We start from the raw sequence: 57,671 nt of genomic DNA, 5'->3' as shown, positions 1-57,671 counted from the left end.
CGCGTACTCGACGAGGTCCCGCGGCCCGAACTGCTCCGCCGACGCCTTGTAACCGACCTTCAACGCCACGCTCATCCTCCCGTTTCCCGGCCGAGCCGCCCCCGGGCCCGTCCCTGACCCGACGCTAGCACTCCCGCGCCGGTCCGGCCCCCGGCCAGTCCCGGTGCCGTGCTTGGTCGCAACCGGGAACCCGCCGGCGATATTCCGGCCGCGCAGCCGACATGAACGAGCCGCTCTTCCGGAAACTCAGGACACCAGGCCCCGGAGCCGCTCCTCGGCCTGCCCGACCGTGCCCGCCACAATCTCCGCCACCGTCGGTAGGTCGTCGAGCAGACCCACCACCTGCCCCGACGCGAGCACTCCCGCGTCGGTCCGGCCCTCGACCAGGCCCGCCCGCAGCAGCATCGGGGTGTTGGCCGCCATGACCAGCTGGCTCCACGTCAGGTCGTTGCCGTGCTTCATCGCCAGGCCTTCGCGCAGCATCGCCGCCGGGGACAGGCCGGTGATGCTCCGGAACCGCAGCGCGTTGCGCGCCGCCTGCAGCAGGCCGCGGATCCGGCCCGCCCGTTCGAGGCGATCGACCAGGTCGGTGCGCAGTACCCGGTGCGGGAGGCCGTCGACGCGCCGGGTCACGACCGTGCCGGTCAGCCCCTGTTCGAGGTAGAGGCGCTTGACGTCGTCGGGGACCGTGCTCTCCTTGCTGAGCAGGAACCGGGTACCCATCGCGATGCCCGCCGCGCCGTAGGCCAGCGCGGCCGCGAGGCCGCGGCCGTCGAAGAAGCCGCCGGCCGCGACGACCGGAATGTCCACAGTGTCCAGTACCGACGGCAGCAGCAGCGTGGTCGCCACGCCGCCGGTGTGCCCGCCGCCTTCGCCGCCCTGGACGATGACGGCGTCGGCACCCCAGGCGGCGACCTTCTCGGCGTGCCGGGCCGCGCCGACCGACGGGATCACGACGACGCCGTGGTCGCGCAGCTTCGCGATCATCTCCTTCCGCGGCGCCAGCGCGAACGACGCCACCCGCACCCCCTCGCGGATCAGCAGATCCACGCGGTCACCGGCGTCAACGGCGTCGGCACGCAGGTTGACGCCGAACGGCTTGTCGGTGCGCTTCTTGACCTCGGCGATCGCCGCTTCCAGCTCGGCGAAGGTCATCGTCGCCGAGGCGAGGATGCCGAGCGCGCCCGCTTCGGCGGTCGCCGACACCAGCCGCGGTCCGGCGACCCAGCCCATCCCGGTCTGCACGATCGGGTGCTCGACGCCGACGAGCCGGGTCAGGGCCGTCTTCACGCCGGGACTTCCTTGTCGCGCAGGCCCTGCGGATCCAGGACCTCGCGGAGGAGCCGCAGCTCCGCCGCCGTCGGCTCGCGGCTGGTGCCTGCCCCGGAGAAGCCGATCTCGAACGTCGTCGCCGCCTCGACCTCCTCGCGGGTGACGCCGGGGTGCAGGGACACCGCCCGCATCGAGTGGTCCGGCGTGGCGAAGTCGAAGACGCCGAGGTTGGTGACGACCCGGTGGACGTCGTGGTACTTCTCCGCCGAAGGACCCGCCTTGGCCGCATTGTCGTAGCCCACGCCCGACACAACGTCCACTGTGTCCACGAACACCCGCGTGGAATGCCGCGGCACCCAGTAGCTCGTGCGGTGGTTGACGGTGTTGCCCGGCGTGCCCCGCACACCCAGCAGCTGCTTCTTCGGCCGGGTGTGGTCGCCGATGGCGGAGATGTTCTGGTTGCCGTACCGGTCGATCTGGTTGGCACCCATGACGACGTGCCGCCGTCCGTGGGGGACGATCGTGTCCAGCATCTTGCGGAACGGCTGCCAGCCTTCGACGACGCCGTCCGGGGTGACCAGGTACGCCTCGCCGTCGGACATCAGCAGGTCCGGTTCGAACGTCAGCCGCGCGAGCTTCGCGCCCAGCTGCGGGATGAGGCCCATCGGGCTGGCGACGATCTCACCGTCGCCGCGGAACAGCTCGGCCACCGCCACCACGGCGATCTCGGCCCGGGTCGCGCTCATGCCGCCTCCGCCGCGAACTTGTCCACTTCGGACAGATACTGCTTCTCGTCCCCCGACAGGAAACGATCCACGAAACCCGGCCACGCATCCAGATCCTTCGCGCAGGACGCGTAGTGCCGCTGGAACCGCTCGTCGCGGCCGTAGTCCGGCACCGCCGTCGTGAAATGCGCACCCCGCGGCGCTTCGACGACGCCGTCCACGCTGCCCCGGTTGAGCAGCAGCGACTGCACCGGACCACCCGACGTCAGCTCCGCCGTGTCGACGACCTTCTCCACCGACACGAACCGTTTGGCAGCGGCCAGGCAGAACAGGTCGTCGAAGTACGGGTCCGGGCCGAGGTACTGGGCGTTGCCACGGGCGTCGGCACGGTTGAGGTGCACCAGCGCGACGTCCAGATACTGCGCGGGCACCGCGACCAGCTCCTCGCCGTCCTCGTACGGAGACCGCACGGTACGCAGCCTGGGGTTGGCGCGCATCACCTCCGAGCCCAGCCCGGCCCGCGTCGGCAGGAACGGAAGACGTTGCGCTGCAGCGGAAAGCGCCGCGCCGAACATGCCCTCGTCGTACTCGGTCACCTCGATCGCCCCGGTCTCGCGGGCCCGGCCGAACCACGGGTCGAACGGGATCGAATCCAGCGTCACGAACCCGAACACGACCCGCGACACCTTGCCCGCCGCGCACAGCAGGCCGACGTCGGGGCCGCCGTAGGACACCACGGTCAGGTCCTTCACCGGCGTGCGGAGGATCGCCCGGACCAGCGCCATCGGCTTGCGCCGGGACCCCCAGCCGCCGATGCCGATCGTCATGCCGTCTTCCAGTTCCGCCGCGACGTCGTCGGCGGTCGTGCGCTTATCGGCCATTCAGGAACTCCTCGCGGGCCTCGTCGGACGCGCCGAGCAGGTTCAGCTCGAAGGTGAAGCCCTGCTCGAAGCGGTAGCTGCGGTGCACCTGCTGGGTGTCGATGCCGTTCAGGGCTTCCTTCGCCGCCCGGATCACCCGCGGGTCCTTCTTCGCGATGTCGCGCGCGATGTCCAGGGCCGCGTCGTCGAGTTCCGCGCGCGGCACCACCTGGTAGACCGAACCGTGGGCGTGCAGCTCGGCGGCGGTGATCGTGCGGGCGGTGAAGTACAACGTGCGCATCAGGTGCTGCGGCACCAGCCGCGCCAGATGCGTCGCCGCTCCCAACGCACCCCGCTCGACCTCCGGCACCCCGAACGTGGCGTCGTCCGAGGCGACGACCACGTCGGCGTTGCCGACCAGGCCGATGCCACCGCCGAGACAGAAACCGTGCACCGCGGCAACGACCGGCACCGCGCAGTCGTACACCGCACCGAAAGCCGCATAACAGCCCCGATTCGCGCCGACCAGCGCGTCGTAACCGGCACTGCGCTGAATCTCCTTGATGTCGACCCCGGCGTTGAAACCCCGGCCTTCCGCCCGCAGGACCACCACGTGGACACCGGAGTCGCGGCCCGCCTGCGTGATCGCGTCGGCCAGGTCGAACCAGCCCTGCACCGGCAGCGCGTTCACCGGCGGGAAGTCGACGGTGACGACCTCGACGTGCCCGTCACGCCTGGTGCGGATGCCCATCAGCTCGCTCCGTACACGGGTTCGGGCTCGGGCGCGCGCTCGAGCAGGTCCTTGACGACCGGGCCGAGTTCGGCCGGGTCCCAGCGGGCGCCCTTGTCGACGGCCGGGCCGTGCCGCCACGCCTGGGCCAGCGAGACCTTCCCGCCCTCGACCTCGAAGACCCGGCCGGTCACGTGCGACGACTCCTCGCTGCCCAGCCACACGACCAGCGGCGAGACGTTTTCCGGGGCCATCGCGTCGAATCCGGTGTCCGGCCGGGCCATCGACGCGAACACCGCCTCGGTCATCCGGGTCCGCGCGGCCGGGGCGATGGCGTTGACGGTGACGCCGTAGCGGGCGAGTTCCGCGGCCGCCACGACGGTCAGGGCGGCGATCCCGGCCTTCGCCGCCGAGTAGTTGCCCTGCCCGACGCTGCCGAGCAGCCCGGCGCCGGAACTGGTGTTGATCACCCGCGCGCTCGGGGTCCGCCCGGCCTTCGCTTCGGCCCGCCAGTGCTCGGCGGCGTGCCGCAGCGGGGCGAAGTGGCCTTTGAGGTGCACGCGGACCACCGCGTCCCATTCGTCTTCGCCGAGGTTGACCAGCATCCGGTCCCGCACGAAACCGGCGTTGTTGACCAGCACGTCCAGCCGCCCGAAGTGCTCCAGCGCGGTGCCGATCAGGGCACGGGCCCCGGCCCAGTCGGCAACGTCGGAGGTGTTCGCGACGGCTTTCCCGCCCTGGTCCCCGATTTCCGCGACGACTTCGGCGGCGTCGTCGTCGACGTCGTTCACGACGACGAGGGCGCCTTCGGCCGCGAAGGCCAATGCGTGGGCCCGCCCGATGCCGCGGCCGGCGCCGGTCACCACGACCACGCGGTCCTGGCACAAGCTGCTCACGAATCCTCCCGATGGTTGACGTCGGCGGCGGCGAGGAAGGCCGGGACCTCCCCGCCGCCGTGCACGCGCAGGGTCGCGCCGGAGACGTAGGAAGCGAGCGGCGAGGCGAGGAACGCGGCGCACGCCCCCACCTCCGCGGGTTCGGCGAGCCGCCCGAGCGGCACGGTCTTGCCGACCGCCTCGATCGCGGCCTCACTGCCGTAGTGCAGGTGGGCCTGCTCGGTACGGACCATGCCGACGTCGAGGGCGTTGACCCGCACCTTGGGCGCCCACTCCACGGCCAGGCTCGCGGTCAGGTTGTCCAGCCCGGCCTTCGCGGCGCCGTAGGCGGCGGTTCCCGGCGAGGCCCGCGTCCCGCTGACGCTGGAGATCATCACGATCGAGCCGCCGCCGTCCTGGCGTTGCATGACGGCGTTGGCCCGCTGGGCCACCAGCAGCGGGGCGAGGAGGTTGAGCTGCACGATCTTCTCGTGCAGGCGCGGCGACGCGTCGGCCGCGGGCGCGTACGGCGCGCCGCCGGCGTTGTTCACGACGACGTCGAGGCGGCCGTGCCGGTCGACGATCCCGTCGATCAGGGCCGCGACCTGGGCTTCGTCGCGGACGTCGCAGCGGGCGAACTCGGCGTCGATGGGGGTGTCGTGCCGCGCGCAGGCGACGACGTGGGCGCCGTAGGCGAGGAACACGTCGCTGATGCCCCGGCCGACGCCGCGGACGCCGCCGGTGACCAGCACGACGGCACCGGCCAGGCCCAGATCGGTCTTCACCCCACGAAACTAGAACACGTTCTCGCTATGGGCAAGGGTAGCCGCGGCCGATTCCGCGGGCCGGACTAGAACCCGTTACCGTCAGCCCTTCGCGGCGTCGTACGCGGCCTGGGCCGCCATGACCTCGGGCATCTGCGCCTCGACGTCGTGGATCAGCGCCAGCAGCAGCTCCGCGGTCCGCCGCCCGCGCGGAGTCAGGCTGTACTCCACCTTCGGCGGGATCGTCGGCTGGGCTTCGCGATGCACGAAGCCGTCGCGCTCCAGCGCCTGCAACGTCTGGGCCAGCATCTTCTCGCTGACGCCGTCGACGCGGCGGCGCAGCGCGTTGAACCGGAACGTGCCGTCGTACAGGGCAGCCATGGCCAGGATGCCCCAGCGGCCGGTGATGTGCTCCAGCGTCGCCCGGGACGTGCACGCCTGCGCGAAGACGTCGAAGAGGACCCGCTGGTGCTCGTCGCGCTCCTCGCTCATGCCCTCCACGGTACCCCGTCCACCGCAGACGCCCAGGTGAGGATGCTCACCAAGAGTTGGCACTTTCTCAGAGTTAGTACATTCTCTGGGTAAGTAACCCGTAGCGCGAGGAGTGAACGGATGATCGTCGTCACCGGTGCCACCGGCCAGCTGGGCCGCCTGGTCGTCGAAGGACTGCTGAAGAAGGTCCCGCCCGCCGAGATCGTCGCCGCCGTGCGGGATCCGCGGAAGGCCGACGGGTTCGCCGCCCGCGGTGTCCAGGTGCGGACCGCCGACTACGACGACCCGGCGACGCTCGCCGCGGCGTTCGACGGCGCGGACAAGGTGCTGCTGATCTCCAGCAGCACGCCCGGCGTGCGCGTCGCCCAGCACACCGCCGCCGTCACGGCCGCCCGCGAGGCCGGCGTCGGGCACCTCGCCTACACCAGCATCCTGGCCGCGGACACGTCGAGGCTGCTGCTGGCCGCCGAGCACAAGGCGACCGAGGAGGTCATCCGCGAGTCGGGCGTGCCGTTCACGTTCCTGCGCAACGGCTGGTACACCGAGAACTACGAGCAGACGGTCGCGCAGGCCCTCGCGTCAGGCTCCTTCACCGGCAGCGCGGGCGAAGGCCGCCTCGGCGGCGTCCCGCGGCTCGACTACGCCGAAGCCGCCGTCGCGGTGCTGACCGGCGAAGGCCACCTCGGCCAGGTCTACGAGCTGGCCGGCGACGAGCCGTGGAGCTACGCCGACCTCGCCGCGGCGATCGCGGCCGCCGCGGGCAAGCCGGTGTCCTATGAGGACGTCCCGGCCGAGCAGCACCGGCAGCTCCTGCTCGGCTTCGGCCTGCCGGAGCCGCTGGCGGCGATGCTGGTGGACGCCGACCGCGGCATCGCCGACGGCGAGCTGGCCTCGGCGTCCGGCGACCTGCGCCGCCTCATCGGCCGTCCCACCACGCCGCTGGCCGACGCCGTCGCGGCCCTGGTCAAAAACTGAGCCGGCGCCGTGAATGCCACATTGCCGGACTCCATGTCCCTCGATGTGGCATTCACGGACCTTCGGCCGTCAGGGACCGCAGGCCCGAAGCCCGCAGTGCGGCCTGCATCGCGAACCGCGCGTCCGGGTCCTCGAGCCGGTCGCCGAACGCCTGCTTGAGCTGGCGCACGCGATACCGGACCGTCTGCGGGTGCACCGAAAGATCCACCGCGATCTTCTCGGAGTTGCCGCCGTTCTGCAGCCAGGACAACAGGGTCTCGCCCAGCCGGCGACGCGTGCGCTCGGGGAACTGCGCCAGCGGGGCCAGCTCGCGGCGGGCGACCTGCTCGGCCAGCGGCGTGTCGGACAGCAGCCACAGCTCGGTCAGGTGCTCGGTGCACCACGTGACCGGGGCGTCCGGCAGCGCGCCGCCGGCCACCAGCCGCAGCGCCGCCCTGGCCCAGCGCAGGGAATGCGCCGCCGCGTCCAGGTCCACCGCCGGGCCGACCGCGACGCGGGCGCCGAGCCGGGTCAGGCTGCGGGGGTCGACCGGGGCGGGCAGGAGCAGGAACGGCTGGGGCGGGTCGAGGTCGGCGAGCACCTCCGGCCCCCACGACGTGCCCACCGGCGCTTCCGCGGCGACCGCCGCGATCTCGCGCGGCACCGGCCAGCCCGCGGCCGCCGCGAGTTCGGCGAGCACCGCGTCCGGGACGCTGCCCGGGCCGGTCAGCAGCCGCAGCAGGCGGCGCCGCAGGCCCGCCCGCGTCCCGTCGATCTCCGCCCGCGCCTCGCGGTAGCCCTGGCTCGACATCCTGGCCAGGTCGTCGGCGTAGCCGAACAGCATCTCGGCCAGCTGCGCCATCACCGTGGAGGACAGCCGGTGCCGTCGGCCCAGCCGCATGATCCAGCGCCAGCCGGCGCGGGTGCCGACGCGGTAGGCCGCCTGCAGCTCGTCGAGCGTCCGGCCTTCGCGGGCTTCCCCGGCGCCGAGCCGGCGGCACGTCTCGTACAGCCGGTCGCGCGGGGCGTGCGGATCCTCGACGAGGTCGACGAACAGCGCGACGGCGCACTCGACGCCGTGCCGGGTCACGCGGCCGTACGACCCGTCGCCGGGCCGGGCGTAGACCGGGACCGCGCGCCACACCTCGCGCACGATCCACTCCACCAGTGCCGCCCTGGCCGGCCGCATCAACGCGGCCAGCTCGGCTCTTCGGAACACTTCCGCGCCGTCTCGGGGGACGGGGACGGTCTGCCGGGCACTGTCGCGGGACACCAGGTTTCCTCCACCGGAGACGGCGGCACAGTCGGCTTTACCAGCTTTACCGGACAGTAAAGCAGGGAGACCGTACAGTACACCTCCATGAGCCGGCAGAGTCCTCCTGATCGATCCAGCGCTCGCCGCAGCCCGGCCGCCCGGCCCACCGACGACGAGCTGCTCGACGCCGCCCGCGCGGTGTTCGCCGAGCGGGGATTCGCGCAGGCCACCATGGACCTGATCGCCGACCGCGCCGATTCCACCAAACCGACCCTCTACGCCCATTTCGGCGACAAGGCGGCGCTTTTCCGCGCCACGGTCACCCGGGAGGTCGCGGCCCTGCGGGAGTGGGTGCTCGCCGCCCACGAAACGGCGCATTCGCGGCCGCTGGAGGAACGCGTCCGGCATTCGGTGATGGCCATGTTCCGCTACGCGGGCGCGTATCCGGAAAGCTTCCGGCTGCTGTTCGACTCCGCCGTCGACGAGATGTCCGGCGAGCGCCGCGCGCTGGCCGACACCATCGCCACGCACGTGACCGGCCAGGTGCACGAGTACCTGCGGGCGCACGGCCGCCCGGTGGGCCAGGGCGCGGACCTGCTCGGCGCGATGATGGTGGGCCTGGTCGGCCGGGCCGCGATGCACGTCTCCCACTCCCCCGGCGCCGACCCGATCGCCGCGGGCGAGCTCGCCACCGGGTTCGTCATGGCCGCGCTGCGCGGCCTCGACCCGGCACTGCTGGACCGCGCCGACAGCCCGGCCGGGCAGTGCGCGGGCTGAGTGTCCACTCCGGACTGATTGTCACCGGCCGGACAATTCCCGCTCCTACCGGAAACCGCCTCTTGCCGGGGCAGGCAACCGCTGTCACGCTGCCGTTACCGCAAGCACGAACGCCATTTCGGCTTCGCACGGAAAGCGCTTGCCGACTCCTGTCGCCTGCACTGTTGCCTGCACACAAAGAGGTGTTGATCAGCCATGCTTCGCGTCCCCCGTAACCGCCTGCTGTCCGCCGCCGCCGCACTCGGCCTCGCCGTCACCGGCCTCACCGTCGCCGGTGCCCCGGCGGCCTCCGCCGCGCCGTGCACCGACATCGACGTGGCGGTGGCCCGCGGCACGGGCGAGCCCGGCTCGCTGGGCCTGCTCGTCGGCCAGCCCGTCTTCCAGGCGGTGCAGAACCGGCTGCGGCCGCGGTCGGTGAGCAGCTACCGCGTGGACTACCCGGCCGACCTGATCGAGCCCGCCTCGGTGCAGCGCGGCAACACCGACCTGGTCGCCCACGTGCGGACGCAGGCCGCCGCCTGCCCGCAGCAGCGGTTCGTCCTCGTCGGCTACTCGCAGGGCGCCAACGTCGTCGACAACTCGATCGGCATCAGCAGCGACGGCGCCATCGTCGGCGGCCCGATCGTGGCGACCATCCCGGCCGAGCTGGCCCCGCGGATCGCGGCGATCCTGCTGTTCGGCAACCCGATCCGCGCGATCGGCCGGTCGGTGACCGGCACCTACCAGAGCCGCACCAAGGACTACTGCGCCGACGGCGACCCGATCTGCCAGGCGGGCGGCACGAACATCCTGGCCCACCTCGGCTACGGCAGCCAGGCCGACGACGCGGCCGCCTTCGCCGCGAGCAAGGTCGGCTGACCGGGTCTGCCGCAGCCGGTCGTGAGTGAGAAACAGTGTTCTAACCCTGTTTCTCACTCACGACAAGCCGCGGCAGACCACCCACCCTCAGCAGTTGGACGGCGCAGGTTCTCCGGTGAAGCGCTTGACGATCCACTGGTGGGCGTCGGCCTGGCCGGCGATCAGGCCCGTGGCGTGCTCGGCCGGGTAGGTCGTCCACTGCTCGCGGACCCCGGCCGCGCAGTACGCCCGGTGCAGTGCTTCGGCCTGCGGGGTGTTGACGATCTCGTCGGTGCTCGCGTGGTACTGGAACACCGGCACCCGCGGCGGGTGCGCGCCCAGCTTGTTCTGGGCCAGCCGGGCCTGCCACTGCGGCGTCGCCAGCGGATTCGACGTCGTGAAGTCGCCGATCTTCTTGAACGCGTAGTTCAGCAGCAGTTCCGCGGTGCACGCGTTCTTCTTCGCGTCGGCCAGCTGCGTCCGGCCCGTTGCGTTGAGGAAGGAGTCGAGCTTCAGGTCCGGGTACGCCGCATCGAGCCCGACCGCGGCGAAGGCGAGGAACCCGAACCCGAGATAGCCGTCGAGGCCCTTCGCGACCTCGGTCAGGTCGGCGGGGACCCCGCCCGCGACGACGCCGGCGACGTTCAGCTCCGGCGCGTACGACGGCTGCTTCTCCCCCGCCCACATCGCTCCGCCGCCGCCCTGGGAGTACCCCTGGAAGATCACCTTGGCCGTCTTGGCCAGCCGCGCGGCCGGGAGGTTCTGCGCCGCCCGCACCGAGTCGATCACCGCCGGGCCCATCGACTGCCCGGTGATGTAGGTCGGCACCGTCGTCGGCGAGTAGCCCTCGTAGTCGGTCACCGCGACCGCGTAGCCGCTGGAGATCGAGTCGTTGAGGGCGGGCTGGTCGTAGAGGGTGCCCCGCTCGATCGCCTTCGACGCCGTGCACTTGAACGCCGGGCCCTGCGTCCCGACGGCGTACCCGACGATCGGCGTCGTGGCCGGGTCGGCGCCCTTGGGCACCATGATCGTGCCGGTCACCGCGTCCGGGCGGCCCAGCGCGTCGGTCGAGAGGTACATGACCTGCCAGGCGTCGGCGTTGGCCGCGTTCAGCAGCGGCACCGACGGCCGCCAGCGGATGACGTCACCCGGCTTGCCGGACGGGAGCGGCGACGGCGGGACGTAGAACGAGTCGTCGAACGGACCGGGCAGCAGCGGGGCCGCACCGGCGGGCGGGCTCGCGGCCACCACCCCCAGCGCCGCCAGTGCCACGCCGAGCAACGCCGAAACCGTGCGTCGCAAGTGGACAGACTTCACCACAACCTCCAACCGGGGAAGGGGAATGCGTTCAGGCAGGCAGGCCGAGCGCGCCGGCCAGCACCGGCCACGAGTTGTGCAGGGCCCGCTGCCAGTACGGCCAGCTGTGCGTGCCGGGCCCGTAGTAGTCGACGGTCACCGGGATGCCGGCGGCGCGCAGCCGGTCGGTGAAGCTGCTGGAGGACAGCAGCGCCGAGGGCTCCAGGACGTCGGACTGCCCCGGCGGGTCCAGCGGCCCGGTCTGGCCGTTGCCGCAGGAGACGTAGAGCGCGGTGCCGCGCAGCTGGTCGGCGTGGTCGTAGGGGTTGTTCGCCGACCACAGCGGCCGCATGCCGAACGAGTCGCCCCACAGCTGCAGGTAGTTGTAGATCCCGGCACGCGCGAGGATGCCGATGATCCAGATCGGGATGCCCGGGTAGAGCGTGTTGGGCACGCCGCTGTAGGAGGCGGCCGCGCCGAACATCCCGGGGTGCTTGAAGGCGTAGGCCATCGCGCCGTAGCCGCCGATCGACAGCCCGGCGACGGCCCGGCGCGTCCCGCCGCGGTACCCGCGTTCGACGATCTGGCGCACTTCGGCGGTGTGGAACGTGTCCCAGTCGGGGGTGTCCTTGAGGCCGAAGTTCCACCACTTCGTGTACATCCCCGCCGGCCCGCCCGTCGGCATCACGACCAGGGTGTCCTTGGCGGCGGTGAACGCCTTGACGTCGGTGAACTGGTCCCACGACCGGTAGTCGACCGGCTCGCAGCAGCCGTGCAGCAGGAACAGCACGGGCCAGGTCCGCGCAGGCTGCGAAGCCCAGCCGGGCGGCACGAGCAGCCGGACCATCCCCGTGGTGCCCAGCGCCGGGGAGTCGATCTTCAGGTCGACGGTCCGCGCGTCGAGCCAGGTTTCCGCGACGACTTTCGCGCCGTCGTCGGCCGCGACCGGGGCCGCGTGGGCGGCGGTCACGCCGCCTCCGGCGACCAGCAGGACGACGGACAACGCCAGCAGGGCGATCCGGTTCACAGCGACTCCTCAGAGGGGGATGTTCCCGTGCTTCTTGGCCGGCAGGCTCTGGCGTTTGGTCCGCAGCGCACGCAGCGCCCGCGCCACGTGCAGGCGGGTCTGCGACGGCGTGACGACCTGGTCGACGTAGCCGCGCTCGGCGGCCAGGTAGGGGCCGCCGTGGCGTTTGCGGTACTCGTCGGTGAACCGGCGCCGCGCCGCGGCCCGCTGCTCCGGTGGCAACGCGGCCAGCTCCCGCCGGTAGAGCACCTCCACCGCGCCTTCGGCGCCCATCACCGCGATCTCCGCGGTGGGCCAGGCCAGGTTGGCGTCGGCGCCGAGGTGCTTGGAGCCCATGACCGCGTAACCGCCGCCGTAGGCCTTGCGCACCACCACGGTCACCTTCGGCACCGTCGCCTCGGAGTAGGCGTAGATCAGCTTGGCCCCGCGGCGGATGATGCCGCCGCGTTCCTGCCCGGTGCCCGGCAGGTAGCCGGGGACGTCGGCCAGGGTGAGCAGCGGGATCGAGAAGGCGTCGCAGAACCGCACGAACCGGGCGGCCTTTTCGGACGCGTCGATGTCGAGTACGCCGGCCTGGTGCCGCGGCTGGTTGGCGACGATGCCGACCGAGCGGCCCTCGATCCGCCCGAAGGCGCAGATGATGTTGGGCGCGAACGCGTCGTGCACCTCGGTGAACTCGCCGTCGTCGACCAGGCGGGCGATCAGCACGGCCATGTCGTAGGTCTGGTGGGGCGAGTCGGGCACCAGCCGGTCCAGCTCCAGGTCGGCGGGAGTGACGGCGGGACTGGTGTCGTCGGCGTATTCGGGTGCGGGATCGAGGTTGTTCGACGGCAGGTAGGCCAGCAGCGTCTGCACCCAGCCGATGGCGTCCTCTTCGGACGCGGCGCGGTGGTGGGCGTTGCCGGCGATTTCGCTCTGCACGGCCGCGCCACCCAGCTCCTGGGCGGTGACGCGTTCCCCGGTGACGGCGTGCACGACGTCCGGGCCGGTGACGAACATGTGCGCGGTGTCCTCGACCATCACGGTGAAGTCGGTCATCGCCGGGGCGTAGACGGCGCCGCCCGCGCACGGGCCCATGATCATCGAGATCTGCGGGACGACGCCGGAGGCGTGCGCGGTCCGGCGGCCCAGCTCGGCGTAGTAGGCCAGCGAGACAACGCCTTCCTGGATCCGCGCGCCGCCGGAGTCGTTGATCCCGACGACCGGGCAGCCGAGGCTCAGTGCCAGATCCATCACCTTGAGGACCTTCTCGCCGGAGACCTCGCCCATGCTGCCGCCGAAGACGCTGAAGTCCTGCGAGAACACGCAGACCTGCCGCCCGTCGACGGTGCCGTGCCCGGTGACGATCCCGTCGCCCCACGGCCGGTTGTCGGCCATCCCGAACTCGGTGCACCGGTGCCGGGCGAACTGGTCGAGTTCCACAAAGGACCCGGGGTCCAGCAGCAGGCCGATCCGCTCCCGCGCGGTCAGCTTGCCCTTGGCGTGCTGCCGGTCGATCGCCCGCTTCTCGGCGATCCGGACGGCTTCGTCCTGCCGGGCGGCGAGATCGGCGATCCGGAACGCCGTCGTCGGCGTCAGCTCCTCCATCACCGCACCTCCGCCGCCAGTGCCGCGGCCAGCGCCGTCACGTGCGGCGGGTCGATCATGGACACGTGGTCGCCCGGAACGCGGACGACTTCGACGTCGCAGAAGGCGTCCCAGCCGAGCGTGTCGTCGGTACGCAGGTAACGCGGGTCGAGCGTGGTGGTCAGCGGGTGCGGGTCGGCCGCCCGCAACAGCAGCACGCGGCCGTCGTAGCGTTGCGGTGTATAGCGTTCGGCCACCCGGGCGTCCACATAGGACTCGTACTGGTGCCGCAGTACCCCGGCACCGAGGTCCGGCACGCGCTCGGCGAGCTGGTCCATGACCCAGCGGATCTGGTCCTCCTCGGCCAGCCGCACGAGGTCGGCACGCGGCACGGAGAACGGCACCCCGTAGGTCCGCGAGACGTGTTCGGCGAAGCGGTCGAAGCGGTCCAGCAGTAGCTCTTCCGCGGGTTTCCCGGGAGCGGGCAGCGGCAGGATGGTGTCGATGAGGAACACCAGCTCGGCCCCACCGAGGCGGCGGGCGGTCTCGTAGGCGAGGCAGCCGCCGAACGACCAGCCGCCCAGCCGGTACGGGCCGGCAGGCTGGATCTCGCGGACCAGCTCGGCGTAGCAGGCGGCCTTGCCCTCGACGGTGTCCTCGTCATCGATGCGCTCGAACCCGTACACCGGACGGTCTTCCGGCAGCAGCCGCACCAGCTCGCGGTACACGCTCGACGGGCCGCCGGCGGGGTGGAAGAGGAACACCGGATCGGCGACACCGTCGCGCAGCACCCGCACCGGGCCGCCGCCGTGGCCTTCCAGCTCCCCGCGCAGCAGGTCGGCCATCGCCGCGACCGTCGGCGTCGCGAACAGCTGCGCGGCTTCGGGCACGGACTCGAGTTCCGCGGCGAACGCGGCCCGCAGCCGGTCCGGATCGCCGCCCGCGGCGAGGAAGTCGTCGTGCACGCCGGGCTCGGGCCCGCCGAGCACGGCACGCCAGTGCCGGGCGACCCAGCGCTCGGCCGGGTCCCGCGGGCCGGTCGTGACCAGCCGGGCCGGGCTCGGCTGTCCGAAACCCGTCTGTTCGGCGTCCCGCGGGCCGGTCGTGACCGGCCGGACCGGGCTCGGCTGCCCAAAACCCGCCTGCCCGGCGAGGTGCGCGGCGAGTTCGGCGTCTTGCGACCCGGTCACGATCGCCCGGGCCGGGCTCGCCTGCCCGACACCCGCCTGCCCGGCGAGTTCGGCGTCCCCCGGCCCCGTCGCCACCGACTGGGCCAGGCTCGGCTGCCCTAAACCGGCCTGCCCGGCGAGGTGCGCGGCAAGTTCGGCCAGGCTCGCCCCGCGCAGCAGCAGCGGGACCGGCAGCGGCAGGCCGAAGTCGCGTTCCACGGCGCCGCGGGCCCGCATGGCCGACAGCGAGTCCAGGCCGAGCCGGGTGAGCGGGACGGTCCGGTCCACGTCGGCGTACCCGAGCAGGTCGCCGACGAGCTTCGCGAGGTGGTCTTCGATCGCGACCCAGGCCCGCCCCGGTGGTCCGGCGCGCAATGCCTCGAAACCGTCCCATGTGGACGACGTCACGCGCGGGGCGAAGAGCCCGAAGAACGGGCGTTCGGCCAGCCGCGGAAACAACTCCAGCACGGTTTCCGAGTGCACGCGCGCAATCCCGGTCGAGGCCGTGTCCCGCGACAGCACGATGTCCAGTGCTGCCAGCGCTTCTTCGGTGCCGAGCGGGGCGAGCACCGGATTGGCCGACCCGGCCGCGGCCCCGGTCTCACCCCAGGCGCCCCAGCCGATCGCCGTCGCCGGGAGGCCCTGGGCGCGGCGCCACGTGACCAGCGCGTCGGCCCACGCGTTGGCCGTGGCGTACGCCGCTTGGCCCGGGGAACCGAACAACGCGGCCGCCGACGAGTAGACGAGCCACCAGTCGAGGTCGTGCCCGGCGGTCGCCTCGTGCAGCCGCCAGGCGCCGATCGCCTTCGGCCGCCAGACGGCGGCGAGCGCGTCCTCGTCGAGGCTGATCGCGGCGCCGTCGGCCAGGACACCGGCGGCGTGCAGCACCCCGCGTAACGGCACGCCCCCTTCGACGGCGGCCGCGACCAGGGCCTCGGCCGTGCCCGGCGCGGCGATGTCGCCGGGCACCACGCGGACTTCGGCCCCCAGCTCACCCGGGTCACGCGGCGTCCGGCCGTTCAGCACCAGCCGCGTCGCACCCCGTTCGGCGAGCCACTTCGCCGCGGCGAGCCCGAGCCCACCGAGCCCACCGGTGATGACGTACGCGCCGTCGCGGACCGGCTCGCGCACCGGCTCACCGGGCTCGGGCCGGACCAGGCGCCGGGTGTACCGGAGGCCTTCCCGCCAGGCGACCTCGTCGTCCGGGCCGTCGGCGCGGACCTCGTCGCGCAGCTGGCCGACCCACAGCCGGGCCGGATCGGGCCCGGCATCGAAGTCGACCAGGGTCACGCGCAGCTGGGGATGTTCGAAGGCGAGCACGCGCACGAGCCCGCGCACGGCGGCCAGGTCGGGATCGCCCGCCTCACCGGGCTCGACGGCCTGGGCCCCCGCGGTGACCAGCCACAACCGCGGCGGCGCGGGCAGTTCGGCGAGTTCGGCGACGACTCCGCCGAGCGTGACAGCCAGCCGGGCGGCACGCGCGGGATCCGGCGCCTTCCCGGTGCCGAGAACAGCACCCTCGGAACCCTTCGCCTCTCCACTACCAAGCACAGCCAGCACCGCGGTCGGTTCGCCGTCCCGCAGCAGTTTCGCGAGCGCGACCCGGTCGCCGAGCCGCGCGGCCGGGGCGCCAAGGCCCGGATCGTCGTCGGCCAGCACGATCCAGCGGTGCTCGCGCTTCGGCGCGGCGGGCAGCCCGGCAGGCTGCCAGGCCGTTTCGAACAGCAGCCGGTCGAGCGTGGCGTCGCGGAACCGGCGGCAGTAGACGTCCCGGAACTCCGTCAGGACGACATCCTCAGCGTCCACGAGCTGGACGCTGCCGAGCACACCGTCGCCCGACGCCTCGGACAGGACGGCGTCGACCCGCACCCCACGGCGTGGGTCACCGGCGACCACCACCTCGCCGATGGTCAGCGGCAGGTGGAGCGCGTCCGCCTCGCCGACGGCCGCCGCCAGTGCGTGCAGGCAGGCGTCGGCGAGCGCGGGGTGCAGGGTGTAGGCGGGATGATCGTGGTCCGGCAACACGATCGACGCGGACGCACGGCCATCAGCAGCGACGACGCGCCGGAGCCCACGGAAGGCCGGGCCGTAGGACTGACCCAGGTCTTCCAGCCTCCGGTAGAGGTCCACCGGCTGTCCTGCCGCCTCGCCGAACGGCCGGGACGGCGTGCCGTCCGTCCCGATCCGCGCGGTGGCGTGGCAGGTCCAGTCGCCGCGGACGGACTTGGCGTGCACGCTCACCTCGGCGCCGGTGCGGCTGGTGGTCACCGACGTGTGTTCGGCCAGCGGGAGGACTTCCCGCAGTTCGAGATCGCGGACGCACCCGCCCGGCCCGGCGGCGGCGAGGGCGAGTTCGAGGAAGCCGGTGGCGGGGAGGACCGGCGTGCCCTGCACGGTATGGTCGGCCAGCCACGGCAGCGCCCCGATGCCGACGTCGCCGCGCCAGAGGTCGCCACCCGGGTGTTCGATGTGGACACCCAGCAGCGGGTGGGTGCTTCCGGTGCGGCGAGGCCGCGGCCAGAACCGTTCGTGTCGCCAGACGGGCCCGGGCAGTTCGGCCGTCGGCGTCTGCGGACGGGCAGCCAGCAGGCCCGGACGGCCGTCGACGTGCAGCCGGGCGAGGCTGGTGAGGAACGCGGCCCGTTCGTCGGTCCGTTTGCTCGCCGAGGCCAGGCCACGGCGGCCAGTGGTCTGTTCCACGGCGGCCAGGGCAATCGGATGCGGCGAGATCTCGACGAACACGCCGTGCCCCTCCGCGGCGGAAAGGGCCTGGCTGAAGCGGACGGGACGGCGCAGGTTGGCGGCCCAGTACTCGACGTCGAAGGCTGGAGTCTCGTCGAAAACGCTGCTGTAGAAGGGAATTGCGGGCGTCTTCGGCGTGATCCCGGCGACGGCTTCGCGGAACCGGCCGAGCACGGGCTCGACGGCGGCGGAGTGCCCGGCCCCGCCGACCGGCAGCCGCCGGGCGAGCCTGCCGAGCTGTTCGGCGTGCGCGACGAGGGCGTCGACCCGGTCGGCGGGCCCGCTCACGGTGCACTGGACCGGCGAGGCGTAGACGGCGACCTCGACCCCGGGAAAGGCGGCCACCTCGTCGGCGGAGAGTTCGACGACGGCCATGGCCCCCTGCCCCCGGTGATCGATCTCGGCGAGCAGCCGGGCACGGGTGACGAGCACCCGCAGGCCGTCACGGACCTCCAGCGCCCCGGCCACCACGGCGGCGGCGACCTCCCCCATGGAGTGCCCGAGCACGGCGGACGGGGTGACCCCGTGGGCCCGCCACAGCGCGGCGAGGGCGAGCTGCATGCCGAAGAGGGCGAGCTGGGTGGTGGCGAGATCGGGGTTCTCGCGGTCGAGGGCCTCCCGCAGGGAAAGCCCGGCTTCGGCGGCGAAGAGGGGATCGAGGGCGTCGACCTCGGCGCGGAAGGCGGGTTCGGACCGGAGGAAGAGCCGCCCCATGCCGGGCCATTGCGAGCCATAGCCGGAGAAGACGAAGACGACCTCGCCGCGGCCAACCGCAGCCGAGCGGTCTTCCGCAGGTAGTCGTGAGTGGTAATTCGCGTTACCACTCACGACATCCTGGTGACCGGCGGCCAGCTCCCGCAGCCCGGCGACCACCTCCTCGCGGCTCTCCCCCACCACGGCTCCGCGCACCGGCAGGTGCTCGCGCCGGTGTGCCAGCGTCCCGGCCACCGGACCCAGCGGTACCTCGCTCGACGCCAGCCAGTCCGCCAGCGCACCGGCCCGCGCCCGCAGCTCGGCCGCCGAACGGCCCGACAGCGCGAACACCTGCGGGCCCGAGCCCACCTGACGAGGCGGGAAGGCCGCCGGCGGCCACTCCTCCACCACCACGTGTGCGTTCGTGCCGCCGAAGCCGAAGGCCGACACGCCCGCCCGGGCCGTCCCGCTGTACCTCGGCCACGGCGTCTCCTCCGCGACCACGCGCAGGCCCGTGAAGTCGATGTGCGGGTTCGGCTCGCGGAAGTGCAGGGTCGGCGGCAGCTGCCCGTGCGTCATCGCCAGGACCACTTTCAGCAGCCCCGCCATCCCGGCCGCGCCCTCCAGGTGGCCCAGGTTGCTCTTCACCGAGCCCAGCAGCAGCGGACGCCGCGGGTCGCGGCCGAGCACCGACCTCAGTGCCCCCGCTTCCAGGGGGTCACCCAGCGGGGTTCCCGTGCCGTGTGCCTCCACGTAGTCCACTGTGGACGGGTCGAGGCCCGCGTACGCCTCCCGCAGCAGTGCCGCCTGCGCCGCCGGGTTGGGGGCCGTCAGGCCGTTGGACCGGCCGTCGGAATTGACCGCCGTGGCGCGGATCAGCGCCAGCACGCGGTCGCCGTCGCGGCGGGCCGCGCGCAACGGCTTCAGCACCAGCACGCCGCAGCCCTCGCCGCGGGCGATTCCGTCGGCCGCCGCGTCGAACGGCTTGCAGCGGCCGTCGGCCGCCAGCACGCCCGCCCGGTGGAACCCGGCCGTGATGCCCGGGGACAGCAGCACGTTCACCCCGGCCGCCAGCGCCGTCTCGCTCTCGCCGCGGCGCAGGCTCGCCACCGCCTGGTGCACCGCCACCAGCGACGACGAGCACGCCGTGTCCAGCGTGAGGCTCGGCCCGCGCAGGTCGAGCAGGTAGGACAGCCGGTTTGCGGCGATGCTCGCCGCGGCGCCCGTGCCGGACCAGACGTCGACGTCCGCGACGCCGGTCATCGTCAGCGACCCGTACTCGGTCGCCGACAGCCCGACGAACACCCCGGTGCGGCTGCCGCGCAGGCTCGACGGCGGGATCCCGGCGTGCTCCAGCGCCGCCCACGCCACTTCGAGCAGGATGCGCTGCTGCGGGTCCATCGCCTCGGCCTCGCGCGGGGTGATGCCGAAGAACGCCGCGTCGAACCCGGCGACGTCGCCGAGGAACCCGCCCCGCGCCGGAAGACCGGCGAGGTCCTCCGGCGGCGCGAACGTCTCCCAGCGCCCCGGCGGGACGTCGCCGATCGCGTCGCCGCCGTCGGCGAGGAACTGCCAGAACGCCTCCGGGGACTCGATTCCGCCTGGCAGGCGGCACCCCATTCCGACGATCGCAATCGGCTCGCCAGCCTCGCGCACAGCCGACGTAACAACCGCGGCGTCCTCAGTGGACAGATATTCCGCGATCGCCGTGATCGTCGGGTGTTCCCAGACGAGCGTCACCGGCAACGTGCGGCCGGTGAAGCGGCCGAGGTCGGCGGCGAGGCTCGCCGCGTCCCGTGAGGACAGTCCGGTCTCGTGCAGCGGGCGGTCCACGTCGACGTCGCCGAGCCGGTCGAGGAGCCAGGCCCGGATCGCGGTGGCGTTCACCCGAGCCGCCGGGCGGTGAGCGAGTCGTCCACATAGGACTTCCGGCAGCGGGCGCGGCTGATCTTGCCGCTCGACGTGCGCGGGACTTCGCCGGGCGGCAGGAAGACGACGTCGTGCACGCGCAGCCCGTGCCCGGCCGACACCGCGGCCCGGATTTCCGCGGCCGCCGCGCCGATGTCGGCTTCGGTGCCCTTGGCGCGTTCCGCGACGACGACCGCCGCTTCCCCGTCGTCACCGGCGATCCCGAACACCGCCGCGGAGTGCGGCCGGACCGCCGGGTGCTCCTCCACGGTGTGCTCGATGTCCTGCGGGTAGTGGTTGCGGCCGTCGACGACGACCAGGTCCTTCAGCCTGCCGGTCACGTACAGCTCGCCGTCGAAGAGCACGCCGAGGTCGCCGGTCGCCAGCCAGCCCTCGCCCGTCTCCGGATCGAGTGGCGGCAGGCCGAACACCGCCGCCGACGCCTCCGGCCGTCCCCAGTAGCCGCGGCCGACGTTCGGGCCGCTGACCAGGATCTCCCCCACCTCGCCCGGCGCCGCGGGCCCGCCGGTCACCGGGTCGGCGATCCGCACCCGCTGCCCGGCCGGGTGGCCGCACGACACCAGGGTCGTGCCCTCGGCGGCGGGCACGGCGTACCCGGCGGCGAGCCGGTCACGGTCGAACGTCACCTGCCGGGCCGGTTTCCCGGCGCCGGTGACCGACACCAGCACGGTCGCCTCGGCGAGGCCGTAGGAGGACCGGTGCACCTCCGGCCGCAGCCCGCACCCGGCGAAGGCGGCCTGGAACTTCGCGACCGTCGCGGGCCGCACCGGTTCGCTGCCGTTGATCAGCGAGACGACCCGGCTCAGGTCGAGGTAGAGCTTCTCGTCCTCGGTGACGCGGGAAGCGCTGTAGGCGTAGGCGAAGTCGGGCGCCGCGCTGATCGCGCCGGGGCTGGCCGAGAGCGCGCGCAGCCACCGCGCGGGCCGTTCGAGGAACGCCAGCGGGTCCATCAGCACCGAAGCCAGGCCGCCGGCCATCGGCGCGCCGATGCCGAGGATCAGCCCCATGTCGTGGAACAGCGGCAGCCAGCTGACCGCCGACGTGGACCCGCTTTCCGCGCCGTAGGCCGCACACGCCTGCCGCGCGTTGGCGAGCACGTTGCGATGGGTCAGCACCACCCCGGCCGGTGTGCGCGTCGACCCCGACGTGTACTGCAGGTAGGCCGGCGTATCGGGGTCCGGGCAGGGCCAGTCGCGCGGCCCGGTCTCCGGGACCGCGTCGACCGCGATGACCACCGGCCCGGCGGTGAACGCCCGCACCGCGTCGAACTCCGCCGTCGTGGTGAGCACGACCCGCGGGGTGCAGTCGGCCAGTGCCGCGGCCAGCCGGCCCGCGTGGCCGGGCAGGCCGGGCGCGAACAGCGGGACGGCGACCAGCCCGGCCCGCAGGGCACCGAGGAACGCGACGACGTAGTCCGCCGACTGCCCGGCCAGCACGGCCGCACGTTCGCCCGGATCGGCCACTTCGGACAGTCGCGCCGCGACCGCGTCGACCCGGCTGTCCAGCTCGCGCCAGGTGAGCGTGACGGCCCGGCCGTCGGGGGCGGCCCGGTGGTCCAGGTACGTGACGGCGACCCGGTCGCCGAGGCGGCGTGCCCAGTACCCCAGCAGGGTCGCGAACGACTCGCCGTCGGCCTGCACGGCGCCGGTGCCGGGAAGCGGCTGGGAAATGGTGTCCATGGCTCCTCGCAGAGAGCGTTTGCCGGCGCAGTGAATAGCCGCGCCGGTGCGGTTGTCAATCGGGCGATCCCGGATACTCACCGGGAAACGGGTTACGGGACAGCGCGTTTGTCACGCGGCGACGAGGTCCGGGCCCGCAGGACGCGCACGGCGGGCAGCACCCCGGCGAGGGTCAGGGCGGCCGCGGCGAGCAGCCCGGCGGTGTAGCCGCCGGCCAGCGCCGCCCCGGGCGGTGTGCCCGCGGCGAGCCGTGCCCCGCGCACCGACGTCAGCACCGCGCCGATCAGCGCGACGCCGAGCGCGCCCGACAGCTCCCGGGCCGCGGTGAGCAGCCCGGACGCCGTGCCGGAATGGCGCTCCGCCACGACGTCCAGCGCATGCGACGTCATCGGGACCGTGAACGCCGAGCCGGCCCCGATCAGCACCATCCCCGGGATCCGCGGCCAGAGTTCCGGGACGTGGTTGACCGCGGCGAGGCCGAGCAGCCCGGCGCCGACCACGGCCAGTCCCAGTGCGACTGTCCTATGTGGACCCAGTCGCGTCACGGCGACCGGCACCAGCGGTGTCGCGGCCACGACCGCCACCGCGACCAGCGCGAGCGGCGCCCCGGCACCGAGCGGGCCGAGCCCGAGGAATTCCTGGTGCAGCAACGGCGTGTAGAAGAAGATGCCGGAAATCCCCAGTCCCCACAGCAGCTGCAGCGCGAGCGAGCCGGTGAACACCCGGTTGCCGGTCAGGGCCGCGGGCACCAGCCGTTCCCGCGCCCGCCGTTCACGGACGAGGAACGCCACCCCGCACGCGGCCCCCGCCGCGAGCAGCGGCACGCGCACCCCTGGTTCGGCCAGTGCGGTGGTGACCAGCACCAGGCTCGCCGTGACCAGGACCATCGCCGCCGCCGGAGGCGCGCGGGGCGCGGCGAGCCTGCCGGGCGGCACGGCCCCCGGGAGCAGGACGAGCAACGCCGCCACGAACGGCAGGTTGACGAAGAAGATCCAGGGCCAGCCGAGGTATTCGCTCAGCACGCCGCCGAGCGCCGGGCCGAGGGCCAGTGCGGCCGCGAGGCAGGCAGTCCACACGGCCGCGCCGAGCGTCCGGCCGCGGGCGTCGAGGTTCGTCCGCAGCAGGCTCAGCAGGCCGGGCAGGAGGAACGCGGCCGCCGTGCCCTGCAGCACGCGGGCGGCGACCAGCAGCCACGCCGACTGCGCGAGTCCGCCGGCCGCCGCACCGGCCCCGAAGCCCAGCAGCGCGGCCGTCAGCGCCCGACGCCGTCCCCAGCGGTCGACCAGCGCGCCCGCCACCGGCAGGAGCCCGGCGAACGGCAGCATGTACCCGAGCGCAACCCACTGCAGGGCCCCGAGATCCAGCGCGAGATCACGGGCAATGGACGGCACCCCCGCGGCGACGATCGTGTTGTCCAGCGTGGTGACGAACGCGCCCAGCGCGATCACCACGAGGGTGGCCCGCGCGGTCACCGCCCGCTCCCCACCAGCTCGCGCGCGGGCCGCCCCGGAAACCACCAGTTCGCCGCGCCCAGGCGGGCCATCACCGCGGGCACGAGCACGCACCGGACGACGACCGCGTCCAGCAGCACGGCGACCGTCAGCCCGACGCCCGCCTCCCGCACGACGCGGGCGTCGACGAACGCGAACGACACGAAGACCAGCGCCATGATCAGCGCGGCCGCGGTGATGGTGCGGCCGGTGGCCGCGACGCCCTCGACGATCGCCGCGCGGGTGTCGCCGTGGCGGCGCCAGGCCTCCTGGATGCGCGCGATGAGGAAGACCTCGTAGTCCATCGACAGCCCGAAGAGCCCGGCGAACAGGAACACCGGCAGGTACGGCTCGATCGGGCCGCCGAAGGCGAACACGACCGCGCCGGTCGTCGCGGCCGCGGTCAGCAGGTTCATCACCGCCGCCGTCAGCGGGATCGGCACGCTGCGGAACACCCAGGCCAGCAGCAGCACCGAAATGCCGACGACACTGGCCAGGAACAGCGGCAGCCGCGCGGTGATCGCCGCCGAGAAGTCCGCGCGCGCCGCGACGAGCCCGCCGACGTGGGCGTCCGGGCCGCCGATCGTCGTGGCCATCTGCCGCGTCCAGGTCAGCAGCTCACCGGTGGCGGGGTCGCCGGGCGCGGTGCGCGGGGTGACCGTGAGCAGCCAGCCGCCGGGCAGCGCGACCGGCGGGCCGACGTCGGCGCGGTCGAGCAGGACTTCCCGCAGCGTGCTCACCGACGGGCTGCCCGTGCCCACGACCAGCAGCGGAGCACCGGCGCCCGGCCCGAACCCCGTGCCGAGAAGCTCGGCGGCGGTCCGCGTGACGCTGCCGGGCGGGTCGGCCGTGGCGTCCGGGACGCCGAGCCGCAGCCCGGTCATCGGCAGCGCCAGCACGGCCACGACCAGCAACGCCGCGAACGTCGCCGGGCCGGGCCGGGCGGTCACCCGGTGCGCGAGCCGGGCCCAGCCGCGGCCCTCACTGCCCGGGCGGACCCGCATGCGGCGCGCGGCGAGCCGCAGCAGCGCGGGCAGCAGCGTCAGCGCGGCGAACACGGTCAGCAGCACCGAAATCGCGGCCGCGGCGGCAATGCCGTCGAGAAAGGACAGGCCGACGGTGAGCATCCCGGCCAGCGAGACGCACACCGTGACGCCGGCGAAGAGCACGCTGCGGCCCGACGTCGCCGCGGCGGTCGCCAGCGCAGCCTCGGGCCCGGCGCCCTCCGCGCGGGCCTGGCGGTAGCGGGTCAGGACGAACAGCGCGTAGTCGACGCCGACGCCGAGCCCGAGCAGCGCGGCGATCTCGGCGCTGATCTTCGGCACGGTCATGACGTGCGAGAGCAGCGTGACGACGGCGAGCGCGCAGCCGACCGAAACCGCCGCGGTGAGCACCGGGAGCAGCACGCAGGCCAGCGAGCCGAAGGTCACCAGCAGCACCAGCGCGGCGGCGAGCAGGCCGAGGCCGGCGTTGCCCAGGCCCGGTGCGCCCGCCGTCATCGCGGCCAGTTCGCCGGACGCCCCGGCGGTGAGGCCGTCGGCGTCGCGGACGACGGCGGCGAACGCGTCGGCGGTGTCCTGCCCGAGGTCCGCGGCCGGCGCGTCGAACCGCACGGTGAGCACCGCGGTCCGCCGGTCGGCCGAAACCCGGCCGGGCGGCGGGCTGACCGAGACGACGTGCGGCAGCGCCGCCAGCCGCGCGGCGAGCGTGTCGAGCCGGGCCCGGCCCGTGCCGCTGTCGACCGGCCCGTCCGGCGTCCGGGCGACGACCTGTTCCCCGCTGCCGGTGCCGCGCAGCAGATTCGCCGCCGCGGTGCTGTCCGCGTCGGGCAGCGCGACGGTGTCGCGGAAGGCCGCGCCGGTGTGCAGCACGGCGGATCCGAGGCCGCCCGCCAGGGCCAGCCACAGCACCACGACCACCGCGGACCGCCGGAAACACCACGTCACCACCGTCGTCATCCGGCCTCCTCGGCTGATCACGCTAACAACCGGAGGGGCCGCGAAGATACCGTCCGCGAGCACAAATCGCGGACCGGAAACCCTTGCGGCGGTGAGTGTTCCGCCGTTTGTCGGCCGGGTGACAAACCCGGCCGCGGCCGTTGGTGCCGGGGTGACAGAACCCTCTCCCGCGGACGGATCGGCGGTTGCCAATCCCGTTCCCGTGTGAGTACATGGCCGTCCGCGCCGTGGCGGGAAAGGAGCTGGTGCATGACCCGGACGAGCACGCAGGCGACGGTTCCGCTCCCGCGCGGCACCGGCCGGGCACGGCAGCTGTGGTGTTCGCTGCCGACGGAGCTGGCGCGGCGGTTCCGGCCGCACGCCGACCCGCTCGCCCGCCGGATTCTCGAGGAGGTCCAGCGGGCCGTGCCGGAGTACGCCAAGCCGCTGGAAGGCGAGTTCGGCCGGATCATCGTGCTGGCGATCGAGCAGGCGGTGCTCAGCTGCATCGACAGCATCGAGGACCCGGTGTCCACACAGGACACTTGGGCGAGCCTGTTCGTCGAGGTCGGCAAGCGTGTTCACCACGACGGCGGCAGCATCAACTCGCTGCAGGCGGCCTACCGCGCGGGCGGGCGCGCGGCATGGCGGTACGTCGCGGAACTCGGCCAGGCCCACCGGTTCCCGGCCGCGGTGCTCTGTATCGGCGCGGAGGCGATTTTCGCCTATGTGGAAGAGATTTCGGCCTGTTCGGTCGAGGGATACACGGTGGCGCAGGCCATGGCGGCGGGCACGCTGGAGCGGCGGCGGCGCCGGCTGCTGGAACTGCTGCTCGCCGGCCCGCCGTCGTCCCCGGCGACGGTCGCGGCGATGGCGAAGGCCGCGCAGTGGCCGATGCCCGAGTGGGTCGTGGCCGTCGCCCTCGACCCGGGGACCGGGCCGGCCCCGCCGCCGTTCCCGCAGCTGCCCGCGGACGTCCTGCTCGACCTCGACGGCCCGGAGCCGTGCCTGCTGACCCCGAACCCGGACCGCGACCTGCGCGGGCTCGAAGGCCGCCTGCCCGGACGGCGTGCGGCGGTCGGCCCGCGCGTCCGGCCGGCCGACGCGGCGACGTCGCTGCTGTGGGCCCGCCGCACGCTCGACCTGGTCCGCCGCGGCCTGGCGGGCGACCACCCGGTGACGCACACGGCCGACCACCTGGCCACGCACTGGCTGCTGGCCGACCGGTTCCTGCTCGACGAGCTGTCGGCGAAGGTGCTCGCGCCGTTCGCGGGCCTGACGGCGAAGCAGCAGACGCGGCTGGCCGAGACGCTGCTGTGCTGGCTGGAGCACAACGGGAGCACGCCGGAGATCGCGCAGGCGCTGGGCATCCACCCGCAGACGGTGCGGTACCGGGTGAGCCAGCTGAGCGACCTGTTCGGCGACCGGCTGGAGGATCCGGCGCGGCGCCTGGAGATCCAGCTGACGCTCCACGCCCGCCGCCTGCTGGCCACCCCGCCCCCGGCGGACGCTCCCTGACCCGGCTCGCTCACCGGACGTCAGGAAAGAGTCGTTCATGCCATCGGACGCGGTGAACGAGTCTTTCCTGGCACCCGGCTTGACCCCGCCGCGCTCCCGAACCTAAAGTCCTCCAGGCTGTTAGCGTTAACATCTTCCCCGGAGGACACCCCGATGACCCAGCCCCTGCCCGAGCCCGTCCGGGAGCACTTCGGCCGGGACGGCGACACGGACGTGCACCGGTACACCCTGGCGCGTCCCGGCGGGGTGACCGTCCGGATCCTCGACTACGGCGGGGTCATCCAGTCCCTCGAAGCACCCGGCCGCGACGGCCGGATGGCCAACGTCGTCCTCGGCTTCGCCGACCTCGACGGCTACCTCGCCAACAACCGGCCCGGCGCGGCCCGCGTCTTCCTCGGCGCGCTGATCGGCCGGTACGCCAACCGGATCGCCGGCGGCACCTTCACCCTCGACGGCGTCCGGTACCAGGTTCCCGTCAACAACGGCGAGAACAGCCTGCACGGCGGCCCCGCCGGGTTCGACACGCGCGTGTGGTCGGCCACGCCCTTCCGCGACGACGCCGGTGCCGGCGTGCGGCTCACCCTGGTCAGCCCGGACGGCGACCAGGGCTACCCCGGCCGGCTCACCACCGAGGTCACCTACCACCTCGACACCCGCGACCGGCTGCGCATCACCTACCGCGCGACCACCGACGCGCCGACCGTCGTCAACCTGACCAACCACACCTACTGGAACCTGGCGGGCGAAGGCAGCGGCGACGTCCACGCGCACCGGCTGGCCATCGCCGCGAGCCGGTTCTGCCCCACCGGGGCGGACCTCATCCCCGACGGCGATCCGGTCCCGGTCGAGGGCACGCCGTTCGACTTCCGCGAGGCCACGGAGATCGGCGCCCGGATCGGCGAGCCGCACCCGCAGCTGGCGGTCGGGCACGGCTACGACCACAACTGGGTGCTCGACGCGGACGCGCCGTTCGCCGCACAGGCCTGGGATCCGGCGTCCGGGCGCCGGCTCACGATGCGCACGACCGAGCCGGGCGTGCAGTTCTACTCGGGCAACTTCCTCACCGCGGACCTGACCGGCCCCGGCGGCCGCCCCTACGGGCGCGGCGCGGGATTCGCGCTGGAGGCCCAGCACTTCCCGGACTCGCCGAACCGGCCGGACTTCCCGAGCACGGTGCTGCGCCCGGGCGAGGTCTACCACCAGGAGACGGTGTACGAGCTGTCGGTGGCGTGAGCGACAACGGCGGGGCAGCGGCCGGGTCCCGCCGATACCCTCACCGCCCATGGGAGATCTTTCCGCCGACCTCGCCCCCACCGGCGTGCTGCGTGCCGCCGTCAACCTCGGCAACCCGGTGCTCGCGCACGGCACCCCCGACCAGCCGGGCGGCATCACGGTCGACCTCGCCCGCGAGGTCGCCGCGCGCCTGGGCGTCCCGGTGGAGTTCACCTGCTTCGACGCGGCCCGCAAGTCGTTCGAGGCACTGACCTCGGGCGCGGCCGACCTGTCCTTCCTGGCGATCGAGCCCGCGCGGGCGGCCGAAGTGGCGTTCACGCCGCCGTACGTCGTCATCGAAGGCGTGTACGCCGTGCCCGAGGACTCGCCGCTGAACACCCCGGCCGACGTCGACCGGCCGGGCGTCCGGATCGGGGTCAAGCAGGGCTCCGCCTACGACCTGTACCTGACCAGGACGCTGCAGCAGGCGACGATCGTGCGCGGCGCGGACGGCGTCACGGCGTTCGAGGAGCAGGGCCTGGAGGTGGCGGCCGGCATCCGCCAGCCGATGACCGCCTACGCGGAGGCTCATCCGGGCGTGCGGCTGATCGGTGAGCGGTTCATGCAGATCCGCCAGGCCGTCGCCACCCGCCCGAACCGCCGTCCGGAGACGCTCGCGTTCCTGTCCGGGCTGGTCGAGGAGCTGAAGGCGACCGGGTTCGTCGCCGAGTCCCTGCGCCGGGCGGGCCAGTCCGCCACACTGGTCGCGCCGCCGTCCGAGAGCTGATCACCGCGCGGCGGCGCGGAGCGCGGCCAGCCCGCGGGCGACGACCGGATGGCCCGCGCTCCCCCGCCGCACGAACGCCGCCGTCCGGCGCGACGGCTGCGGATTTCCCTGCAGCCGCAGGCGTTCGACGTCGTGTTCGGCGGGAACCGGCACCATCCGGGGCAGCAGGCAGACGCCGAGGCGCTGGGCGACCACCGCCGACACCGCGTACCACTCCTTGACGTGGTGCCCCACCCGCGGCGTGAACCCCGCGGCCGCGCACGCCGCGAGCAGCACCTGGTAGGTGTCGTTGCCGTGGGTCTTGACCACCCAGCTCTCGCCCGCCGCGTCGGCGAGTGCCACGCGGCGGCGGCGCGTCAGCGGATGGCCTTGCCACACCAGGAGGTCGAGGGGCTCGTCGAGCAGGACGTGCGGCTCGAACCGCGGGTCGTCCACCGGCGGGACGTCCGGGGTGGGCAGGACCACCGCGATGTCGGCCTCCCCGGTCAGCAGCGCGGCGAAGCAGTCCTTGGTCTCCTCTTCGGCGAGGTGCAGCGTGACGCCGCCCTCGCGCAGCGCGCCCGCGGCCGGGGCGGCCAGCGCCGCGATCGCCGACGACACCCCGCAGACCCGCAGCGTGCCGCCGGTGCCGTCGCCGAGCGCCGCGAGGTCGGCGACGGTCTCCTCCCAGCGCGCGTGCAGGGCGTCGGCGTGGGCCAGCAGGACTTCCGCGGCCGAGGTGAGCCGCACGCCGCGGCCCTCGGGGCTGAGCAGCTCGACGTCCAGTTCCCGGCCGAGCTGGCGCAGCTGCTGGGACACCGCCGAGGGTGTCAGATGCAGCGACGCCGCGGCGGCCGTCACGCTGCCGCGCGCCGCCAGCACCCGCAGGACCTGGAGCCGCCGCAAGTCGATCATTAAGCCGATTCTACAAGGAACCAGGTGTAAATCCTCGATGGACGTACACGGTTCGCCGCGGCAGGGTCGGGGACATGCGCACTCCCGCCCCGCTGCTGATGCTCGCGAGCGTGGTCAGCCTCGAAGGCGGCCAGGCGTTCGGCAAGACCCTGTTCACGCAGGTGAGCCCGGCCGGTGTCGTGTCGCTGCGGCTCGGCCTCGCGGCCGCGCTCCTGCTCGCCGTCCGGCGGCCGCCGCTGCCCCGCGGCCGCCGGGAGGTGCTGCACGCGGCCGCGTTCGGGACGGCCATCGCCGGGATGAACCTGATCTACCCGGCCCTGCGGTTCCTGCCGGTCGGCCCGGCGGGCACCATCCAGCAGCTGGGCCCGCTCGCCATCGCCGTGGCCACCAGCCGCCGTCCGCGCGACCTCGGGTTCGTCCTGCTCGCCGGGGTCGGCCTGTGCCTGGTCCACAACCCGGCGGGCACCGGCCTGCCCGCGGCCGGCGTCGCCCTCGCCGCGGCGTCGGCCGGCTCGATGGCCGCTTACCTGCTGCTGAGCAAGGGGGCCGCGAGCGTCGACGCCCTGGCGTACGCCCTCGTCTGGGGCGCCCTGCTCTGGGCGCCGGCCGGGATCGCGGGGAACGGCGCGGCGCTGCTGCGGCCGCCGGTGCTGCTCGCCGGGCTCGCGGTGGCGGTCCTGACGGCGGTGCTGCCGTATTCGCTGGAGTTCGCGGCGCTGCGGCGGGCGCCCACCCGCGTGGTGAGCGCCCTGGCCGGTCTCGAACCCGCGGTCGCCGCGGTGGCCGGCGTCGTGGTCCTGCACGAGTTCCTGTCCCTGCCCGCGTGGCTCGGCGTCGGCTGCGTGGTGACGGCGGCCGTCGCGATCAGCGGGCAGTCACGGCGCGAGCCCCAGCTGGGTGCGGACGGCGTGCTCGTCCCAGAGCGTCCACCGGTCGGTGAACCGGCCCGCCGGGCCGATCCGGTAGATGTCGACAACGTTCACCCGCAGGCGGGCGCCCGTCGCGGGCGGTAGGCCCGCGTAGGCCGCGCCGGTGTGCGTGCCGGTGACGGTGAGCCGCTGGGCCAGCGTGGTGCCCTCGACGACCTGCTGGTCGGTGTGCGCGCGCAGGTCGGGGAACGCGCGGCGGATGCCGGTGACGAACTCGGCCAGCTCCGCGGGCCCGGTCGTGCGGTCGGCCACGGCGAGGTACTGGACGTAGGCGGGGTCGACGAGCTCGTCGATGACCGCCAGGTCACCCTGGTTGTACAGCTCTTCGGTGATTCTGCGGGCCCGCGCCCGGATCTCGTCGGGAGTCATGGCCGCCAGCCTCGCGCCCGGCGCCCGACGGGACCACGACGTCCGCTCACCGTCGCCTTGACACATCGGGCCGCGGCGTGCCGACTTACTGCCGTGAGCTTTTCCGCCCTTCTCAAGCGGCTGCGGCTGGCCGCCGGCCTGACCCAGGAGGCGCTCGCCGAGCGCGCCGGGGTGAGCCCGCGCGCGGTCAGCGACCTCGAACGCGACCCGCGCCGCGTCCCGCGGCTGGACACCGTGCGCCTGCTCGCCGACGCGCTGGCGCTGGCCGGGCCCGACCGGGCCGCGCTGCTGGCCGAAGCCCGCCCGGCCGGTCCGCCGCCCGTGGCCGCCCCGCCCCGGCTGCTGCCCCCGCTGATCGGGCGCGCCGGGGTGGCCGCCGCGCTGGTGGAGCTGCTGGAGCGCGGCGAGACGCGGCTGCTGACGCTGACCGGGCCCGGCGGCGTCGGCAAGACACGGCTCGCGCTCGACGTCGTCGAGACGGTCCGCCCGCGGTATCCGGACGGCGCGTTCTTCACCGACCTCGCGCCCCTGCGCAACCCGCGGCAGGTCGTCGCCGCGATCGCGCAGGCGGCCGGGCTCGACGAACGCGGGCCGGTCCCGGCAGGCGACCGCCTGGCCGCGGCGTTCCGTGCCCGGCGGGCGATCCTGCTGCTGGACAACTTCGAGCACCTGACCGAGGCCGCCACCGACGTGCTGGACCTGCTGGGCGCGTGCCCGGAGCTGACGGTGCTGGTCACCAGCCGCGTCCCGCTGCGGGTCCGGGCCGAGCGCCAGTACCGGATCGCGCCGCTGGAACCGGACCCGGCCGTCCGGCTGTTCACCGAGCGGGCGGCCGCCGCGGGCGTGTCGCTCGAAGCGGACGAGACGGTCGAGCGGATCTGCCGCAGGCTCGAAGGCCTGCCGCTGGCGATCGAGCTGGCCGCCGCGCGCACCCGCGTGCTGCCGCCCGCGGTCCTGCTCGAGCGCCTCGCACCCCGGCTGCCGATGCTGGTCGGCGGCCCGCGTGACCTGCCGGACCGGCAGCGCACCATGCGTGACGCGATCGGCTGGAGCCACCAGCTGCTGTCCCCGCCGGCACAGGCGCTGTTCCGCACGCTGTCGGTGTTCGCAGGCGGCTGCCCGCTCGCGGCGGTCGACGACCTGGACACGCTCACCGAGCTCGTCGAGGCAGGCCTGGTCACCCCCGGCCCGGACGGCCGTCTCGGCATGCTGGAGACGATCCGGGAGTACGGCAGGGAAAAGCTGCGCGAGGCGGGCGAAGAAGACGCCGCCGTGGCCCGGCACATCGCGTTCTTCGCGGACCTGGCGGCCCCAGCGGAGTCCGAAAAGGACAATCTGCGCGCGGCACTGGACCGGGCGGTCGCGCGGGGCGACGGCGCCCACGCGTTCCGGCTGTGGGTCGCGCTGTCCGGGTACTGGGCCGACCACGGCCTCCTGCACGAGGGAGTCCGCGCGGCCGAGGCGGTGCTGGCGCTGCCGGGCGAGCCGTCCGCCCGGATCCCGGTGCTGGCGGGCGCGGCGCGGATGGCGACCGAAATCTCCGCGTTCGAAGCGGCGTCGGCGTGGTGCGAACAGCTCGTCGACCTGGCGCGTACGGAGGGAACGGGCCTGGTGACGGCCCTCAACACCCGCGGCGTGCTGGCACGGCAGCTGGACCGCTACGCGGAATCCGTCGCCGACCATGAGGAGGCCCGCACGCTGGCGCAGTCCACCGGCGACCGCCCGGGCCACGCGGCGGCGCTGATCGGGCTGGCCTACACCCGGTTCTTCACCGGCCACACCGGCGAGGCGATCGGGCTGGCCGAGCAGGGCCTGGCCGAGACGAGGGCCACCCGCCCGGACCGCGACCTCGCCGACGCCCTGATCCTGCTGGCCTGGCAGGCAATGCACGCGGGCCTCCACGACCGCGCCCGCGAGCTGGGCACGGAGGGCGTGTCGGTGGCCCGCGCGATCGGCGACCGCAGCCGGATCGCCGAAGCCCTGCGCAGCCTGGGCACGAACGCCCAGCTGATGGGCTGCCACGAGGAGGCGGCCGAGGCACTGACGGAGTCCGAGAGACTCAACCGCGAACGCGGCGACGACCACACCGCCGACCAGCTCCTGGCCCACCTGGGCCACCTGGCAATGCTGACGGGAGATCTCGACGGAGCGCGCGAGAAGAGCGTGGTGGCACTGGAGTCGGCTCGCCGCCACGAGGATCTGTGGGCCACCGCGATGTCGACGACGCAGCTGGGGCACGTCGAGCTGGCTTCCGGGAGGGCGGAGCGCGCCCGGGAGCTGTTCACCGAGAGCCGGGAGCTGTTCGGCCGGATCGGCAACCCGATGTATTTGTCGTGGTGCCTGGAGGGATTGGCGGGTATCGCCCTCGGCGACGGTGACCCGTCACTGGCGGCGCGGTTGTGCGGGGAACGCGACGAGCTGCTGACCCGCCTCGACGCGCGGCTGCCGCCGATGAATCCGGCGGGGTATCAGGCGGTTCTCGACGCGCTGGAGGAACGGCCGGTGCGGTGACGCATCGGCGCGGGTGTACGGGGCGCCGAATCCGCCGGGACTGGTCCGCCGCCCGGCCCGTGAGCGCAAGGTCCCCGTACGGCCGAAGCCGCCACCACCGGCCCACCGCTCGGCCCGCCAGCGCAAGATCCCGCCCAGCCGCCCCCGCCACCGGTCCGCCCTCCGGCCCGGGAGCGCAAGGTCCCCGGGCGGCCGAGGCCGCGCGACCGGTCCGCCCGGCCCGGCCCGAGAGCGCAAGGTCCCCGCGCCGGCGAACCCACCGCGGCCGCGACCGGTCCGCCCTCCGGCCCGCAAGCGCAAGGCCCGCGCCACCGAACCCACCGCCGCCGGTGTGTCGTCTTGAACGGTGAGCGGTCGGTGGGTGTGCGTCGTGGTCCGGGGAGCTTTGCCGGATGAGGCTGGGGGCCGGTTCGCAACTCCCAGGAGGACACCATGATCCGCACTTCCGCTTTCACCACCGGCTTCGTCGTCTGTGTCGTGCTCGGGCTGGCCGATGTCGTCGGTGTGGCCGGGGTTGGCACGGATGCCGCGCCGCCGCTTGTTGTTCTTGTTCTCGGCGGTGTCTTCGGCCTTGCCACCCTGGCCGCCGCCGTTCCTGCCTGGCGGGGCAACCGCGCCGGGCGGCTCACCATCGTCGTGTCGCGGGTGCTGTCCGGGTTGCTGGCCATTCCCGCCTTCTTCGTCGATGCCCCCGCCTGGGCACGGCTCGTCGCCGCCGTCTCGATCGTGCTGACCGTGGCCGGGGTGGGGCTGATGGTCAGCGGGGCGCGGCAGCGGGCCCTGGCCCGGTGAACCGGGTTGCGGGCCCGCTCGCCGTCGGTGGGCTGGCGGGCCTGGCCTGGGCCGCCGGCCTGCGGGGGCTGATGGTCGAGGTCGCCGGGCCGGAGTCGGCCGTGCACTGGTACGGCACCTTCGTCCAGATCCTGCTGCCCGGCGTCGTCACCGGCGCGCTGTTCGGCTGGGCATGGCACGACCGGCGACGACGCTGGCTCGTCGCGGCCCCGCTGGCCTTCCCCATCGCCGTGATCGTCTCGCCCGACACCGTCACGACGATCCTCGCCGGGCAGGTGCCGTTCGCCGACGGACTCGGCGGCGGCGCCCTCGCCCTGCCGCTGTTCGGCATGGCCGGCGGCTACGCCATCGCCGGCCGCGGACCGCGCTGGCGGCGGATCGTGCTCGGCGCGTTCGCGCTCGTCCCGCTTCCGGCGTGGGCGTTCGCGAGCGCGTCGATCTCGCCCGCGCTGAGCCTCGCCACCCCGCGCGGTGCCTGGGTCGCCGCGCTGTTCTGGGCGTCGACCGCGACGCTGGCCCTCGGCTGCGCGATCCCGCTGAGGCGCACCTGACATCGCTTGCCCGTCGCTGCCGTCATCGAGACGACATTGCGTCTTCTCGACGGTCGCCACGAGTGTTACGTTCCTCCTGGTGCAGGCCGACCCGAGGAGCTGCGATGAGGCTTACTCCCAGCGCGCACACCGACTCGTTCTGCCGCGACCGGCTGCCGCCGGCCGAGCAGTGGCCACGGCTGGTGTTCGACCTGCCGGAGCTGCACTACCCGGACCACCTGAACGCCGCCACGGCCCTGCTCGACGACACCACCGCCCGCCTCGGCCCGGACCGGCCCTGCCTGCGCTCACCGCACGAGACGTGGACCTACGGCGAGGTCCTGGCCCGCGCCAACCGGATCGCGCACGTCCTGACCGCCGACCTCGGGATCGTGCCGGGCAACCGCGTGCTGCTGCGCGGCACCAACACGCCGTGGCTCGCGGCGTGCTGGCTCGGCGTCCTCAAGGCCGGGGCGGTCGCCGTCACGACGATGCCGATGCTGCGCCGCACCGAGCTGGCCAAGATCATCGACCGCGCCCGGCCGGCGGTCGCCCTGTGCGACGAGCACCTGCTCGGCGAGCTGCCACCCGGACTGCCCGTGGTGCCCTACGGCACCGAGCTGGCCGAGCGCTGCGCGCGGCACCCGGCGGACTTCGCCGACGTGCCGACCGCCGACGACGACGTCGCCCTGCTCGCCTTCACCTCGGGCACCACCGGCACGCCGAAGGCCACCATGCACTTCCACCGCGACCTGCTCGCCATCGCCGACACGTTCTCCCGGCACATCGTGCGACCGCGCGCGGACGACCTGTTCTCCGGCACCCCGCCACTGGCCTTCACCTTCGGCCTGGGCGGCCTGCTGGTGTTCCCGCTGCGCGCCGGCGCGGCCACGCTCCTGCTGGACCGCGCTACGCCCAAGGAACTGGCGTCGATCGTCGCCGAGCACGGCGTGACGGTGCTGTTCACCGCACCGACCGCCTACCGCGCGATCCTCGGCTCCGGCGACGGGCCCCTGCTGGCCGGGGTCCGCCGCGCCGTCTCCGCCGGCGAAGCGCTGCCCGCCGCCGTGGCCGAGCAGTACCGCGAGGTCACCGGCCGTCCGCTGATCGACGGCATCGGCAGCACGGAGATGCTGCACGTCTTCATCTCCGCGGCCGACGCCGATGCCCGCCCCGGCCGGACCGGCAAAGCCGTTCCCGGCTTCCGCGCCGCCGTGCTCGGCCCCGACGGCCGTCCGGTGCCCGACGGCACGCCCGGGCTGCTCGCGGTGCAGGGCCCCACCGGGTGCCGCTACCTCGGCGATCCCCGCCAGACCGGCTACGTGCGCGACGGCTGGAACATCACCGGCGACACCTACGTCCGCGAGCCCGACGGCTACTTCCGGTTCGTCGCGCGCAGCGACGACATGATCGTCTCTTCCGGTTACAACATCGCCGCTCCCGAGGTCGAAGAGGTACTGCTGGCCCACCCGGACGTCGCCGAATGCGCGGTCGTCGGCACCCCGGATCCGGACCGGGGCGCGGTCGTGACCGCCTTCGTCGTCCTGCGGCCCGGCCTCACCCCGGGCCCGGACGTCGTGCACGCCCTGCAGGAGCACGCCAAAGCCGTTGCCGCGCCGTACAAGTACCCGCGCCGGGTGCGGTTCCTGGACGCGCTGCCGCGCAACGCGAGCGGGAAGCTGCAGCGCTTCCTGCTCCGCGAGCTTTGACGGGGGTGACGGGCCCGCTGCCGAGGTGGGGTGGCGGTGGGCCCGTCACGTGTGGGGGGTGCCGGGGACATGCCTCCATCGTAGCCGAAGATTCGAACATCTGTTCACGTCCATTCGAGTGGATTCCGGCTACGAACCGTCACCAAGACACGGGATTTCCCCATCGCCACAACACTTCCGAGTGACACGAAGTCCTCAATGGACACTCACGGAGCACGGCAAACGCCACCACTCCCCGGGACGGCACCCGGTCACGCACCCGCCGCGCCGCCGCGGGCCGGATCGCCCGCGCCCGCGTCCCCGCGCGGTAGAACTCTGACCTGCACCGCAGGACGTCACCCTGGCGTGCCGCCGAGGCGGTGACGGACGCGAAAGCCCGACCCCATAAAGTCTTCGCGCAGCCATCCGGAGGTGAACGCCCGAGTGCCCGAGGTCGACTACTACGAGGTGCTCGGCATCCGCCGGGACGCCACGGCGGCCGACGTCAAGTCGGCGTACCGCAGGCTGGCCAAGACCATGCACCCGGACGGCGGCGGCACGGTCGGCACGTTCCGGCTGCTCCGCGAGGCCTACGACGTCCTGAGCGATCCCGTGGCCCGCGCCCGCTACGACTCCGGCGGCGCGAAGGTGGTGCCCGTCCCGGTCCGGCCCCGGCCCCGGCGCCGCTTCGGGGACGAGCCGGGCTTCGTCCCCGACCTGCCCGACCTCGACGCCGAAGACCTGAGCTGGTGGCACTTCGCCGGCGAGGACACCCGGATGCGGCACGGCCGCCGCCGCGGGCCGGGGCACACGCCGGTGGTCGCCGCGGTGGCCGGGATGGTCCTGGTCCTGCTGCCGCTGCTCACCGGGGTCGAGTTCTCCCCGCCGGTGCTCATCGTCTGGCTGCTGCTGACCGCGGGCACCGCACTGCTGGTCCAGCGGCTGGCACGCGCCTACCTGCGCACGGTCCGCGCCCGCGAGGCCTACGCCGAGGAGTTCGGCGGCCGCACGGTCTTCGGCACGCCCGGCACCGAGCGCGACGAGCTGGCCGAGCGGCTCACCGCCGACCTGCTGGAGGGCTACCTGACCCGGCTGCCGGGCGCCCGGATCTTCCACGGGCTCGCCTGGCCCGGCTCGGTGTTCGCCGACGTCGACCACGCGGTGCTGTGCGGGAAGCGGCTGGTGCTCATCGAGTCGAAGCTGTGGCTGCCCGGGCACTACGAGACCGCCGGGGACGGCAGGCTGCTGCGCAACGGCAGGCCGTTCCGCGGCGGCGGCAGCCGGCTGGCCGAGAGCCTCGCCGCCTACCGCGACCTGCTGCCGGGCGTGGCGCTGCGCGGCGCGATGATCGTGTACCCGAGCCGCAGCGGCGAGGTGACCACGGCCGACCCCGGCGACCTGCCGGTGGCGCCGATGACGCCGGAGACGTTCCTGCACGAGATCGGCGAGTGGCTGGCCGCCGATCCGTCCACTGTGGACCACGAGACGCTGCGGACGATGCGCGACCAGGTCGTCGGCGGAGGCGGCCGGGCAGCGTGATCCGTGGCAGCTGCGGGAAAGCCGTGAATGGCCCATTCACGGACTTGAAGTCCCTCAATGTGCCATTCACGGACTTGCCATGGGTCGGCGCGGCGGGATGAGTCCCGCAGCGACGCTGGCCACGGTCCTGCTGGCCTACCTCCCGGCGGCGGTCTCCCCCGGCCCCAACTTCGTCCTCATCGCACACACCGCCGCGGCCGGGACCCGGCGGGCCGCGGTCGCCGTCGCCCTCGGTGTCGTCGCCGCGGGCGGGCTGCTGGCCGCGGTCGCGGTCTTCGGGCTGGGTTCGGTGCTGGCCCGGGCGCCGTGGCTCGCGACAGCGCTGAAGATCGCCTGCGGCGGTTACCTCGCCTGGCTCGGCATCCGGCTGTGGCTGCGGGCGCACGCACCGGAAAACGCGCCACCCGCGGGCCACCGCAACGCTTTCCGCCAAGGCGTCCTCAGTAACCTGACCAACCCCAAGGCCGCCGCGTTCTTCGGCAGCGTCCTCACCGCCACGCTGCCGCCCACCGAGCCCACGGCCGTCAAGGCCGCCGCCGTCGGGCTCATCGTCGCCGCCTCGGCCACCTGGCACCTCACCGTCGCCCTGCTGTTCTCCTCCCCCGCCACGCAACGCTGGTACGCGCACGCCAAACCGGTCCTCAACCGTGTCGTGGGCACGGTTCTCGTCGTCCTCGGCGTCATCCTGGCCATGACGCCGTGAAGGCCTCCCCGCAGCGCGAGGAGGCCTCCACGAAACGAACGAACGGCTACCGGACCCCGCCCGAAGCACGCTGCTTCTGCGCGTGCGCGGACCGGGTGCAGACCTCGCCGACATCGACCGTCTGGCCGCGGTCGACGTAGACGTCCGCCACGCCGACGAGCTTGCCGCCCGGCGACGAGCAGGTCAGCTGGTAGGCCTCCTTCGTGCCGTACGTCGGCGGGATCGGCGACGCGAACGACACGTCCCCGGTCCAGTCGTCGACGGCGTTCGGGTCGGCCTGGTCGTAGTTGACCACCACGGCCTTGTAGTCACCGGCAGGCGGGTCGAACAGCACGGCGTGCTCGGACGTCGTGCCGCCGTTGGCCGACGAGCTGACCAGGTTGCCCGCCGAGTCGTAGACGTACAGGTCCCAGTCGGTCCTGCTGTTGGCCCAGCTGATGTTGACGCTGAACTTCCCGTTGTCCACCTTCGGCAGGCCGTCGACGTGGAAGGTGAACGAGTCGCCCGCCGGGTCGGCCGGGTAGTTCTGGTTGATCGGCGGCACCCCGGCCGGGTTGGCGACCGGGTAGCCCGCCTGCGCCGGGCCCTGCGGGGTGCGCCCGTACCGGCCGGCCACGTACGGCCGGGTCGACGGGTTGACCGACCAGGCGAACCGGCCGCCACTGGCGGTGAACTTCGAGTTCAGGTCGTCGGTGATGTAGATCGGCGGCTTGGTGCTGCCGTCGGGCTGCAGCACCGGCGACGTCGGCGTCTGGAACGTCTTGTGCAGCTTGAGCTGGTAGCCCTTGGGCGCCGAGCCGATCAGCGTCGAGTGCTGCTGCGGGTCGGCCGCGTTGCCCAGCATGTCCAGGAACGCCTGGCGGTTGCCGCCCTTGCCTGCCCCGGCCGCGGGGGCCAGGCCTTCGTACTCGGCGACGACGCTGTCGGCGTACGGCCCGTGGAAGCCGTTGCCGCCCACCTCGATGGTGAAGCCCCAGCCGCCGGTGGCCCAGTACGACCAGTCCTCGGTGGTGCCGGTGGTGTCGTAGAGCGCCCAGCTCGGCTCGCTGGTGTAGCCGTTGCGCGAGGCCAGCTTGTCGCCGAGGGCCTTGTACTGCGGCTCCTCCAGCGGCGGGCGGACGTCGGCCACGCCCGGCGGGCGCAGCACCAGCGCGGCGACGGTGTGCATCGTGATCAGGTTGGTCACCTGGCGCGAGGACACGATCGAGCGCACGTTGCGGACCTCGGGCTCGCTGAACGGCGCGGACCCCCGGAAGGTGTCGCCGCTCCAGGCCAGCTCGGCGCCGGCGCCGCCCCAGAAGCCGCCGTAGTTGCGGTTCGGGTCGGTACCGCGGACACGGCCACCCGGGTTCGCCTTGCACACGCCGGTCGCGAACTGCGGCGGCGAGTCGTTGACGTTGCAGTTCTTGCGCTTCATTTCGTAGTCGAAGCGCGTGAAGTCGCCCTTGGGCTCGGCCTCTCGGGAGATCTCGAAGCCGTCCGGGTTGATGATCGGCACGACGATGTTGCGCGTCTTGCTCACCATGCCGCGGATGGCCGCGTCCCGCGAATAGCCGTTGACCAGCTCGTACGCCCATTCCATGACGTGCTCGCCTGCCGGCCACTCGCGGGCGTGGTGCACGCCCATGGTGAAGTTCACCGGCTTGCCGTCGGTGATGTTCTTGACGTCCGTGGCGATCTCGACGCCGACGACGTCACGGCCTTCCCACGTCGATTCCGGCATGGTGAACGCCGAGACGATCGCCGGGTTCTTGCGGGCCAGCTCCTTGAGCTCGTAGTTGTACTCGTAGAGGTGCCGGTAGCTGGTGCGCCCGGAGGGCAGCGCCGACGCGGCGGTCTTCGCGGCGTACTCGCGGTCGGTCTTCGCGTCCTGGACCGACTTGGCCGACAGGTCGGCCTCGAGGACCTTCGCCTTGAAGCCGCTGCCGGCGAGGGTCTTGCGGTCGGCGTCGTCGGCGAGCACGACCTCGACGCCGGTCGCGTCGCCCTTCTCGGTGACGTCGAGGCCGAGGGCGGTCAGCTTGGCCTTGTCGGCGCGCGTGGGCGTCTCGACGCGGACGAGCTGGGCCTTCTGCGTGCCGGTCGGCGTGCCCTGCGGGGTCAGCGCCAGGAAGTCGACGCCGAGCTGGGCCTGCCCGGCCGGGCCGGCGTACCGGCAGCCCTGGACGACCAGCTGCTGGCCCTTCTTCACGAAGCTTTCGGCGAGTTCGCGAGTGCGCAACGCCGTCGACGCGGCGACGACGGCACCGGTGGCCTTGTCGAACACGGCGACGTCCCAGTCGCCTTCGGCGCCCTGCACCGGCTTGAGGCGGGCTTGGACCAGACCGTCCACGGTGGACGTCAGCTCCCGGCTGTCGGTGCCCGCGGTGCCCTTGGGCAGCACTTTCGCGAAGCACGAGCGCGCGACCGCCTTGTCGGCACGCAGGATGTTCTGCGCCGCGCCGGCCGTGCCCGACGGCAGCGCGACGAACGTGCCGGCCAGTGCGACGGCCGAAGCCAGCATCACCAGCCGTCTTGGTGAATTCCCCACAGGAAAGGACCTCCTTGACCGAGGCCGGCACGCCACGGACGTACCGGTAGCGAGTGACCATAATGGAGGAAATCCGGCCGCGGTAACCGCCGTAAGTCGTACCCGGTTCAGGCCGGGCGTGTCCGGAAAGCCGGTTTCACCGGGAGTTCAACTGCCGGTCGGCTACTGTCGGCTCATGGTCACGGTCCCTGCGCGACGGGTTTCGGTCGCGGTCTCGCTGACGGGTGTCGCCGCGCTGGTCCTCGGGGCCGCGCTGGTGCTGCTGCTGCAGGTCATCCCGCCGACCGACGCGATCAGCCCGACCCGCCGCACGATCAGCGAATACGGCCTGTCCGACCACAAGTGGGTCTTCGACCTCGCAGTCATCCTGGTCGCGCTGGGCTCGGCCGCCGGGCTGGCGGTGCTGGCCCGGCAACGGCGGCTGCCGCTGCCCGCGGCGATCTTCGGGACACTGTGGACAGTCGGGCTGCTGGTCATCGTGGCGTTCCCGAAGCCGGACTGGGCGACGGTCTCGCACGCGGACTTCGGCGGCACGCTGCACCGGATCGCGAGCGTGGTGGCGTTCGTGGCGCTGCCGCTGGCGGTGCTGGCCGCGGCGCGGACGGCGTTCCCCGCCTCCCCCGGGCGGCGATGGCTGGCGCGGGTGCTGGCGATCGTGTCGCTGGGCTGGTTCGCGGTGATCCTCGGCGCGGTCGTGGTGGCGGCGCTGGAGGACGGCCGCTGGTGGACACTCATCCCGCTGGGCCTGGTGGAACGCGGGATGGCGCTGACCGAGCTGGTCGCGCTGGGCGTGCTGCTCGCCCCGGTGGGCGAACCACGCTGAGAAAGGGGATGCCGGTGCTCGCAGGAGCCCTGAACCGGACGAAACCGCTGATCAGGTGGAGTATCGGCCATGCGCTGCCGCGGACACTGCTGCGCCGCGAAGCCCGGCGCGGCGACCTGCAGGGCCGGATGGTGGTCGCCGCCGCCGAAGGCCGCGACCTGACCGGGCTGTTCGAGGAGATCCGCGCCGCGGGCCCGCTCGCCCGGACCCGCTTCGGCTGGACGACGACCACGCACGCCGCGGTCCGGGAAGTGCTGTCGAGCGAGGACTTCCGCGTCGGCATCACCGTCTCCGACGGCTCGGCGCTCGGCCGCCTGGCCACCTGGTCGGCGGGCGGGCACCTGCACCCGGTGCGGCCGCCGTCGCTGCTCGCGGTCAACCCGCCCGAGCACACGCGCTACCGCAAGCTCGTCACCGGCGTGTTCACCGCGCGCGCCGTCGAGCAGCTGCGCGGGCGCGTGCAGGAGATCGCCGACAGCCTGCTGGACGCCCTCGACCCGGGCGCCCCGGTGGACCTGGTCGAGGCGTACTGCGGCCTGCTGCCGGTGACGGTGATCAGCGAGATCCTCGGCGTGCCGCGGTCCGACCTCGGCAAGGTGCTGTCGCTGGGCGCGGCCGCCGCGCCGAGCCTCGACCTCGGCCTGGGCTGGCGCACGTTTCGCGACGTCGAGACCGCGCTCACCGAGTTCGACACGTGGCTCGGCGAGCACCTCGGCCACCTGCGCCGCCATCCGGGCGACGACCTGTTCAGCAAGCTCGTCGCCGCCCGCGACGACGGTGTCGGCCTCACCGAGACGGAGCTGAAGTCGACCGCGGGCCTGGTGCTGGCGGCCGGTTTCGAGACGACCGTCAACCTGCTCGGCAGCGGCATCGCCCTGCTGGCGAACGCGCCGGAGCAGCTCGCCGTGCTGCGTGAGCGGCCGCAGCTGTGGGGCAACGCGGTCGAGGAGGTGCTGCGGTACGACCCGCCGGTGCTGCTGACCGGCCGCCTGGCGGCGCGCGACACCGAGGTCGCCGGGGTGCCGCTGCCCCGCGGGGCGCTGGTGACCACGGTGCTGGCGGGGGCGAACCGCGACCCGGCGGTCTTCCCCGACCCGGCCACGTTCGACGTCACCCGGGACGGCGCGCGCGACCACGTGTCCTTCGGCGCCGGCCGCCACCACTGCCTGGGCGCGTCGCTGGCACGCATGGAGGGCGAGATCGGGCTGCGCACGATCTTCGAGCGGTTCCCCGGCCTGCGCGTGCTGCCCGGCGGCCGCCGCCGCGAGACGCGGATCCTGCGCGGGTACGAGAACCTGCCCGCGGTGCTGGGGAGTTAGCGGAGCCGTTCGTGCAGCGCGGCCATCCGGGCGTCGAGGTCGGCGGCGGTCCGGGCGGCCTCGGCCAGCTCGCCGGCGAAGTCCTCCGGGACGCGGTCGCGGTACTTGTAGGAGAGCTTGTGCTCGACGGCCGCCCAGAAGTCCATGGCGATCGTGCGGAGCTGGACCTCGACCTTGACCTTTTCGACGCGGTCGGAGAGGAACACCGGGATCCGGACGATGAGGTGCAGGCTGCGGTAGCCGTTGGCCTTCGGCCGCGCGATGTAGTCCTTGGTGCGCAGCAGTTCGACGTCGTCCTGCGCGGTGAGCATCCGCGCGACGGCGTGCACGTCGGAGACGAAGGGGCAGACGACCCGCACCCCGGCGATGTCGTCGAGCGCCGCGGCCGCGGCGACCCAGTCGCCGCCCAGCCCCCGCCGCCGCACCTTCTCCTTGATGGCTTCCGGCCGCTTCACCCGGCTGGTGATGTGCTCGATCGGGTCGTGCCGGTGGACGAAGTCGAACTCCTCGCTGAGGATCCGCAGTTTCGTCATCAGCTCTTCGATGGCGAACTTGTACATCAGGAGGAAGCGCGGGAGCTGCCCGGCGATGGCCAGCTCGTCGGCCGCCTCGCGCAGGTCCCCGGCCGCCGGATCGGTGGTCACTGAAGCCTCGTGCTGTCGTCGGTCGTGGTCCGAGCGCCAGGGTACTGCGCTCCACCCCGTCAACGACCGGCGACTCGGCGGAGTTCCCCCCAGGGACAGCAGCCGCGCACCATCCACAGTGGACGGCACAGCGACCGGGCACTTGATGTTGTGCAGAACATTGACGGCCGTCACGCTGATGACTAGCGTTAGGGCCCGCGTCACCCGTCGTCCCCCCGGGACGAACCTGCTCTCCCCGCCGCACGCCCCCGACGACGAGGGTGGACCTCCATGAGCACTCAGCTCCGCAGAGCGGTCGCGTCCAGCTTTCTCGGCAGCCTGATCGAGTACTACGACTTCCTCCTCTACGCCACCGCCAGCGCGGTGGTCTTCGGCAAGGTCTTCTTCGCCGACCTCGATCCGGCGCTGGCCACGGTCGCCAGCTTCGGCACCTTCACCACCGGCTACCTCGCGCGCCCGCTCGGCGGACTGCTCTTCGGGCACTTCGGCGACCGGCTGGGCCGCAAGCGGATGCTCGTGCTGACCATGACGCTGATGGGCGTGTCGAGCTTCCTCATCGGGCTCCTGCCCGGCTACGCCGAAATCGGGCCCGCCGCCCCGCTCGGCCTGGTCCTGCTCCGCGTGGTCCAGGGCATCTCCGTCGGCGGCGAATGGGGCGGCGCCGTGCTGATGTCCGCCGAACACGCGCGGTCGCGCCGCGGCCTGTGGGCCGGGTTCACCAACGCCGGCGCGCCGAGCGGCATGGTCGTCTCGACGCTCGCCATGTCCGGCACCGCCGCGCTCACCTCCGAGGCCGACTTCCTCGCCTGGGGCTGGCGGATCCCGTTCCTGCTCAGCATCGTCCTGCTCGGCATCGGCCTGTTCGTCCGCTCCCGCGTCGACGAGACACCCGCGTTCGTGGCCGCGCCCAAGGAAAAGCGGCTCCCGGTGGTGGCCGTCCTGCGTGACCACCCGCGCGTGCTGCTGCTGGGCATCGGCGTCGGGCTCGCCGCGTTCGTCGTCCAGGCGACGCTGACCACCTTCGTCCTCGCCTACGGCGTCCAGCACGGACATCCGCGCCAGGAAGTGCTCAACGCGCTCACGCTGTCCTCAGCCTGCGCGGTGGCGGGCATCCTGCTGTGGTCGGCGCTGTCCGACCGGATCGGCCGCCGCCCGGTCGTGCTGGCCGGCGTGGTCGTCATGGCGGTCTTCGGGTTCGTGCTGTTCCCGATGGTCCGCAGCGGCAGCGGCCTGGCACTGGTCCTCGCACTCGTCATCGGCCAGGGCGTGATTCACCCGATGATGTACGGCCCGCTCGCCGCGCTCTACTCCGAGTTGTTCAGCACCGGCAGCCGGTACACCGGCGCGTCGCTCGGCTACCAGCTCGCCGGGCTCGGCGCCGGGTTCGCGCCGCTGATCTTCGCCGAGCTGCAGCGCGCCAGCGGCGGCGGCTCGACGACGCCGGTGTCGTGGACCATCGCCGCGTTCTGCCTGCTGTCCGCCGTCTGCGTGCTGGCCCTGCGGGAAACCCACCGCAGCACGCTCACCCCGGACGTGGCGGCCTCGGCCGCCCGCCACGAAGGCCAGTCGGTGCCGAAGCCGTAGCCGGTCAGGCCGGCGTGACGTCACCGGGTGGCCGTCCGGCGGTGAGCCGGACGGTGAACCCGGTGTCGTCGCGGTGCAGGGTGACCTGGCTGCAGATCTGGTGCGCGATCCACAGCCCGCGGCCGCCGATGTGGCGGTCGGCGGGCAGGAGGCCGGCGAACGGGTCGCCGACGCCGTCCCCGGTGTCGTGCACGGTGACGACCATTTGGCCGGGGCCTGCCCAGAGCCGGAACCGGACCGGGGGACGGCCGTGGCGCAGGGCGTTGTCGACGATCTCGCTGACCGCCAGGACGAGGTCGTCCAGCTCGGCGGCGGGCAGGCCGGTCCGGTCGAAGTCCAGCACGGCGCGGCGGGCGGCCGGTGGCTGCGGGTCGATCAGCTCGACCAGCGGCGCGGTCTGCTGGACCGGGTACGGCGTCATCGGCTGCGGGGCCGCGAGGAACGCCACCGGGTCGACGTAGCCGGCGTTGACGTGGTGGCCGCCGTCGGGCGTGGCGAGGAACGGGTGGGTGCGGGCGACGTCGTCGAGCACCTGCCGCGGCGTGGTGCGCGTGTCGTAGGCGCACATGCTGCGCAGCGGGAACTCGTCGTAGGCGTGGTTGACCGCGGCCTCGTAGCGGGCCCACGAACTCCAGTCGGCGCCGATCGCGGCGGCCGGGATCTCGCCGAAGATGCGGATGCCGGTGGCGCCGCCGCCGACCAGCCGGGCCATCAGGTCGCGGTAGGACCTGATGGCCGCGGCCGGCCGCACGTAGACGTCCTCGATGATCAGGTAGTGGGTGCCCGCGGACCGCGGCAGCGCGGCCCGCACCAGCTCGGCCCGCCGGGGTTCCAGGGACACGACGGTCGGCTCCCCCGCGGCGATCCCCTTCTCGAGGAACGGCACGACGACGGCGAGCAGTTCCGCGTCGGAGGTGTAGTGGACGGCGGCGTGGTCGTACCCGCGCTGGTCGGTGGCGGTCACGCGTGCTCCACGCGGACACGGGCGAGGTCGAGCAGCTCGACCAGGCGGGCGGCGGTCGACAGCCGCGTGCGCAGGACGACCGTGGCGGCGCGGCTTTCGGCGTAGTCCGCCAGGTCGAGCAGGCTGCGGTGGTCGACGAAGGTCAGCCCGCCCGCGTCGAGCACGATGGTTCCCCCGGCAGGCTGCAGGTCCGCGCGCTCCAGCGCCCGGGGGAACACCTGACGGACCCTCATGTCCAGCTCTCCGTCCAGCGCGGCCGCACAGCCGCCGCGCGCATGACCGTGCAGGTGGAACGATGTCACACCCTCGGAAGCACGGGAGTGCAGGCAGGCCAGCTCGGCGACGGCCTGCTCGCCGAGTTCGCCCACGTCGTAGCCGCACATCGCGGTCATCGGATGGGCCGCCATGTAGTGGTCCGCCAGGTGCTCGTAGCGGGCGAACGCGTCCAGCTGGGCCGGTGTGCGCGCCAGCGACGTCACCTCGGCGGCGACCCGCAGGCCGGTGTAGCCCGCGGCCAGCGCCGCCTCCGTCGCCGTGGCGTAGCGCCCGACCTGGGCCGCGGGGTCGACGACGGTCCCGGCGGGATAGGCCGAGTCCACCGGCGACAGCTGCAGGGCACCGCGGCGGACGTGCTCGTCGAACGTCGGGGTGCCCAGGTGCGCCGCGAGGGCACCGGGATCACCGGAAGCGACGTAGAGGACGCGTTCCCCCGCGGCCAGCCCCTCGGCGAGGAACTCCCCGGCGCGTTCGGCGAACTCGTGCCGTCGCCGGAAAGCCCAGCACACGTGGCTGCGCTCCGGTCGGGTCGGCATCTGCACGGTCCGACCATACGCCGGTGCCCTCAGTGACGGTCGGCCTCGCGGGCGAGGAACTCCGCGACCGCGCGGTCGGGCACCGGTCCCTCGGTCACCGGGACGCCCGCCACGCGCAGGTGCGCGGCGAACTCCGCCGACTTCGCACCGCCGTTGCCGACGAGGAACGGCGGTGCGCCCGCCGCGGGGTACGCCAGGGGGCTCGCGGACCGGCCCGGTGCCAGGAACGCCCGCACCCGCGACGGCAGGTCCGGCCCGGCGAGGTCCGCGGGTGCCGACAGCGCGGCGACCGCCTTGAGCGGCACGGTTCCGGTGACGCCGAGCAGGGCCGCCAGCGTGCCGCCCGCCCCGGTACCGGCCACGGTGATCCGCGCGGGGTCGACGTCCAGCGCGGCGGCGTGGGCCACGAGGAACCGGACCGCGCAGCGGGCGTCGTCGAGCGGGGACGGCCACGGCGCCGCGGGCGCGAGCCGGTAGTCGATCGAGGCGACGGTGAACCCGTGTGCCGTCAGCTCCGCGCGCAGCGGCCCGGACCGCGACCCGGTGACCAGCTCGCCTGCGCCACCGGCCTTGCGGTTGCCCACGATGAGGCCGCCGCCGTGCAGGAAAAGGGCCACCGGGGACGGCCCGGGAGCGCCGGGGCGGGCCAGGTCCATCGCGAGCGGGACGCCGCCGGGGCGGCAGTACTCGACCGTGCCGCCGTCGAGCAGGGCCGACGCCCCGGTCCCCCGGATGCCGTCGCCCGCCGCGACGGTGCCCGCCGCGCCCACCGCGAGCACCAGCAGCAGCACCGGGAACAGCACGATCCACGCCGCCACCCGGCGGACCGCCGGCGGCCACGGGTGCGCCCGCCGCCGCGCCACGACCAGGAACCCGGTCACGGCGACGACCTGCAGCCCGGCGGCCACGTAGTCGGTGAAGCCGACCACGGTGTCCGCCGGTTGCCAGGGATCGAGCCGCGTGAACAGGTCCAGCGGCCGGCTGAGCACCCACAGGCCGAGCGCGGCCGTCGCGGCGAGTGCTGCGAAGCGGGCGGTCCGGCGGGTGGGCCTGCCGAGCACCGCGACGACAGCCCCGAGTTCCACCAGGGCGACGGCGCCGAACTCCATCGCGTAGAGCTGCCAGACCCGCCAGAGCGCGGGCACCGCGGCCGCCGGGATCAGGGCACCGCCGAGCGCGGCGAAAGCGGCCGTGACCAGCACGGGACCACGGCGCAGCGGCGGCGGATCCGCCGACGGCGCGCGGTAACCGCGGCGCTGCCCGTCGACGACCTTCATCCCGCCAGTGTCACCCCGGACGTCCGCGCGTCGCCACGGCTACCGCGGCGCGTAGCACTCGGCGAGCGCCCCGAACGCCGCCTTCGGCTCCCACGGCACGCCCGGGAACGTCTGTCCCGTCCCGTTTTCGAGGACCTTCACCACGCCCCAGCTCGCCATGTCGAGGTCCGCACGGGGATCCGCGCGATGCACCAGCCCGTAGCAGGCGAACGTGCACGCGAACGCCGCGTCGACGCCTTCCTCGGTGAACACCTCCAGCAGCTCGCGGAAGTACCGGGCCTGCTCTTCCTCGTCGCGGACGTATTCGCCGTCGAGCCGCACCGGGATTTCGCCGTCGTACTCGATGATCTCGCCGCTGCGCGCGCCGCGGTCGGCCGCGCCCCGGTAGGGCGTCACCCCGAATTCGGTGATCGCCACCGGCTTGCCCGCCGCCACCAGCGTCCGGATGCCTTCGCGGTAGACGTGCGCGACCTCCTTCGACCGGTGTGCGTCGACCGACACGATGTCGAACGGCGCCCAGTCGACGCGCTCCAGCGGCACCGCCGCGTAGGTGATCCGGCCGCCGAACCGGGCCCGGACCTGCTGCACCACCCGGGCCAGGAAGGCGTTGACACGCGCCGGGAGCCCGGCGACGAGGTCACGCGAGGCGATCAGGTTCGCCACGCGTCCGGCGATGCCGTCGCCGGGCAGGAAGCCGTGGCAGAACAGGCTCAGCTCGGCGCCGGCGACGAACACGACCTCGGCGCCGTCCGCGCGCAGGCGCTCGGCCCGCTCGGCGCCGTCGGCGAGCAGAGCGAGGACCTCGTCCGGGTGAAGATCCCACGGGAACGGCGAGAACCACACCTCCAGCCCCAGCGCGGCCGCCTCGCGGGCGGCGAACTCGATCCGGTCGAGGTCGGTGCCGATCAGCCGGACCGCCGTGCAGTGCAGGGCGTCGCGGATGATCGTCAGCTCGCGCCGGACCAGGCCGGGCTCGAAGGGGCGGTTGAACCGGCCGCCGCGTTCGAAGCCGGTGTCGTAACCGATGCCCTGGGCACGCATGCGGGCTCCTCTCGATAGGGTACGGTACGTACCGTACTCTCCCGGTTCGGTAGGGTGCGTTACAGGAGGGCTGATGACGAAGACCCGGCGCCGGGGTGCCGAGCTGGAAGAGGCGATCCTGCGTGCGGCCGCGGACGAACTCGCCGAGTCGGGGTACGCCGGGCTGACCATCGAGCGGGTCGCCCAGCGCGCGGGCACCAACAAGAACGCGATCTACCGCCGCTGGCCGCACCGGGCCGCGCTCGGCGTCGCCGCCTACAGGAACCTGGCCGCCGACCGGCTCCGGCCACCCGACACCGGCAGCCTCCGCGACGACGCACTGGCGTTGCTGCGCGCGGTCAACTGCGGTCTGTCCTCGCCGGCGGCCCGGGTCCTGCGCGGCCTCCTCGCCGGGGTCGGCGACGACCCGGACCTGCTGGGACGGTTGCACGAGCAGGCCGCCGAAGGAGCCGCGAGCGCCTGGCTGGCGGTCGTGGACCGGGCAGTGGAGCGGGGTGAAGCACGTCCGGTGAAGGGGCGGGTCGCGACCGTCGCACTCGACCTGCTGCGCCACGAATATCTCACCCGCGGACTGACCACAGTGGACGATGCGGTGATTGTGGAGCTGGTCGACGAAGTCTTTCTGCCCCTCGTGCGGCGGCAGCCGTGAACACGCGGACAGCCCGCCACGACCGAGCTGGCCGACGAAATCCTCCTCCCCTCGTGCGGCGGCGCCCGTGAACGCACGCATCGCCCGCCACGACCGCGTCTCGGCCGCACTGGCGGAGCTGGACCACCGGCAGCTCACCGCCCTGCTCGACTCGGCGTCCCCGCTCGGCGCCGGGATCGGCGGCACCACCTGGCGGCTGACCGCCGAGGGCGGGCCGGTGTTCGTGAAGCGAGTCGCCCTCACCGACGTCGAGCGGCGCCACGAGGGGTCGACCGCCGACCTGTACGGGCTGCCGCCGTGGTCGCACTACGGTGTCGGCTCCGCCGGCGGTGGCGCGTGGCGGGAGCTGGCCGCGCACCGCCTGGCCAGCGACTGGGTCCACAAGGGACAGTGCGGGAACTTCCTGCTGCTGCACCACTGGCGGGTCCTGCCCGGCCTCCCCCGCGGCCCGCTGGACCGAGCCGCACTGGAACGCGACGTCGCCTTCTGGCACGGCGACCCGGGCGTGCGCCGCCGCCTCGAAGCCCTCGCGGCGTCCACCGCCGACCTCGTGCTGTTCCTGGAGTACCTGCCGCACACCGTCACCCGGTACCCGGACCTCGGCGACCGGGCCGTCGAAGCGGACCTGCTCGCCGTCACGGATTTCCTGGCCAGCCAGGAGATCCAGCACTTCGACGCGCACTTCGCCAACATCGTCACCGACGGCGACCGGCTCTATCTCACCGACTTCGGCCTCGCCGTGGCGGCCCGGTTCGAGCTGGCGGACGCGGAGGCGGAGTTCCTCGCCACCCACGCCACCCACGACCGGGCCTACGTGCTGACCCAGCTGGTCAACCGGATCGCGGCCCGGCTGCGCCGCTGGCCGCATCCGAGCGTCCGCAACGACTTCGTCCGCGACTGCGCGGCGGGCCGCGCGGTACCGGAGCTGTCGCCGGAGGAGGGCGCGCTCCTGCGGAAGTACGCCCCGCTGGCCACCGTGGTGAACGAGTTCTATTTCGCCCTGCACGGCGAAAGCCGCAAGACGCCGTATCCACGGGAGGAAATCACCCGGCAGCTGGACCGGCTCGGGCTGCGACCCGCCGGCTGAGCCGGGTGGCGTCGGCGCCGACGAAACCGAGCAGCGCCGAGCCCGCCGTCCGCTGCCACGGCAGGCCGAGGACATACAGGCCCGGCACCGGGGTGACGCCTTCGCGGTGCCGCAGCCGCCCGTCGCGGAGAGCGTCCGGGATGTGGATCCACGTGTCGTCCCGGCGGAATCCGGTGGCCCAGACGACGGCGTCCACCTCGACCGGAGGGCCCTCGGCGAAGACGGCGGTGGACCCGTGCGCTCTGGTCAGCCGCCCGCGGAAGCCGACGCCAAGACAGCGCAGTGTCCGGCGTGGGCAGCCGATGACGGTGCCTTCGCCGCGGCGCATCCAGCGGCCGCGAAGCGAGGTGGCGGGCGCGGTGATCAGCCCGGTGCGGACCTGCCACCAGAACAGGTCACGGCCGAGAATGCGCTGCGGCACAACGGCATTGCGAGTGCCGACTGCCAGCAGCACCGAGCCCACCGCGGCGTCGGCAGCCAGTTCCCCGGCGATCTGGAAACCGGAGTTGCCGCCGCCGACCACGAGAACCCGGCGGCCGCGGAAGGGGACGGTGTCGCGGTATTCGCTGCTGTGCCGCTGAAGCACTTCCGAAGCGAACCCGGCCGCACATGCCGGCACCACCGGCCGCTGGAACGGGCCGGTCGCGACGACGACCTGCCGCGCCCGCACGGACTCCCCGGGTGTCGCGAGGGCGAATCCGGCACCGGCTCGGGTCAGCGCACTGACAGGGGTGCTCGTGCGGACTGCCAAGTCGAAGGCCGCCGCGTAGGCCGTGAGGTAGTCCGCGACCTGGTCCTTGCCCGGGTAGGAGTCGGGTTCGGCGGGGAACGGCAGCCCGGGCAGGGCGGCGAAGCGGGCCGGGGTGAACAGGCGCAGTGACGTCCAGCGCTCCCGCCACGTGTGCCCGACCGCGGGACCGGCGTCGAGGAGCACGAACGACAGCCCGGCGCGGGCGAGTTCGCGCCCGATCGCGAGACCCGCCTGGCCCCCGCCGACCACGGCGACGTCGTGGCCGGTCACGCGGTGACCCCGCCGAGGAGGACGTCGGCGACCCGGACGAACGCCGCCAGGTCGTCGCCGGGCACGTCACCCAGGAGGGCACGCGCCGCGGTGTGCCGGCTTTCGGCCATCCAGCGGGCGGTCGCGGCCCCTCCTGCGGTCAGCGCAACCGAAGTCGCCCGCCGGTCCCGCGGATGCGGGCGCCGTTGCACGAGCCCCGCCTCCTCGAGCTGGTCGACGAGACCGGTGACGTGCCGGGGCGTGCAGCGCAAGGCCTCCGCCAGGGCTCGCTGGACGAGTTCGCCCTCGCGGGCGAGCACGTAGATCACCTCGGCGCGGCTGGCGGTGAGGCCGCGCTCGGCGAGCGCCTGCCGCATCGCCTCGGCCAGCCGCGCGGCCAGCTCGAAGGCCTTGTCGAACGCCTCGACCGGGTCGCCGTGCATACATCCCCTTCCCCATTCCGTGAAGATACTACATAGTGAAGCCAGTTCAGTAAATTGAGGAGGGGCGATGACGGACCTGCGCGACCGGTGGAACGAGTATTCGCGGCGCTATGACCGGGACATCGGCTTCCTGGAACGGCTCCAGTTCGCCGGCGGCCGGGAATGGGTGTGCACCCAGGCGGCCGGTGACGTCCTGGAGGTCGCGGTGGGGACCGGCCGCAACTTCGCGTACTACCCGGCCGGGGTGCGGCTCACCGGCCTGGATCTCAGCCCGGGCATGCTGGCGATCGCCCGAGACCGGGCAGCCGGCCTGAGACTCGACGTCGCACTGCACGAGGGAGACGCGCAGGCGCTGCCCTTCGCCGGCGGTTCGTTCGACACCGTGGTCTGCACACTCGGGTTGTGCGGGGTGCCGGACGAGCGGAGCGCGCTCGCGGAAATGCACCGGGTGCTGCGCCCGGGTGGCAAGCTGCTGCTGCTCGACCACATCGGCAGCCGCCACGCGGTGCTCCGCTGCGGCCAGCGGCTGCTGGAGAAGTTCACCGTGCGGATGATCGGCGACCACCTGACCCGCCGTCCGCTGCCTCTGCTCGGCGCGGCCGGGTTCGCGGTGATCCGGTCCGAACGGCTCAAGCTCGGCACCGTCGAGCGGGTCGCGGCGGTGAAAGCAGCCCGGCCGGGCCCCACTTCCGGCTCTTGACCATCGGACAGCCCGGACTTAGGGTCAGCGTACCCCGTTCCATGTTAACGTTAACATGCACCACGCGCCCTAAGGACCGACAACGATGAGGTTGTTCTCCCCACGCCGTTTCGGCGTCGTGCTGGCCGTCGTGGCCGCACTCGTGCCCCTCGGCAGCGTCCCCACCGCCGGCGCGGCACCCTCGCCTGCCTTCAAGGCCGCCGCCGAAGCCCTGTCCGTGCCCGGTATCGACGACGTCCGCGGCAACCTCACGCTGCCGTCGAGCGGCCCGGACGGCACCAGCGTCAGCTGGGCGTCGTCCGCGCCCGCCGTGATCACCCCGACCGGCGAGGTCACCCGGCCGCCGACCGGGGCCGCTCCCGCGAAGGTCGTCCTGACCGCGAAGGTCAGCCTCGGCCGGGAGAGCACCGTCCGGCGCTTCACCGCCACCGTCGTCCCCAAGCCCGTCCAGGAACCGCTGGCCGGCTACAGCTTCTTCTACTTCACCGGCGAAGGCACGTCCAACGGCGAGCAGATCTACTCCGCCCTCAGCCGCGGCAACGACCCGCTGAACTGGACCGAGCTCAACAACGGCCAGCCGATCCTCAAGTCCAGCCTCGGCGAACTCGGCGTGCGCGACCCGTTCATCCTGCGCTCCCCCGACGGCGACAAGTTCTACCTGCTCGCCACCGACCTGCGGATCTACGACGGCCGCGGGTGGGACGCCGCCCAGCGCAGCGGCAGCCGCTCGATCATGGTCTGGGAGTCCACCGACCTCGCGCACTGGTCGCGCCAGCGCAGTGTCCAGGTCTCGCCGCCGACCGCGGGCAACACCTGGGCGCCGGAAGCGTTCTGGGACGCCAAGCGCGGCAGCTACGTCGTCTACTGGGCTTCGAAGCTCTACGCCGAGAACGACCCGAACCACACCGGCGACAGCTACAACCGCATGATGTACGCGACGACGCGGGACTTCGTCACCTTCACCCCGGCGCAGGTGTGGAACGACCCCGGCTACTCGGTGATCGACTCGACGATCATCAAGGACCAGGACACCTACTACCGCTTCACCAAGGACGAGCGCAACAACACCTCGACCACGCCGTGCAGCAAGTTCATCACCGAAGAGAAGTCCACCGACCTGCTCGACCCGCACTACGCCTTCGTCGCCGACTGCATCGGCAAGGCCACCGCCACCAGCCCCGGCCTGTCCGCGGGTGAAGGCCCGACCGGCTTCAAGTCCAACACCGAGAACAAGTGGTACCTGTTCATCGACGAGTTCGGCGGCCGCGGGTACGTCCCGTTCGAGACGACCGACCTGAACTCCGGCAAGTGGACGATGTCGGCCGGGGCGCACCTGCCCGCGTCGCCGCGCCACGGCACCGTCCTGCCGGTCACGCAGGCGGAGATGAACCGGCTGAGCGCGCCCCCGGCGCCGGTGAAGGCCGACGCGAACGGCCTCGTCGCGCACTGGCCGCTCGACGCGAAGTCGGGCACCGTCGCGGCCGACACCACCGGGCACGGCTACGACGGCGCCCTCGCCGGCGACGTCAGCTGGAGCGACGGCGCGCTGGCCTTCGGCGGTAAGAACGGGCACGTCCAGCTGCCGAACAACCTGCTCACCGGGGCCGCGGCGGCCACCGTCTCGGCCGACGTCCTGGTCGACCCGGCCCAGCAGACGCCGTACTTCCTGTGGGGCCTGGGCAACACGGGCCGCGACGGGGCCGGGAACGGCTACCTGTTCACCACCGGCGGCACGACCGGCGGCGGTTTCCGCGGTGCCATCGCGACCGGCAACTGGAGCACCGAGCAGGGTGCGGACTCCGGCCGCGGCCTGCCGCGCGGTGTCTGGAAGAACGTCACGCTGACCGTCGGCAACGGCGTCGAGGTGCTCTACCTCGACGGCGTGGAAGTCGCCCGCAACACCAACGCGACGATCAAGCCGTCGGACCTCGGCGGCGGCGTCACCGCGGCGAACTACCTCGGCCGGTCGGTGTACGCGAGCGACAAGACCTTCACCGGCAAGATGAAGGACGTGCGGCTGTACAACCGGGCCCTGTCCGGGCTCGAGGTCGCCGCGCTGCCGTCCAACAGCACCACGATCCGATCGGTCGAGCTGCCCGAGCTGAAGACCCCGGCCGTCATCGACTCCGGCGCCGGAACGGTCGTGCTGCCGGTGAAGCCCGGCACCGACCTGCGCCGGCTCGCCCCGAAGTTCGGCCTCGCGCCGGGCGCGACCATCAAGCCGGACAACGGCAAGCCGGTGAACCTGAGCACGCCCAAGAAGTTCACCGTCACCGGCGCGGGCGGCGACCGTCGCGTGTGGACGGTCGAGGCGCACGAGGTCCGCAGCCCGGTCCTGCCGGGCTACAACGCCGACCCGAACATCGTCGCGTTCGGCGACACGTACTACCTGTACCCGACCACCGACGGCTTCGACGGCTGGAGCGGGACGAAGTTCTCGGCCTGGTCGTCGAAGAACCTCGTCGACTGGAAGAACGAGGGCGTCATCCTCGACCTGGGCAAGGACGTCAGCTGGGCCGACAAGAACGCCTGGGCGCCGACCATCGCCAAGCACAACGGGAAGTACTACTTCTACTTCTGCGCCGAAGCCAAGATCGGCGTCGCGGTCAGCGACTCCCCGACCGGCCCGTTCGTCGACTCCGGCAAGCCGCTGATCGCGAAGAACCCCGACGGCGGCCAGGCGATCGACCCGGCGGTGTTCCTCGACCACACCGGGCAGCCGTACCTGTACTGGGGCAACGGCAACGCCTACGTCGTCCCGCTGAACGACGACATGGTGTCCTACGACCCGGCGAAGATCACCCGGCTGAACGGACTGGACGGCTTCCGCGAGGGCCTGTTCATGGTGGAGCGCAAGGGCACGTACTACCTGAGCTGGTCGATCGACGACACCCGCAGCGAGGACTACCGCGTCGGCTACGCGACGGCGCCGAGCCCCACCGGGCCGTTCACCAACCACGGCCTGATCCTGAGCAAGGACGCCCACCTGGGCATCCTCGGCACCGGGCACAGCTCGATGCTGCAGGTCCCCGGCACCGACGACTGGTACCTGGCCTACCACCGCTTCGGCATCCCGGGCGGCGACGGCACCCACCGCGAGACGACGATCGACAAGCTGACCTTCCGCCGCGACGGCACGATCGCCCCGGTGGTGCCGACGCTGGAAAGCGTGCGGCCGCAGCGGATCCCGTGGCACTGCGGGACGGTCCGGGCAATCTGAGGCGTCACTCGACCCGGTGAGACGGAGATCACGAACGGCGGGTGTTTGCCCCGGTCAGCCCGGGGTAAACACCCGCCGTTCGGGTTGCTTCTGCTTCCAGGAGTCGTTTGATGACCAGCGTCCTGACCGACGGGGTTCCCCGGCCACGCCACCGTCCGGTCGCGCGTGACGCGCTCGCCGAGCTGGCCCGGCTGGCCGCGCTGGCGGATCTCGCCCGGAGCGCGTCGCCGTCGCTCATGCACCAGGCGATCCTCGGCGGCACCAGCCCGCTGAAGGTGGCCGCGAGCGCAAAGCTCGACGTGGCGCAGGCGCACATCCGCTGGCACGAATGGGCCGATGCCGCAGTCGGCCGCGACGAGTACCTCCGCGTGCACGCCGCGTTCGCCGCCGCCGTCGTCGCCCGCCACGACGCTCTCGAGGAGGAGCTGTGCCCGTAGAAACGACCACCGAGACGACCCTGGCCGACCTGGCGGCTCTGGACCAGGCCGCGGCCGAGCTGCTGGCGGAGATCACCGAGCAGCTGGCGGCGGCGTCTTCCCGGCACTGAGGGATCAGAGGACGTCCTCGACGCGGATCGGCAGGCGGTGGTGCCGCCGTCCGGTGGCGTGGTGCACCGCGTTGGCCACCGCCGCCGCCACGCCGACCATCGCCACCTCACCCAGCCCCTTGACCCCGACCGGGTTGAACAGCAGGTCGGGCTCGTCGACGAAGGCGACGTCGATCCGCTGGACGTCGGCGTTGACCATGACCGGGTACTCCTCGAGCGTCGCGTTGAGGAAACCGCCGAAGCGCGGGTCGGCCAGGCTTTCTTCGCGCAGTGCCCCGCCGATGCCCCACACCACGCCGCCGCGCACCTGGCTCGCCGCGGTCACCGGGCTGGCGACCCGGCCGCAGTCGACGACGCTGACCACGCGCGGCACGCGGATGCGGCACGTCGTCGGCTCGACGCGGACCTCGACGAAGTGGGCGACCCAGCTGAAGGTGCTGAACTCCGGGTAGACCGGCCCGGAGATGGCCAGGTGCCCGGCCTTCGCCTG

Annotated in this window: 47 protein-coding genes and 1 pseudogene (2 of these 48 running past the window's edge); 21 read left to right on the top strand and 27 right to left on the bottom strand. The window is 73.3% G+C overall.

Annotated elements, in window-relative coordinates:
* The 8 genes from fgd to ABJI51_RS11970 form a co-directional block, all read right to left on the bottom strand.
* Positions 1-69, bottom strand: the start of a protein-coding gene (gene fgd / locus ABJI51_RS12005; protein ID WP_348950143.1) for a glucose-6-phosphate dehydrogenase (coenzyme-F420). Its footprint begins 936 nt before the window's first position; 69 of the gene's 1,005 nt are visible here — the first part of the coding sequence; its start codon is at positions 67-69; the stop codon falls past the left edge of the window.
* Positions 70-246: 177 nt separating this feature from the next.
* Positions 247-1,290, bottom strand: a complete 1,044-nt coding sequence (locus ABJI51_RS12000; protein ID WP_348950142.1) for an NAD(P)H-dependent flavin oxidoreductase — start codon at positions 1,288-1,290, stop codon at positions 247-249.
* Positions 1,287-2,018, bottom strand: coding sequence for a CoA-transferase subunit beta (locus ABJI51_RS11995; protein ID WP_348950140.1), 732 nt, complete (start codon positions 2,016-2,018; stop codon positions 1,287-1,289). The genes ABJI51_RS12000 and ABJI51_RS11995 overlap by 4 nt, the downstream gene beginning before the upstream one ends.
* On the bottom strand, positions 2,015-2,878 hold the full coding sequence (locus ABJI51_RS11990) for a CoA transferase subunit A (protein WP_348950138.1): 864 nt from the start codon (positions 2,876-2,878) through the stop codon (positions 2,015-2,017). Before ABJI51_RS11990 ends, ABJI51_RS11995 begins: the two co-directional genes overlap by 4 nt.
* The gene (locus tag ABJI51_RS11985; protein WP_348950136.1) at positions 2,868-3,608 is read right to left on the bottom strand and encodes an enoyl-CoA hydratase family protein; all 741 of its coding nucleotides are present in this window, start codon (positions 3,606-3,608) and stop codon (positions 2,868-2,870) included. The genes ABJI51_RS11990 and ABJI51_RS11985 overlap by 11 nt, the downstream gene beginning before the upstream one ends.
* Entirely contained in the window at positions 3,608-4,483 is an 876-nt protein-coding gene (locus ABJI51_RS11980; RefSeq protein WP_348950135.1) for an SDR family oxidoreductase, read from the bottom strand. Before ABJI51_RS11980 ends, ABJI51_RS11985 begins: the two co-directional genes overlap by 1 nt.
* Positions 4,480-5,247 carry an SDR family oxidoreductase gene (locus ABJI51_RS11975; protein ID WP_348950133.1) on the bottom strand — a complete coding sequence of 256 codons (768 nt, stop codon included), beginning with the start codon at positions 5,245-5,247 and terminating at the stop codon, positions 4,480-4,482. Before ABJI51_RS11975 ends, ABJI51_RS11980 begins: the two co-directional genes overlap by 4 nt.
* An 81-nt stretch (positions 5,248-5,328) precedes the next feature.
* A complete protein-coding gene (locus tag ABJI51_RS11970) occupies positions 5,329-5,718 on the bottom strand; it encodes a winged helix-turn-helix transcriptional regulator (RefSeq protein ID WP_348950131.1) in 390 nt (129 codons plus the stop codon).
* 120 nt (positions 5,719-5,838) lie between these two features.
* Here ABJI51_RS11970 and ABJI51_RS11965 point away from each other — a divergent pair, with 120 nt between their 5' ends.
* Positions 5,839-6,693, top strand: coding sequence for an SDR family oxidoreductase (locus ABJI51_RS11965; protein WP_348950130.1), 855 nt, complete (start codon positions 5,839-5,841; stop codon positions 6,691-6,693).
* A gap of 52 nt (positions 6,694-6,745) precedes the next feature.
* On the opposite strand, the gene ABJI51_RS11960 is transcribed toward ABJI51_RS11965, so the two are convergent.
* Complete coding sequence (locus tag ABJI51_RS11960; protein ID WP_348950128.1) at positions 6,746-7,945, bottom strand: PucR family transcriptional regulator; 1,200 nt, start codon at positions 7,943-7,945, stop codon at positions 6,746-6,748.
* 87 nt (positions 7,946-8,032) lie between these two features.
* Here ABJI51_RS11960 and ABJI51_RS11955 point away from each other — a divergent pair, with 87 nt between their 5' ends.
* A complete protein-coding gene (locus ABJI51_RS11955; protein WP_348950126.1) occupies positions 8,033-8,704 on the top strand; it encodes a TetR/AcrR family transcriptional regulator in 672 nt (223 codons plus the stop codon).
* A gap of 195 nt (positions 8,705-8,899) precedes the next feature.
* Positions 8,900-9,562: a cutinase family protein gene (locus ABJI51_RS11950; protein WP_348950124.1), complete on the top strand. Its 663-nt coding sequence runs from the start codon at positions 8,900-8,902 to the stop codon at positions 9,560-9,562.
* Between the two features lie 87 nt (positions 9,563-9,649).
* Here ABJI51_RS11950 and ABJI51_RS11945 read toward each other — a convergent pair whose 3' ends face one another.
* The 7 genes from ABJI51_RS11945 to ABJI51_RS11915 all read right to left on the bottom strand — a co-directional run bounded on the left by ABJI51_RS11945 (position 9,650) and on the right by ABJI51_RS11915 (position 25,090).
* Positions 9,650-10,858, bottom strand: a complete 1,209-nt coding sequence (locus tag ABJI51_RS11945; protein WP_348950123.1) for a lipase family protein — start codon at positions 10,856-10,858, stop codon at positions 9,650-9,652.
* Between the two features lie 31 nt (positions 10,859-10,889).
* On the bottom strand, positions 10,890-11,864 hold the full coding sequence (locus ABJI51_RS11940) for an alpha/beta hydrolase (RefSeq protein WP_348950122.1): 975 nt from the start codon (positions 11,862-11,864) through the stop codon (positions 10,890-10,892).
* A gap of 9 nt (positions 11,865-11,873) precedes the next feature.
* Positions 11,874-13,451, bottom strand: a complete 1,578-nt coding sequence (locus tag ABJI51_RS11935) for an acyl-CoA carboxylase subunit beta (RefSeq protein ID WP_348950120.1) — start codon at positions 13,449-13,451, stop codon at positions 11,874-11,876.
* Complete coding sequence (locus ABJI51_RS11930; protein WP_348950118.1) at positions 13,451-19,921, bottom strand: SDR family NAD(P)-dependent oxidoreductase; 6,471 nt, start codon at positions 19,919-19,921, stop codon at positions 13,451-13,453. The genes ABJI51_RS11935 and ABJI51_RS11930 overlap by 1 nt, the downstream gene beginning before the upstream one ends.
* The gene (locus ABJI51_RS11925; protein WP_348950116.1) at positions 19,918-21,642 is read right to left on the bottom strand and encodes a fatty acyl-AMP ligase; all 1,725 of its coding nucleotides are present in this window, start codon (positions 21,640-21,642) and stop codon (positions 19,918-19,920) included. Before ABJI51_RS11925 ends, ABJI51_RS11930 begins: the two co-directional genes overlap by 4 nt.
* Positions 21,643-21,734: 92 nt before the next feature.
* Positions 21,735-23,114: an MFS transporter gene (locus ABJI51_RS11920; RefSeq protein WP_348950114.1), complete on the bottom strand. Its 1,380-nt coding sequence runs from the start codon at positions 23,112-23,114 to the stop codon at positions 21,735-21,737.
* Positions 23,111-25,090 carry an MMPL family transporter gene (locus ABJI51_RS11915; RefSeq protein ID WP_348950112.1) on the bottom strand — a complete coding sequence of 660 codons (1,980 nt, stop codon included), beginning with the start codon at positions 25,088-25,090 and terminating at the stop codon, positions 23,111-23,113. The genes ABJI51_RS11920 and ABJI51_RS11915 overlap by 4 nt, the downstream gene beginning before the upstream one ends.
* A 249-nt stretch (positions 25,091-25,339) precedes the next feature.
* Between ABJI51_RS11915 and ABJI51_RS11910 the strand changes: the two genes are divergently transcribed.
* The 3 genes from ABJI51_RS11910 to ABJI51_RS11900 all read left to right on the top strand — a co-directional run bounded on the left by ABJI51_RS11910 (position 25,340) and on the right by ABJI51_RS11900 (position 28,586).
* The gene (locus tag ABJI51_RS11910; protein WP_348950110.1) at positions 25,340-26,587 is read left to right on the top strand and encodes a PucR-like N-terminal domain-containing protein; all 1,248 of its coding nucleotides are present in this window, start codon (positions 25,340-25,342) and stop codon (positions 26,585-26,587) included.
* A 153-nt stretch (positions 26,588-26,740) separates the two neighbouring features.
* Positions 26,741-27,820 (top strand): aldose epimerase family protein, encoded by a 1,080-nt coding sequence (locus tag ABJI51_RS11905; protein WP_348950109.1) that lies wholly within the window; start codon positions 26,741-26,743, stop codon positions 27,818-27,820.
* Positions 27,821-27,869: 49 nt separating this feature from the next.
* Positions 27,870-28,586: a transporter substrate-binding domain-containing protein gene (locus ABJI51_RS11900; protein ID WP_348950108.1), complete on the top strand. Its 717-nt coding sequence runs from the start codon at positions 27,870-27,872 to the stop codon at positions 28,584-28,586.
* Here ABJI51_RS11900 and ABJI51_RS11895 read toward each other — a convergent pair whose 3' ends face one another.
* Entirely contained in the window at positions 28,587-29,480 is an 894-nt protein-coding gene (locus tag ABJI51_RS11895) for a LysR family transcriptional regulator (protein WP_348950106.1), read from the bottom strand.
* Between the two features lie 74 nt (positions 29,481-29,554).
* Here ABJI51_RS11895 and ABJI51_RS11890 point away from each other — a divergent pair, with 74 nt between their 5' ends.
* Positions 29,555-30,493, top strand: coding sequence for an EamA family transporter (locus ABJI51_RS11890; protein WP_348950105.1), 939 nt, complete (start codon positions 29,555-29,557; stop codon positions 30,491-30,493).
* Here the strand turns inward: ABJI51_RS11890 and ABJI51_RS11885 are convergent.
* Positions 30,431-30,778 (bottom strand): annotated as a pseudogene (locus tag ABJI51_RS11885) (ester cyclase); the annotation flags it as partial. The gene ABJI51_RS11890 and the pseudogene ABJI51_RS11885 overlap by 63 nt on opposite strands.
* A 93-nt stretch (positions 30,779-30,871) precedes the next feature.
* Here ABJI51_RS11885 and ABJI51_RS11880 point away from each other — a divergent pair.
* The 6 genes from ABJI51_RS11880 to ABJI51_RS11855 all read left to right on the top strand — a co-directional run bounded on the left by ABJI51_RS11880 (position 30,872) and on the right by ABJI51_RS11855 (position 38,541).
* Positions 30,872-33,289, top strand: a complete 2,418-nt coding sequence (locus ABJI51_RS11880) for an ATP-binding protein (protein ID WP_348950103.1) — start codon at positions 30,872-30,874, stop codon at positions 33,287-33,289.
* 432 nt (positions 33,290-33,721) lie between these two features.
* Entirely contained in the window at positions 33,722-34,081 is a 360-nt protein-coding gene (locus ABJI51_RS11875; RefSeq protein WP_348950102.1) for a hypothetical protein, read from the top strand.
* Complete coding sequence (locus ABJI51_RS11870; RefSeq protein WP_348950101.1) at positions 34,078-34,632, top strand: hypothetical protein; 555 nt, start codon at positions 34,078-34,080, stop codon at positions 34,630-34,632. Before ABJI51_RS11875 ends, ABJI51_RS11870 begins: the two co-directional genes overlap by 4 nt.
* Positions 34,633-34,736: 104 nt before the next feature.
* The gene (locus tag ABJI51_RS11865) at positions 34,737-36,320 is read left to right on the top strand and encodes an AMP-binding protein (protein WP_348950100.1); all 1,584 of its coding nucleotides are present in this window, start codon (positions 34,737-34,739) and stop codon (positions 36,318-36,320) included.
* Positions 36,321-36,743: 423 nt separating this feature from the next.
* Positions 36,744-37,838 (top strand): J domain-containing protein, encoded by a 1,095-nt coding sequence (locus ABJI51_RS11860; RefSeq protein WP_348950098.1) that lies wholly within the window; start codon positions 36,744-36,746, stop codon positions 37,836-37,838.
* Positions 37,839-37,935: 97 nt separating this feature from the next.
* Positions 37,936-38,541, top strand: coding sequence for a LysE family translocator (locus ABJI51_RS11855; protein WP_348950096.1), 606 nt, complete (start codon positions 37,936-37,938; stop codon positions 38,539-38,541).
* A 46-nt stretch (positions 38,542-38,587) separates the two neighbouring features.
* On the opposite strand, the gene ABJI51_RS11850 is transcribed toward ABJI51_RS11855, so the two are convergent.
* Complete coding sequence (locus ABJI51_RS11850; RefSeq protein ID WP_348950834.1) at positions 38,588-41,044, bottom strand: M14 family zinc carboxypeptidase; 2,457 nt, start codon at positions 41,042-41,044, stop codon at positions 38,588-38,590.
* Between the two features lie 202 nt (positions 41,045-41,246).
* Here ABJI51_RS11850 and ABJI51_RS11845 point away from each other — a divergent pair, with 202 nt between their 5' ends.
* Both ABJI51_RS11845 and ABJI51_RS11840 read left to right on the top strand, forming a co-directional pair.
* Positions 41,247-41,894: a DUF998 domain-containing protein gene (locus tag ABJI51_RS11845; protein WP_348950094.1), complete on the top strand. Its 648-nt coding sequence runs from the start codon at positions 41,247-41,249 to the stop codon at positions 41,892-41,894.
* An 8-nt stretch (positions 41,895-41,902) separates the two neighbouring features.
* Positions 41,903-43,213 carry a cytochrome P450 gene (locus ABJI51_RS11840; RefSeq protein ID WP_431605598.1) on the top strand — a complete coding sequence of 437 codons (1,311 nt, stop codon included), beginning with the start codon at positions 41,903-41,905 and terminating at the stop codon, positions 43,211-43,213.
* Here the strand turns inward: ABJI51_RS11840 and ABJI51_RS11835 are convergent.
* A complete protein-coding gene (locus tag ABJI51_RS11835; RefSeq protein WP_348950091.1) occupies positions 43,210-43,857 on the bottom strand; it encodes a GTP pyrophosphokinase in 648 nt (215 codons plus the stop codon). The genes ABJI51_RS11840 and ABJI51_RS11835 overlap by 4 nt on opposite strands.
* A gap of 270 nt (positions 43,858-44,127) precedes the next feature.
* On the opposite strand from ABJI51_RS11835, the gene ABJI51_RS11830 reads away from it, so the two are divergent.
* Entirely contained in the window at positions 44,128-45,441 is a 1,314-nt protein-coding gene (locus ABJI51_RS11830) for an MFS transporter (protein WP_348950089.1), read from the top strand.
* Between the two features lie 4 nt (positions 45,442-45,445).
* On the opposite strand, the gene ABJI51_RS11825 is transcribed toward ABJI51_RS11830, so the two are convergent.
* From ABJI51_RS11825 to ABJI51_RS11810, 4 genes are read right to left on the bottom strand one after another with little or no spacing between them, the layout of a single operon-like run.
* Positions 45,446-46,405 carry an anti-sigma factor RsbA family regulatory protein gene (locus tag ABJI51_RS11825; RefSeq protein ID WP_348950088.1) on the bottom strand — a complete coding sequence of 320 codons (960 nt, stop codon included), beginning with the start codon at positions 46,403-46,405 and terminating at the stop codon, positions 45,446-45,448.
* Positions 46,402-47,217, bottom strand: coding sequence for an MEDS domain-containing protein (locus ABJI51_RS11820; RefSeq protein ID WP_348950832.1), 816 nt, complete (start codon positions 47,215-47,217; stop codon positions 46,402-46,404). Before ABJI51_RS11820 ends, ABJI51_RS11825 begins: the two co-directional genes overlap by 4 nt.
* Before the next feature lie 29 nt (positions 47,218-47,246).
* Positions 47,247-48,494: an alpha/beta hydrolase gene (locus ABJI51_RS11815; RefSeq protein ID WP_348950086.1), complete on the bottom strand. Its 1,248-nt coding sequence runs from the start codon at positions 48,492-48,494 to the stop codon at positions 47,247-47,249.
* Positions 48,495-48,533: 39 nt separating this feature from the next.
* Positions 48,534-49,535 (bottom strand): glycoside hydrolase family 113 protein, encoded by a 1,002-nt coding sequence (locus ABJI51_RS11810; RefSeq protein ID WP_348950084.1) that lies wholly within the window; start codon positions 49,533-49,535, stop codon positions 48,534-48,536.
* 73 nt (positions 49,536-49,608) lie between these two features.
* Here ABJI51_RS11810 and ABJI51_RS11805 point away from each other — a divergent pair, with 73 nt between their 5' ends.
* Both ABJI51_RS11805 and ABJI51_RS11800 read left to right on the top strand, forming a co-directional pair.
* Entirely contained in the window at positions 49,609-50,184 is a 576-nt protein-coding gene (locus tag ABJI51_RS11805) for a TetR/AcrR family transcriptional regulator (RefSeq protein WP_431605597.1), read from the top strand.
* Between the two features lie 67 nt (positions 50,185-50,251).
* A complete protein-coding gene (locus ABJI51_RS11800) occupies positions 50,252-51,271 on the top strand; it encodes a hypothetical protein (protein WP_348950083.1) in 1,020 nt (339 codons plus the stop codon).
* Here ABJI51_RS11800 and ABJI51_RS11795 read toward each other — a convergent pair.
* Complete coding sequence (locus tag ABJI51_RS11795) at positions 51,228-52,292, bottom strand: flavin-containing monooxygenase (RefSeq protein ID WP_348950081.1); 1,065 nt, start codon at positions 52,290-52,292, stop codon at positions 51,228-51,230. The two genes, ABJI51_RS11800 and ABJI51_RS11795, sit on opposite strands and share 44 nt — an antisense overlap.
* Entirely contained in the window at positions 52,289-52,714 is a 426-nt protein-coding gene (locus ABJI51_RS11790; protein WP_348950079.1) for a MarR family winged helix-turn-helix transcriptional regulator, read from the bottom strand. The genes ABJI51_RS11795 and ABJI51_RS11790 overlap by 4 nt, the downstream gene beginning before the upstream one ends.
* 67 nt (positions 52,715-52,781) lie before the next feature.
* Between ABJI51_RS11790 and ABJI51_RS11785 the strand changes: the two genes are divergently transcribed.
* The 3 genes from ABJI51_RS11785 (at position 52,782) to ABJI51_RS11775 (ending at position 57,071) form a co-directional block, all read left to right on the top strand.
* The gene (locus ABJI51_RS11785) at positions 52,782-53,414 is read left to right on the top strand and encodes a class I SAM-dependent methyltransferase (RefSeq protein WP_348950077.1); all 633 of its coding nucleotides are present in this window, start codon (positions 52,782-52,784) and stop codon (positions 53,412-53,414) included.
* A gap of 85 nt (positions 53,415-53,499) precedes the next feature.
* Positions 53,500-56,634: a family 43 glycosylhydrolase gene (locus ABJI51_RS11780; protein WP_348950075.1), complete on the top strand. Its 3,135-nt coding sequence runs from the start codon at positions 53,500-53,502 to the stop codon at positions 56,632-56,634.
* A gap of 110 nt (positions 56,635-56,744) precedes the next feature.
* Positions 56,745-57,071 carry a hypothetical protein gene (locus ABJI51_RS11775; RefSeq protein WP_348950073.1) on the top strand — a complete coding sequence of 109 codons (327 nt, stop codon included), beginning with the start codon at positions 56,745-56,747 and terminating at the stop codon, positions 57,069-57,071.
* A gap of 114 nt (positions 57,072-57,185) precedes the next feature.
* Here ABJI51_RS11775 and ABJI51_RS11770 read toward each other — a convergent pair whose 3' ends face one another.
* A protein-coding gene (locus ABJI51_RS11770; protein WP_348950071.1) for a xanthine dehydrogenase family protein molybdopterin-binding subunit crosses the window boundary here: on the bottom strand, positions 57,186-57,671 show its final stretch. Its footprint extends 1,680 nt past the window's final position; only the last 486 of its 2,166 coding nucleotides appear in the window; the start codon falls outside the window, past its right edge — the gene reads right to left on this strand; its stop codon occupies positions 57,186-57,188.

The sequence above is a fragment of the Amycolatopsis melonis genome, assembly GCF_040064235.1.
GTDB classification, from domain to species: domain Bacteria; phylum Actinomycetota; class Actinomycetes; order Mycobacteriales; family Pseudonocardiaceae; genus Amycolatopsis; species Amycolatopsis melonis.
This window is presented reverse-complemented; position numbering and strand designations above follow the sequence as displayed.

Bases quoted from the DNA above. Each gene is read 5' to 3' on its own strand.
- ABJI51_RS11985 (WP_348950136.1), bottom strand. From the start codon at position 3,608: ATGGGCATCCGCACCAGGCGTGACGGGCACGTCGAGGTCGTCACCGTC.
- ABJI51_RS11855 (WP_348950096.1), top strand. From the start codon at position 37,936: ATGAGTCCCGCAGCGACGCTGGCCACGGTCCTGCTGGCCTACCTCCCG.
- ABJI51_RS11845 (WP_348950094.1), top strand. From the start codon at position 41,247: ATGGTCACGGTCCCTGCGCGACGGGTTTCGGTCGCGGTCTCGCTGACG.
- ABJI51_RS11905 (WP_348950109.1), top strand. From the start codon at position 26,741: ATGACCCAGCCCCTGCCCGAGCCCGTCCGGGAGCACTTCGGCCGGGAC.
- ABJI51_RS11895 (WP_348950106.1), bottom strand. From the start codon at position 29,480: ATGATCGACTTGCGGCGGCTCCAGGTCCTGCGGGTGCTGGCGGCGCGC.
- ABJI51_RS11925 (WP_348950116.1), bottom strand. From the start codon at position 21,642: ATGGACACCATTTCCCAGCCGCTTCCCGGCACCGGCGCCGTGCAGGCC.
- ABJI51_RS11875 (WP_348950102.1), top strand. From the start codon at position 33,722: ATGATCCGCACTTCCGCTTTCACCACCGGCTTCGTCGTCTGTGTCGTG.
- ABJI51_RS11995 (WP_348950140.1), bottom strand. From the start codon at position 2,018: ATGAGCGCGACCCGGGCCGAGATCGCCGTGGTGGCGGTGGCCGAGCTG.
- ABJI51_RS11935 (WP_348950120.1), bottom strand. From the start codon at position 13,451: ATGGAGGAGCTGACGCCGACGACGGCGTTCCGGATCGCCGATCTCGCC.
- ABJI51_RS11955 (WP_348950126.1), top strand. From the start codon at position 8,033: ATGAGCCGGCAGAGTCCTCCTGATCGATCCAGCGCTCGCCGCAGCCCG.
- ABJI51_RS11815 (WP_348950086.1), bottom strand. From the start codon at position 48,494: ATGAAGGTCGTCGACGGGCAGCGCCGCGGTTACCGCGCGCCGTCGGCG.
- ABJI51_RS11965 (WP_348950130.1), top strand. From the start codon at position 5,839: ATGATCGTCGTCACCGGTGCCACCGGCCAGCTGGGCCGCCTGGTCGTC.
- ABJI51_RS11830 (WP_348950089.1), top strand. From the start codon at position 44,128: ATGAGCACTCAGCTCCGCAGAGCGGTCGCGTCCAGCTTTCTCGGCAGC.
- ABJI51_RS11780 (WP_348950075.1), top strand. From the start codon at position 53,500: ATGAGGTTGTTCTCCCCACGCCGTTTCGGCGTCGTGCTGGCCGTCGTG.
- ABJI51_RS11910 (WP_348950110.1), top strand. From the start codon at position 25,340: ATGACCCGGACGAGCACGCAGGCGACGGTTCCGCTCCCGCGCGGCACC.
- ABJI51_RS11805 (WP_431605597.1), top strand. From the start codon at position 49,609: ATGACGAAGACCCGGCGCCGGGGTGCCGAGCTGGAAGAGGCGATCCTG.
- ABJI51_RS11790 (WP_348950079.1), bottom strand. From the start codon at position 52,714: ATGCACGGCGACCCGGTCGAGGCGTTCGACAAGGCCTTCGAGCTGGCC.
- ABJI51_RS11840 (WP_431605598.1), top strand. From the start codon at position 41,903: ATGCCGGTGCTCGCAGGAGCCCTGAACCGGACGAAACCGCTGATCAGG.
- ABJI51_RS11915 (WP_348950112.1), bottom strand. From the start codon at position 25,090: ATGACGACGGTGGTGACGTGGTGTTTCCGGCGGTCCGCGGTGGTCGTG.
- ABJI51_RS11810 (WP_348950084.1), bottom strand. From the start codon at position 49,535: ATGCGTGCCCAGGGCATCGGTTACGACACCGGCTTCGAACGCGGCGGC.
- ABJI51_RS11820 (WP_348950832.1), bottom strand. From the start codon at position 47,217: ATGCCGACCCGACCGGAGCGCAGCCACGTGTGCTGGGCTTTCCGGCGA.
- ABJI51_RS11850 (WP_348950834.1), bottom strand. From the start codon at position 41,044: ATGCTGGCTTCGGCCGTCGCACTGGCCGGCACGTTCGTCGCGCTGCCG.
- ABJI51_RS11990 (WP_348950138.1), bottom strand. From the start codon at position 2,878: ATGGCCGATAAGCGCACGACCGCCGACGACGTCGCGGCGGAACTGGAA.
- ABJI51_RS11865 (WP_348950100.1), top strand. From the start codon at position 34,737: ATGAGGCTTACTCCCAGCGCGCACACCGACTCGTTCTGCCGCGACCGG.
- ABJI51_RS11900 (WP_348950108.1), top strand. From the start codon at position 27,870: ATGGGAGATCTTTCCGCCGACCTCGCCCCCACCGGCGTGCTGCGTGCC.
- ABJI51_RS11950 (WP_348950124.1), top strand. From the start codon at position 8,900: ATGCTTCGCGTCCCCCGTAACCGCCTGCTGTCCGCCGCCGCCGCACTC.
- ABJI51_RS11775 (WP_348950073.1), top strand. From the start codon at position 56,745: ATGACCAGCGTCCTGACCGACGGGGTTCCCCGGCCACGCCACCGTCCG.
- ABJI51_RS11970 (WP_348950131.1), bottom strand. From the start codon at position 5,718: ATGAGCGAGGAGCGCGACGAGCACCAGCGGGTCCTCTTCGACGTCTTC.
- ABJI51_RS11785 (WP_348950077.1), top strand. From the start codon at position 52,782: ATGACGGACCTGCGCGACCGGTGGAACGAGTATTCGCGGCGCTATGAC.
- ABJI51_RS11890 (WP_348950105.1), top strand. From the start codon at position 29,555: ATGCGCACTCCCGCCCCGCTGCTGATGCTCGCGAGCGTGGTCAGCCTC.